The organism is Oceanobacter sp. 3_MG-2023 (genome assembly GCF_030688925.1).
Taxonomy (GTDB): Bacteria; Pseudomonadota; Gammaproteobacteria; order Pseudomonadales; family Oceanobacteraceae; genus Oceanobacter.
Genome location: NZ_JAUYVX010000018.1, coordinates 1 through 57,671, shown reverse-complemented (window position 1 = coordinate 57,671; position 57,671 = coordinate 1). Strand labels below are relative to the sequence as shown.

40 protein-coding genes (1 of these 40 running past the window's edge) are annotated in these 57,671 nt (G+C 53.1%); 31 read left to right on the top strand and 9 right to left on the bottom strand.

The window, feature by feature from the left end; translation table 11 throughout:
* The 5 genes from recB to Q8W32_RS15390 form a co-directional block, all read left to right on the top strand.
* Positions 1-2,344, top strand: the 3' portion of a protein-coding gene (recB, locus tag Q8W32_RS15410; RefSeq protein ID WP_305415556.1) for an exodeoxyribonuclease V subunit beta. It extends 1,652 nt beyond the left edge of the window; 2,344 of the gene's 3,996 nt are visible here — the last part of the coding sequence; its start codon lies off the left edge, out of view; its stop codon occupies positions 2,342-2,344.
* On the top strand, positions 2,341-4,356 hold the full coding sequence (recD, locus tag Q8W32_RS15405; protein WP_305415555.1) for an exodeoxyribonuclease V subunit alpha: 2,016 nt from the start codon (positions 2,341-2,343) through the stop codon (positions 4,354-4,356). Before recB ends, recD begins: the two co-directional genes overlap by 4 nt.
* A gap of 155 nt (positions 4,357-4,511) precedes the next feature.
* On the top strand, positions 4,512-7,532 hold the full coding sequence (locus Q8W32_RS15400; protein WP_305415554.1) for a DUF748 domain-containing protein: 3,021 nt from the start codon (positions 4,512-4,514) through the stop codon (positions 7,530-7,532).
* Between the two features lie 223 nt (positions 7,533-7,755).
* Positions 7,756-8,184 carry a roadblock/LC7 domain-containing protein gene (locus tag Q8W32_RS15395; RefSeq protein WP_303434786.1) on the top strand — a complete coding sequence of 143 codons (429 nt, stop codon included), beginning with the start codon at positions 7,756-7,758 and terminating at the stop codon, positions 8,182-8,184.
* Positions 8,185-8,202: 18 nt separating this feature from the next.
* Positions 8,203-8,850 (top strand): hypothetical protein, encoded by a 648-nt coding sequence (locus tag Q8W32_RS15390; protein ID WP_303434787.1) that lies wholly within the window; start codon positions 8,203-8,205, stop codon positions 8,848-8,850.
* A 182-nt stretch (positions 8,851-9,032) separates the two neighbouring features.
* On the opposite strand, the gene Q8W32_RS15385 is transcribed toward Q8W32_RS15390, so the two are convergent.
* The 6 genes from Q8W32_RS15385 to Q8W32_RS15360 form a co-directional block, all read right to left on the bottom strand.
* The gene (locus Q8W32_RS15385; RefSeq protein WP_305415553.1) at positions 9,033-13,922 is read right to left on the bottom strand and encodes a biotin carboxylase N-terminal domain-containing protein; all 4,890 of its coding nucleotides are present in this window, start codon (positions 13,920-13,922) and stop codon (positions 9,033-9,035) included.
* 164 nt (positions 13,923-14,086) lie between these two features.
* Positions 14,087-15,298: a beta-ketoacyl-ACP synthase I gene (fabB, locus tag Q8W32_RS15380; RefSeq protein WP_303434523.1), complete on the bottom strand. Its 1,212-nt coding sequence runs from the start codon at positions 15,296-15,298 to the stop codon at positions 14,087-14,089.
* A gap of 242 nt (positions 15,299-15,540) precedes the next feature.
* Positions 15,541-16,341 carry a phosphatase PAP2 family protein gene (locus Q8W32_RS15375; protein WP_305415552.1) on the bottom strand — a complete coding sequence of 267 codons (801 nt, stop codon included), beginning with the start codon at positions 16,339-16,341 and terminating at the stop codon, positions 15,541-15,543.
* The gene (locus Q8W32_RS15370) at positions 16,334-17,989 is read right to left on the bottom strand and encodes a glycosyltransferase family 39 protein (RefSeq protein ID WP_305415551.1); all 1,656 of its coding nucleotides are present in this window, start codon (positions 17,987-17,989) and stop codon (positions 16,334-16,336) included. The genes Q8W32_RS15375 and Q8W32_RS15370 overlap by 8 nt, the downstream gene beginning before the upstream one ends.
* A 5-nt stretch (positions 17,990-17,994) precedes the next feature.
* Positions 17,995-19,071: a glycosyltransferase family 2 protein gene (locus Q8W32_RS15365; protein ID WP_303434526.1), complete on the bottom strand. Its 1,077-nt coding sequence runs from the start codon at positions 19,069-19,071 to the stop codon at positions 17,995-17,997.
* A 112-nt stretch (positions 19,072-19,183) separates the two neighbouring features.
* Complete coding sequence (locus Q8W32_RS15360; RefSeq protein WP_305415550.1) at positions 19,184-20,131, bottom strand: lysylphosphatidylglycerol synthase domain-containing protein; 948 nt, start codon at positions 20,129-20,131, stop codon at positions 19,184-19,186.
* A 163-nt stretch (positions 20,132-20,294) separates the two neighbouring features.
* Here Q8W32_RS15360 and waaC point away from each other — a divergent pair, with 163 nt between their 5' ends.
* The gene (gene waaC / locus Q8W32_RS15355; RefSeq protein WP_305415549.1) at positions 20,295-21,311 is read left to right on the top strand and encodes a lipopolysaccharide heptosyltransferase I; all 1,017 of its coding nucleotides are present in this window, start codon (positions 20,295-20,297) and stop codon (positions 21,309-21,311) included.
* Between the two features lie 124 nt (positions 21,312-21,435).
* Complete coding sequence (locus Q8W32_RS15350; RefSeq protein WP_305415548.1) at positions 21,436-22,245, top strand: MOSC domain-containing protein; 810 nt, start codon at positions 21,436-21,438, stop codon at positions 22,243-22,245.
* A 420-nt stretch (positions 22,246-22,665) separates the two neighbouring features.
* Here Q8W32_RS15350 and gltA read toward each other — a convergent pair whose 3' ends face one another.
* On the bottom strand, positions 22,666-23,943 hold the full coding sequence (gene gltA / locus Q8W32_RS15345; protein WP_303434530.1) for a citrate synthase: 1,278 nt from the start codon (positions 23,941-23,943) through the stop codon (positions 22,666-22,668).
* A 358-nt stretch (positions 23,944-24,301) separates the two neighbouring features.
* On the opposite strand from gltA, the gene sdhC reads away from it, so the two are divergent.
* From sdhC to Q8W32_RS15295, 10 genes are all read left to right on the top strand, one after another.
* Positions 24,302-24,676 (top strand): succinate dehydrogenase, cytochrome b556 subunit, encoded by a 375-nt coding sequence (sdhC, locus tag Q8W32_RS15340; RefSeq protein WP_303434531.1) that lies wholly within the window; start codon positions 24,302-24,304, stop codon positions 24,674-24,676.
* The gene (gene sdhD / locus Q8W32_RS15335) at positions 24,670-25,017 is read left to right on the top strand and encodes a succinate dehydrogenase, hydrophobic membrane anchor protein (RefSeq protein ID WP_303434532.1); all 348 of its coding nucleotides are present in this window, start codon (positions 24,670-24,672) and stop codon (positions 25,015-25,017) included. Before sdhC ends, sdhD begins: the two co-directional genes overlap by 7 nt.
* A gap of 3 nt (positions 25,018-25,020) precedes the next feature.
* Positions 25,021-26,793 carry a succinate dehydrogenase flavoprotein subunit gene (sdhA, locus tag Q8W32_RS15330; RefSeq protein WP_303434533.1) on the top strand — a complete coding sequence of 591 codons (1,773 nt, stop codon included), beginning with the start codon at positions 25,021-25,023 and terminating at the stop codon, positions 26,791-26,793.
* Between the two features lie 13 nt (positions 26,794-26,806).
* A complete protein-coding gene (locus Q8W32_RS15325) occupies positions 26,807-27,517 on the top strand; it encodes a succinate dehydrogenase iron-sulfur subunit (protein WP_305415547.1) in 711 nt (236 codons plus the stop codon).
* Positions 27,518-27,796: 279 nt separating this feature from the next.
* Positions 27,797-30,634, top strand: a complete 2,838-nt coding sequence (locus tag Q8W32_RS15320) for a 2-oxoglutarate dehydrogenase E1 component (protein WP_303434535.1) — start codon at positions 27,797-27,799, stop codon at positions 30,632-30,634.
* A 26-nt stretch (positions 30,635-30,660) separates the two neighbouring features.
* Complete coding sequence (gene odhB, locus Q8W32_RS15315) at positions 30,661-31,866, top strand: 2-oxoglutarate dehydrogenase complex dihydrolipoyllysine-residue succinyltransferase (protein ID WP_303434536.1); 1,206 nt, start codon at positions 30,661-30,663, stop codon at positions 31,864-31,866.
* Between the two features lie 24 nt (positions 31,867-31,890).
* Entirely contained in the window at positions 31,891-33,333 is a 1,443-nt protein-coding gene (gene lpdA, locus Q8W32_RS15310) for a dihydrolipoyl dehydrogenase (RefSeq protein WP_303434537.1), read from the top strand.
* A gap of 126 nt (positions 33,334-33,459) precedes the next feature.
* The gene (sucC, locus tag Q8W32_RS15305; protein WP_305415546.1) at positions 33,460-34,626 is read left to right on the top strand and encodes an ADP-forming succinate--CoA ligase subunit beta; all 1,167 of its coding nucleotides are present in this window, start codon (positions 33,460-33,462) and stop codon (positions 34,624-34,626) included.
* A 9-nt stretch (positions 34,627-34,635) separates the two neighbouring features.
* Positions 34,636-35,508, top strand: a complete 873-nt coding sequence (gene sucD / locus Q8W32_RS15300) for a succinate--CoA ligase subunit alpha (protein WP_303434539.1) — start codon at positions 34,636-34,638, stop codon at positions 35,506-35,508.
* Between the two features lie 247 nt (positions 35,509-35,755).
* The gene (locus tag Q8W32_RS15295) at positions 35,756-37,645 is read left to right on the top strand and encodes a propionyl-CoA synthetase (RefSeq protein ID WP_303434540.1); all 1,890 of its coding nucleotides are present in this window, start codon (positions 35,756-35,758) and stop codon (positions 37,643-37,645) included.
* A 150-nt stretch (positions 37,646-37,795) separates the two neighbouring features.
* Here Q8W32_RS15295 and uspE read toward each other — a convergent pair whose 3' ends face one another.
* Entirely contained in the window at positions 37,796-38,722 is a 927-nt protein-coding gene (uspE, locus tag Q8W32_RS15290; RefSeq protein ID WP_303434541.1) for a universal stress protein UspE, read from the bottom strand.
* A 134-nt stretch (positions 38,723-38,856) separates the two neighbouring features.
* Positions 38,857-39,732, bottom strand: coding sequence for a LysR family transcriptional regulator (locus Q8W32_RS15285; protein WP_305415545.1), 876 nt, complete (start codon positions 39,730-39,732; stop codon positions 38,857-38,859).
* A gap of 183 nt (positions 39,733-39,915) precedes the next feature.
* On the opposite strand from Q8W32_RS15285, the gene leuC reads away from it, so the two are divergent.
* The 14 genes from leuC to Q8W32_RS15215 all read left to right on the top strand — a co-directional run bounded on the left by leuC (position 39,916) and on the right by Q8W32_RS15215 (position 57,506).
* Positions 39,916-41,334 (top strand): 3-isopropylmalate dehydratase large subunit, encoded by a 1,419-nt coding sequence (leuC, locus tag Q8W32_RS15280; RefSeq protein ID WP_305415544.1) that lies wholly within the window; start codon positions 39,916-39,918, stop codon positions 41,332-41,334.
* A 14-nt stretch (positions 41,335-41,348) separates the two neighbouring features.
* Positions 41,349-41,993 carry a 3-isopropylmalate dehydratase small subunit gene (leuD, locus tag Q8W32_RS15275; protein WP_303434544.1) on the top strand — a complete coding sequence of 215 codons (645 nt, stop codon included), beginning with the start codon at positions 41,349-41,351 and terminating at the stop codon, positions 41,991-41,993.
* A gap of 99 nt (positions 41,994-42,092) precedes the next feature.
* Complete coding sequence (gene leuB / locus Q8W32_RS15270) at positions 42,093-43,169, top strand: 3-isopropylmalate dehydrogenase (RefSeq protein ID WP_305415543.1); 1,077 nt, start codon at positions 42,093-42,095, stop codon at positions 43,167-43,169.
* Positions 43,170-43,293: 124 nt separating this feature from the next.
* Entirely contained in the window at positions 43,294-44,412 is a 1,119-nt protein-coding gene (asd, locus tag Q8W32_RS15265) for an aspartate-semialdehyde dehydrogenase (protein WP_303434546.1), read from the top strand.
* Between the two features lie 251 nt (positions 44,413-44,663).
* A complete protein-coding gene (locus Q8W32_RS15260) occupies positions 44,664-48,224 on the top strand; it encodes a FimV/HubP family polar landmark protein (RefSeq protein WP_305415542.1) in 3,561 nt (1,186 codons plus the stop codon).
* A gap of 3 nt (positions 48,225-48,227) precedes the next feature.
* Entirely contained in the window at positions 48,228-49,052 is an 825-nt protein-coding gene (gene truA, locus Q8W32_RS15255) for a tRNA pseudouridine(38-40) synthase TruA (protein ID WP_305415541.1), read from the top strand.
* 75 nt (positions 49,053-49,127) lie between these two features.
* The gene (locus tag Q8W32_RS15250) at positions 49,128-49,781 is read left to right on the top strand and encodes a phosphoribosylanthranilate isomerase (protein ID WP_303434555.1); all 654 of its coding nucleotides are present in this window, start codon (positions 49,128-49,130) and stop codon (positions 49,779-49,781) included.
* 34 nt (positions 49,782-49,815) lie between these two features.
* A complete protein-coding gene (trpB, locus tag Q8W32_RS15245; RefSeq protein WP_305415560.1) occupies positions 49,816-51,000 on the top strand; it encodes a tryptophan synthase subunit beta in 1,185 nt (394 codons plus the stop codon).
* 14 nt (positions 51,001-51,014) lie between these two features.
* The gene (gene trpA / locus Q8W32_RS15240) at positions 51,015-51,818 is read left to right on the top strand and encodes a tryptophan synthase subunit alpha (RefSeq protein WP_303434549.1); all 804 of its coding nucleotides are present in this window, start codon (positions 51,015-51,017) and stop codon (positions 51,816-51,818) included.
* A 32-nt stretch (positions 51,819-51,850) separates the two neighbouring features.
* Positions 51,851-53,182 (top strand): folylpolyglutamate synthase/dihydrofolate synthase family protein, encoded by a 1,332-nt coding sequence (locus Q8W32_RS15235; protein ID WP_305415540.1) that lies wholly within the window; start codon positions 51,851-51,853, stop codon positions 53,180-53,182.
* The gene (locus Q8W32_RS15230) at positions 53,167-53,952 is read left to right on the top strand and encodes an SPOR domain-containing protein (RefSeq protein ID WP_305415539.1); all 786 of its coding nucleotides are present in this window, start codon (positions 53,167-53,169) and stop codon (positions 53,950-53,952) included. The genes Q8W32_RS15235 and Q8W32_RS15230 overlap by 16 nt, the downstream gene beginning before the upstream one ends.
* A 179-nt stretch (positions 53,953-54,131) precedes the next feature.
* Positions 54,132-54,635, top strand: a complete 504-nt coding sequence (locus Q8W32_RS15225) for a CvpA family protein (RefSeq protein ID WP_303434552.1) — start codon at positions 54,132-54,134, stop codon at positions 54,633-54,635.
* 12 nt (positions 54,636-54,647) lie between these two features.
* Positions 54,648-56,174 (top strand): amidophosphoribosyltransferase, encoded by a 1,527-nt coding sequence (gene purF, locus Q8W32_RS15220; RefSeq protein WP_303434553.1) that lies wholly within the window; start codon positions 54,648-54,650, stop codon positions 56,172-56,174.
* 117 nt (positions 56,175-56,291) lie between these two features.
* Positions 56,292-57,506 carry an O-succinylhomoserine sulfhydrylase gene (locus tag Q8W32_RS15215; protein WP_305415538.1) on the top strand — a complete coding sequence of 405 codons (1,215 nt, stop codon included), beginning with the start codon at positions 56,292-56,294 and terminating at the stop codon, positions 57,504-57,506.
* The last annotated feature ends 165 nt before the right edge of the window (positions 57,507-57,671 follow it).

Sequence of the window (57,671 nt, the reverse complement as noted above, 5' to 3'; positions counted from 1 at the left end):
GGATGATCGACCGTTGCGATTGATGTTGTCTGGCGCGGCTCAATCGCAGGCTCCCTTGCAGATCTGGCTGGATGAGGTGGAAGAAAACCGTGATCAGGGGGTTTGGCGTTGTGCGCAGCAATGCGCCAGCAGTATCCGGGCGTTATTAACCGGGACGGGCCAGATTGGTGATCAGCCGGTGCTGGCCCGGGATATGGCGGTGCTGGTACGCAGCCACAAGCAGGCCCAGATCATGAAAAAAGCCTTGTCGCGGGTGGGCGTTGGTGCCGTGTTCCTGTCTCGGGATTCCGTCTTTCGCAGCCTGGAAGCCAGCGAGTTGCTGACCTGGCTGGCAGCCATTGCCGAACCGGCTAACGAGCGGGCAGTGCGTAATGCCTTGGCGACTTCGTTACAGGGCTTCAGCAGTGAACAGCTGCATCAGCTATTGATCGAAGAAGCTGCCTGGGAGCAGCAGCTGGCGCAGATTCAGGGCTACCACGACTGTTGGTTACGACGCGGGATTATGGCCAGTCTGATGCGCTGGCTGAATGATAACGACCGGGCCGTGCGGTTGCGGCAGTTAGCGGATGGCGAACGTATTTTGACCAATCTGCTGCATCTGGGTGAATTGCTGCAGCAGGCCAGTCGTCGCTTGCGGGGCCACCAGGCTTTATTACGCTGGTTTACCGAGCAGGTGCTGGACGCATCAGGCAGTGGTGACGAAGCCCAGTTACGGTTGGAAACCGACGACAACCTGGTATCGATTGTCACCATTCACAAATCCAAAGGGCTGGAGTATCCGCTGGTTTTTCTGCCTTTTCTCTGGAGTGACAGCTATACCCTGCGGCCACAAGCCCGCTCGGTACAGTATTTTGATGAGGCACAAGGGGTTGTGGTGAATCTGGCACCGGATAAAGACGCCAGAGCCATGGCTACCCGTGACAGCAAAGCGGAAATGATGCGGTTGTTGTACGTGGCGCTGACGCGGCCGGTGCAAGGCTGCTTTATTTGGTTATCGGCGGCGATGAGCCGGAAAACCAGAGTACTGGACACCTCCGCCCTGGGGGAGTTGCTGCAAACGACAGGAGTCTCGCTTGACGCGCTTTGCCATTCATCCGGGGAGGCAGTCCGGATCAGCCCCTGGCCTCATTGGCCTGACGGTGATCGCCCCTTGATCCCGGTTGCGGAGCAATTGCCCGTGGCGATGGATTTTTCCCGGCCTCTGTATCAGCGTTGGCGTGTCAGCAGCTTTACCGCGTTGAGTTATCACGCGGACGGAGGCAGGCATGACGGTGTGGGTTTGCTGGCCGATGTTGGAAATTTGCGCCTTGATGAAACCGATCATGGCAGCAGTCACGGAGAATCTGGCAGTCATGTGGGGCTGACGGCTGAGGACACGAACGGCTCAACAGGGCAGTTGACCGCTGAGTGGCGGGATAACCCGTTTATTACCTCGGCAGCCATCTCTTTTCCTCGAGGACCCCAGGCGGGTACCTGTTTGCACCGTGTGCTGGAACGGTGGGATTTTCATTCTCGTGAATCCTTGATCGAGACCATTCTGCCTACGGAGCTGGGGCATTTTGGCTTGTTACAGCAAGACGTTGATTTACCGGCCCTGGCTGACTGGCTGATGGGCGTGGTGCAGACACCCTTGGACAGCGAGAGCGGTTTGTCACTGGCAGCGCTGGAGACGGATCAACGCCTGGATGAAATGGAATTCTGTTTGCCGATCGGTGAGTTGCGCTCGGGATCGTTGAACCGTTTGTTGATTGAATCCGGCCAGGACGCTGAAGGTATCCGGCGACCACAACTGGAGTTCAGTGCGGTGACAGGGTATCTGAAAGGGTTTATCGACTTGGTGTTCTGTTATCAGGGGCGTTATTACCTGGCGGATTACAAGTCGAATTATCTGGGAGATCAGCGGCAGGATTACACTGGCGTGGCACTGCAGCAAAGTATGGTCGAGCATCATTATGATTTGCAGGCCTGGATTTATATCCTGGCACTGGACCAGTTTTTACGTCAGCGGTTACCAGACTACAGTCCACAGCAGCATCTGGGGGGAGTGTATTACCTGTTTCTGCGTGGCATGGGGGACGCTGACTCCGCGGCTGTGGCGGCCTCCGGGCCATGGCCGGGCGTGTATCTCCAGACCATCGATTGGGCACAGTTGCAGCACTGGCAACAACGCTTGCTGCGGCCAGCAGGTTCTGGGTTCGGGATTGGTGCTGATGCTGGTGTTGATGTTGATGTTGAGCCCGATGCTGGAGCAACAGATAACACTCTGCCCCGGCATCAGCCGGAATCCGCGTCGGCCAGGCAGCCAAACACAGGTACTGCGAGACAGGGAGAACTGGATTTATGAGTACGGTGATGTATGAAGCGCCAGCTGGGCATCAACCTTGGCTGGCACCGCTGCCAGTGTTGACCGTGGCCACGCCGTTGTCCCCCTTGCTGGATCGGCTGGTCCGTACCGAACGGTTGCGGGAAATTGATCACCAGCTCAGCCGACAGCTGTTGGCCTACGAAGGTGAGTGTGTACCTGTACAGGCCCAGGCCTTGTATCTGGCCTCGGCGTTGGTTTCGATTGTATTGGGTAGGGGGCAGGTGTGTTTGCCGTTACATTACGCGCCGCTGCCCGAGTTGGCTGCCAACTGGCCTGCTGCTGCCCAGTGGCATGACTGGCTACGCCGTTGTTCGGGGTGCTGGTGGTCCTGTTATGGCGATGACAGCGATGCCGACGGTGACTATCAAGGGCAACCCCTGGTGCTGGAGCAGCGCTGGGTAGACGGACAACCGGTGTTACGTTTGTATCTGGCGCGCTACTTTTTTTATCAGCGCGGACTGGAGCAGCAAATCAGGGAGCGACTGGCGTTGTCGGAGACGACAACATTACAACCGGATGTATTACGGCCAGCACTGGCGACGCTGTTTCCGCCCCGCCATGATGGGCAGAACGACTGGCAGGCAATCGCGGCAACCACTGCCTGTTTGCAGCATTTCAGTGTTATTACTGGTGGGCCAGGTACCGGTAAAACCACCACCGTCACTCGCTTGCTCAGTGCCTTGCTGACCACACAGCCTCATTTGCGTATTGCTTTGGCAGCACCGACCGGCAAGGCCGCCGCCCGCATGACCGAGTCCATTCGGGGGGCCAAGTCGCAAGGTGGTATCGCGATGGCGGAATGGATTCCGGATATCAGCTTTACCCTGCATCGTCTGCTTGGCTGGCATCCGGGGGGCTTTCGTTATGGGCCTGAGCGGCATTTACCTTACGACTGTGTGGTGGTGGATGAGTCGTCCATGATTGATCTGGCGATGATGTATCAGTTGATCAGTGCTTTGGCACCAATGGCCCGATTGATCTTGTTGGGTGATAAGGATCAGTTGGCATCGGTTGAAGCCGGGAGTGTACTGGCTGACCTGTGTGATGCCGGAGTGGAGCATTGGCCGGAGGTGTCTTTTGGTCAGCAAGTCGCCGCCTTGTGCGGCTATAACCCGGCGGTGGGCGGCTCGGATGTGACGGCCTCTGCCAGCGGAGAGGCGACGAATGGCATGGTGAATGCCGTGGTGTCGTTAAAAGTGTCCCATCGCTTTGATGCCAACAGTGGTATTGGCCAGCTGGCTGCTGCGACCAACCGGGGGGATGTGGCAGCCGCGCTGGCAGTGTTTCCCCGCTACGCGGATATTGATCTGTTGTTGCATGACTCCGAGGATTTGCCTGCGGAGGCGCCTGCATATCAGGGAATAGAGACCGCGCCCGGACAAGCATCATGGCAGCAGGTGCTGGTGGATGGTTATCGCAGTTATTGTGACGCGGTGGCGTCGGCAGACAGCGTGCACATGTTGGCAGCGCTGAATGATTTCCAGGTACTGGTCGCCACTCGACAGGGACCGTTCGGAGTGGAAAGCATGAACCTTCGTATTGAAGAATTGTTGACCCGTGCCGGACTTCTTCGGCGTAGTGCCGATAGCCTGTGGTATTCTGGCAGGCCGGTTATGGTTACCCGTAACGATTATGATCTCGGTCTGTTTAATGGCGATATTGGCGTTACTGTGACGGATGCCGCCGGTGCACTCCGGGTCGCCTTCCAAACCGCCGATGGTGGGGTACGATATTTATTACCCAGTCGTTTGCCCAGTCATGAAACTTCTTTTGCCATGACAGTCCATAAAAGCCAGGGTTCGGAGTTTGTCGCGGTGCAATTACTGTTGCCGCCCCTTTGGCAACCTGTCATTACGCGAGAGCTGGTGTATACCGCGATTACCCGGGCACGTGAGCGTTTTGTTTTATTGACGAGTCATGGCTGCTGGCGGCAGGGATTGGCCAGCCGGGTGGAGCGAGCCAGTGGCTTGCGTGATGCCCTGTGGAGTTGACGGTCAGCGCGATCTTGGGTTGTTCAATTAATTCAGGAGGCGTAATCGGGCTGCAACAGGGCTAGGGCTAATGGAATGGCCAGTTTTTTCAGTGGCTGAATCGTCAGCCGGTGTGTATCAACGATGGCAATTTTTTAGCAATAGCAGGAGGCAGCATGGCTGCGCGCAAGTCACCCAAAGACCAACCTTCATCACCTGCCGCGCCATCGCGAGGCTGGCTGTTCTGGGTCGGGCGTTCGCTCTTGCTGTTACTGGTGTTGTTGATCTTGCTGGTACCCGTCATTCGTTTTGCCGGGCCTGGACTGGCGATTGCCTGGTTACAACAATGGTATGCCGAGCAGGGTGAAGGTTATCAGCTGACGTTGAATGATTGGCAGCTGGCCCTGATTCGTGGCGAGCTGACGCTGACCGGAGTGACGTTGCAGCATCCGGGAGCCGGTGATGGGGAAACCCGCATAGATCAAGTCGCGCTGGATATTGATACCGGTCAGGTGCAAAACAAACTGATCGAGATTACCCGTTTGCAGCTCGATGGCTTGCGATTGGCGGCAACCCGTCAGGGAGATCAGCTGCTGGTTGCTGGATTATCCTTGCCTCTGACAACCTCCGGGGCGGCACCTGCCGAAGTACAGCCAACTGACAGTGAAGCCACCCCCTGGGCAGTTCGGCTGGAGCATATCAGCCTGAATGACTGGCAGCTGGGCTGGCAGCAGGATGGCTTGCAGACCCAACTGGGCATCCGTTCTGTTGATGTTCGTGGGTTCGACAGCCGTCACGATGACGATATCGAGTTAACCTTGGCCTTGTCGCTTAATACTTTATCGGCCAACCAACAATTCTTGCACAGCCTGTCGCCAGAACTGGATCTGCCCACGATGATTCCGGGCCTGGCGGCGGATACACCACAAACCCTGACGCTGGATCAGCCTGTTGTACTCTCATGGCAAGGCCGCCTGACCCACTGGCATACCCAGCCAGGGGTGCGGGGTGACCTGGTGATTGAACCCTTATCGCTGACGCTACTGGATGCGACCCGGGTTGGTTTTGAGCGCCTGACGCTGCAGGAAATCGTTGCGGATGCCGAACAACAACAGTTGGGGTTATTCCAGCTGGATGGTGTGCAGGTGCAGGAGCGAGTGGCAGACAGTACTGAGCCGGGCAGTAGTGAGCCGGATGAAAAGGCAGCTGCGGCGGTGACCTTGTTTTCCCTTGATCGTTATCAGGCGACTCAATTGGCTTTTGATGGGATTACCCTGTCGGCAGGGCAACAGCTGATCGACGGAATATGGCTGGATGGCCGTTATAACGATGGCCGTCTCGCGGGTTTGCCACTGCAGCTGTCTGATACTGATACTGCGGCGAGCAATGATGATCCTGTCGACGAGGCAGCACCGGACGCTGTGCCGGCAGCAGAAGCTCCCGCTACAAGTGTCCAGTCACACAGTGCCAGTCCGAGCCAGAGCAGCCGTCAGTTTGAAGTGCTGTTGGCTGGTATTACGGTCAGTAATGTGGATTTGCGTTGGCAGCAACCTGGTATCCAGACCCGGATAACGGCCGATAATATGACGGTAGGTCTGGTCAACAGTGCTGAAAACCTGCCTGTCGAGTTGGCCGGGGCATTACAGATAGCGGCGTTACGTCTGACTCAGCCGCAGGCCGTGACACTGAACCAACCATTGGTTGTCAGCTGGCAGGGGTCAATCAACGATTGGCGGCGTGATCCGGAATTGACCGGTGACCTGACGTTGAAACACCTTGATGTGATTGCCGGGCATCAGCCTCCCGTGGCGTTGGAGCAACTGTACCTGAAAGGCATCCGTGCGGATCGTGCTACGCAATCGTTGCAACAGCTGGTGATGAATGGATTGGTGGTACAGCTGCCTGACAGTGCCAATGCCATTGCCAAAAAACAGGGCGTTTTATTCAGCCTGGGGCGGTATGAGATACCGTCGATTCTATTTGACGGGCAGACGTTGAGTACCGGCGTACATCGCTTTGCCGATCTGCGGGCCAACCTGACCCGACTGGAAAACGGGTTGATCGCCGGGGTGCCATCAACAGAATCGGTGGCATCCAAAGCCGGTGGCGCAATGGACGCCGAGCTGTCTGACAGTGGCTCTGCAGCAGCGGCCGAGGAGGCCGGACTGATTGTTCATATTGACGGTATCACCATGGCAGATTCAAGCACAGGAGCGACCGCCGCCAGCCAGATCCAATGGTACGACCTGGCGGTGGCACCAGCTCACAAAAGTATACTGACGCTGACGGCTGTCAGTGTTGGCGAGCTGGATTCTGCCGCCTTGCTGAATGAAACGGGTAAGCCAGTACCGGTCTCGATAGCCGCCAGTCTGGATGACTACAATACGATTGAATTTACAGCAAAGGCCGGATTGCGACAAAGTTTGCCGGAAGGTTCCTTTACACTCAAGGTTCGGCAGTTGAACTTGCCTCCTTTCAGTCCGTACGTGGTACAGGCGATGGGATATAACGTTCAGAAAGGCATGATGAAACTGGACAGCAATATCAATATCGTTAATGGCCAAATGCAGGGCAAGGCGCTGCTGGTATTGCAAAACAGCCGTTTTGAACCAGAAGACCAGGATACGATTGATCGGGTCAGCAAACAGATAGCCATGCCGGTAGAAACGGCGCTGTCGGTATTAAAGGACGATAATAATAACCTGAGAATAGATGTACCGCTGTCGGGAGCTGTCAATGACCCCGATATTGGTATTCAGGATATTATTCAACAAGTCACTAAAAAAGCAGTACGCACGGCTACTTTATTTTATTTGAAGCAGGCATTTCAGCCGTATGGTGCACTGATCAGCATTGCTTCTCTGGCTGGTGATCAGCTGTTTGCCATCCGGCTTGAACCATTGACCTTTACTGAGCAAAACAGTGTTCTCAGTTCGGAACATCAGGCCTATCTCGATAAGGTAGCGACAACCATGACGAGCAAGACAGAACTGGAATTGCAGGTTTGTCCGGTGGTCAGTGAGGCAGAAGCCAAGACTCTGGGAGAAGACTGGCCAGTACTGGCGGCTGCCAGAGGAAATGCGGTCAAGGCGTATTTGTCCCAGCGCCAGGACGATAAAAAACAGTTGTTGGGAGAACGAGTGTCTGTTTGTTCTCCTGCGCGAGGGGATTTGCCCGAGGTTGCGTTGGGATTCTGATCGCAGCCAGACAAAACTTGACAGTTTAAATCGTGCAGAAGAAGCAAAACGCATATTTTGCTCTCGACACCCTGAAGCAAGCGGATTACTTTATTCGTTCTTGTTAATAGTGAGATTAATATCAAGTTCTGATTGTCGGTCAGTGATATTATAAACGCTTCTATGAAGCACCACAGGAAGGCGCAATAATATTGCACCAAGTTGGATCCAGAAGAGGTTGCTAATGTACTCTGAAACTGATTCCCGTTCCCCAAAGGCTGCTCAGATTAGCGACACGCTGAAGCAGTTTATTAACCAGTCATCATCTCGTGGGTCAGCCAAGGCAGCTGCCGTTATGACCCGAGAAGGCATGATGATGGGTGCCGCCCTCGATAAGGATACCAATGAGGATATTTTTGCCGCAATGAATGCATCGCTGTTGATGCTGGCTCAGAAGGCAACGGACGAAATGAGTATTGGAGACTTCCGCCAAATGGTGGTTCTGGGAAGTGCAGGCATTATGCATCTGACCGAACTGGGTGATGGCGTAGTACTGGCAGTAGCGACCGGCGCAGGTTCTAACCTGGGTCGTGTGATGCTGGATACGCGGCAGATTTCTGTGCGCTTGCGTAGCTGCCTGGATAGTCCCACTTCGGTTCAATATGCATCCTAGGCAGTATGGAGATCATTTATGAGTGCAGTGATAGAACAACGGGCGCAACCAGCCGACCTGGAAGAAAGTGTTTACCGGCTGGTAAAGAAAGCAGTGCAGTTTGGAAAGAACGTTCAGATCCTTTTCCATACTGATGACTACCTGTGCTCTACTGATCGCTATCTGGTTATTTTGGGTGAGTCAGGTAAATTCCTGATTCATAACATCGAGTTTGATGAAGTGCTAACGGCTTCACAGGATGATTACCGTGCGCGTGGTTTGAAATCCGTGGCACTCACCACTCAGGTGGAAGAGAACGGTCGTGATATCCGTGAATTCTATTGGCAGGCGGCGTTTCAGGCGTCGGGTGGTCGATTGCTGGATGGTTGCCGTGAGGACGATGTGATTCAACTGCGTCAGTGGCCGAACTTCACCCGTTTGTATACCAGTCCGAATATCTACCGGATTTCATCCTTGCTCAGCGCACGTCCTACCACTCTGGATGTGGCTGCCAAGCTATTGTCGGTATCCAAGGAAGAGCTGTATCAGTTTTATAGCGCGGCACTGTATAGCGGTTACGCTGAAGTACTGAATCGCGCTGTAGTGTCTGAAATTGAGCTCAAGCCACATCCTTATGTCAGGATCGTAAAAATGCTGCTGGGCCGCTTTGGTGGCCATCCAGCCTGATTACTGTCTGACGGCCAAGCCCGAAAAACAGAGAATGACATATAAAAAAACCGGTTCTGTCACCAGAACCGGTTTTTTTATGTGTGTCGATCACAGGGTCATCAACAGCAGTAACAGAAGCAAAACTTCCGGTTATCCGCTCAAGTGAGCTGATAACCGGAGTCATGATCATTTGTCGACTGTTATTCCTGGATCGGCTTGACGACGTACAGCAAGTCACCCTGATTCACCTGTTGGCCATCGGAGTTCATGATACGGGTAACCTTGAACTTCTGATTGGCCGGGTACAGGTCAGCGCCAGCGCGGTTGAACTGTTTCAGGCTCAGAGGGGTAAACATTTTCATGGCTTCCATCAGGCAGAGCGTGTGCTCAACGTCGATGATATCGCCTTCCTTGACGAAGGCCGGTTCGCTGGGCGAAGACGAGCCATAGAAGATGCTGGTGGTGGGCGACAGTACTTTCAATTCATCCGAGCCTTCGATCTTCAGGGCAGAGGCGTCGACGGCATTGGCTGAGAGGTCCGCTTCTTTGTCCACGTCGGCGATCAGCTCATCCAGATCGATGCGATCGAGGAATTTCGGCAGATAACCGGTATCGTAAATCCCATTGCGGAATACCTCATCATCCAGAACGCGTTTGGCCGTCGGGATGTTGGTGCATACGCCAGTGATCTTGACGCGATCCAGGTATTCACGCAGCTTGGCAATGGTGTCGTCCCGGTCTTCGCCATAACAGATAATCTGCACGATCATGCTGTCGTAGAAGGGGGATACCTGTTTGCCAGCAGCTGCCATGGAAATCAGGTCGATATAATCTTCCTTAGGCAAGACGCATTGCTGAATGGTGCCCGGGGTTGGAACGAACTGCAGCTCTTCACCCTTGAATACCGGTTTCTCAGCATTGATACGTACTTCAATGGCATAACCTTTGGAGACCGGTTTCAGGTCGGCAATGGATTCACCTTCAGCGATCTTGAACTGGGTGGAAACAATGTCGATGCCAGATACCCATTCGGTCACGGGATGCTCAACCTGCAAGCGGGTGTTCATTTCCATGAAGTAAATGGTGTCGGCGTCGAGGTCGAAAATAAATTCAACCGTACCGGCACCGACATAATCGACAGCATCGGCCAGCTTGGCAGCAAAGTCGTAAGCAGCTTGTTCCAGTTCGCGCGGTAACATGGTGGAGCCAGATTCTTCAAAAATCTTCTGGTTGTTCCGTTGTACCGAGCAGTCACGCAGACCGAGAATCTTGGTATTGCCATGCATGTCGCGCAGCACCTGGATTTCGATATGGCGCAGGGAGGTGACAAATTTTTCCAGATACACGTCACCGTTACCAAAAGCGGCTTTGGCTTCAGTAGAAATCTGGTGGAACAGGGTATGCATCTTGTCGGCTGAATGAACAACCTGAATACCTTTACCACCACCGCCGTGTACGGCTTTTAACAGCACCGGATAACCAATTTCATCTGCTACCGCTGCCGCATTGGCTGAGCTGGTCAGAATGCCATGAGATCCAGGTACTACCGGTACCTGTACCCGCATGGCGGTATTGATGGCGTTGGATTTGTTACCCATGGTTTCCATTGAGGAAACGGCCGGGCCAACAAAGTTGATGTCGTGGTTACCACACAGGGCAGCAAACTGGCTGCTCTCTGAAAGGAAGCCGATCCCTGGGTGCAATGCCGTCACATTTTCGTGGTGCGCTACCCGCAGTACGGATTTGGCGTTCAGATAGGATTCGTCCGGGGTGTTACCACCGATACACACAACGCGATCTTCAGGCCCCAGCATATCGACCGGTACTGATTCCATATCCGGGTCAGACTGTACCAGAACGACCTTGATATCGTTTTCCTGTGCCTTGCGGATCAGTTTGACTGCGGTACAGCCACGGGCGTGAATCAGGACTTTATCGATTTTGCCAAATTTCTTGGTGGCGGTAGAGCCTTTGCCGGTGTCAGGTGTCAGGCGTTCGGCACTGACATAACCCTGTAATACACGCTCCAGTACATCATTAACAGAGTGACGAGCCACTGGCATATCCGGATCAATGGCCCGGAGCTGGTCATCCAGGGTGTCAAAGAACGGGTGACGTACCAGACCGTCCATGGATTGGGGTGACACGGACAGGTAGTTGGACAGGGTGCAGGTGCTTGGCAAGTAAGAGGGCACAACAATCTGGCCAGCAAATGGCATATTGGTGCCGGAGAAGTAATACGTTTGCGCCAATGGGTGGGTGACAAAGCTGGCTTGTGCTCCACCGGTACAGTCGCCAAAGCCGAATACCACCAGTGGTAATTCGTTGTCACGAACAAAGCGGGTAATTCGATCGTTGGTCACTGCCATGGAGAACAGTGCTGCAGCGCCTTCCTTGGTTTGCATGCCACCGGAAGAGACAAAGCAGACGATGGGCAAATGCAGCTTGGCGCATTCGACCATCAGTTTGCAGAATTTCTCGGCCGCCGCCATATCAAAGGCACCGGCCTGGAAGTCCAGGTTGGATACCAGAGCGCCCACTTGCTGTTCGCGTTCGCCAATATGAATGGTGCCAATACCGGTAATCACACCGCAAGGTTGGATATCTTTTTTCAGCGCTGTTTCGATTGAGCTGCGGAAACCCGGGAATGATGTCGGGTCGGCGGACATCAGGCTGCTGTTGAGCTCCTGGAAGTCGCTGAAAAAGCGCTCGATCAATGCGTTGGGCGAGGTTTTTTTCTGGCGTTTGGTATCGTCCAGAACCTGCTGGATCAGCAAGTCATGGTAGGCCATGGTCAAGCGGTTCCAGAAGTCTTTACGACGACCAATGGAAACCGGGTTGATACGGCCACTGTAGGCTTTGCCTTCCTGGTCTGTTGCGTGGTACTCGGGCAACAGTTTCTCGAAGATAAAGGTAATGACTACAAACAAGGTGTCAGACAGGCGTGGGAAGGCCAGTTTTTTCCACTCTTCAACGGACTTGAGGAAGGGACCGCGTTGGCTGCTCTTGATAAAGTAGCTCAGCCAGTGGGTAAAGGATTCCCGTTCCTGTTCGGTATAGGTGTCTCCGACCGTGGCTTCGGCCAGGGATTTTTCCAGCAGGGCCTTGAGCGATTCCAGTGACAGGGCACGGGCTTCGTTGGCTTCCTTGGCAACGTTCACCAGGTTGTTGATGAAGTTGTCATACAGTTGACCAAACACCAGCATGTTCTTACAGACTTGTGTGAACTCGTAACGCAGTTCGTCATGCAAGATGGCATCCAGAATGGTGATATCAGGATGCTGTGGGTTCTGGATGTTTTCCTGGCGAAACTGGATGTAAGGCGCCAGAGATTCTTCCAGAATGCGGCGGTTAGCTTCTACCCGAGCGCTGCTTATGTCATTGGCAAGGGCATCGGTCCGGCTGGAAAGCTTTAACTCGGTGCGCACGCCTTCCGGGATCAAGACACCCTGCAGGATAATATTCAGGGCAGAGGCAATGGATTGCTTCAGGGCACCTTTGGATTTTTCCTTTTTCAGGCCTTCGGTCAGTTCCTGATGCACATCGTGCGGTAACTGTTCGCGAATATAGCTTGCCAGCGGGTGGGGATTGTTCTCGATAAAATGTGCAACGGCCTGAGTGTCGAGAACGTCATCAGCACGGATCAGGAAGCGGCTTTGTTTGTAATCCTCGAGGTAATCCAGCAGCCCCTGGAAGTTGACCGGGGCATCGGATTTCCAGCGATTGAACAGGTACAGGCCAAGCTTGAAGCACAGTTCCTGCTTGGATTTCAGGTAATTGTTTTTCGGCTCACCGAGGAACAGACGGACAATCGTCGAGCGGCTCTCGTCACGATCTTCGTATTTGCTCCAGAAGGATTTCCAGCTTTTATGCAGGGCATCGTCATAGACGATTTTTTCCGGTGCCTGTAGCCAGTTCTGGAATTTGCGTTTGGCTTCTGCAGCTTGACGCTGTTGCAGTTGGCCTTCCGGAATCTCTTTTTCTGCCAGACGGCCGTAGTTTTCAACGGTGCTGGAGTGAATGCGGCGGCGCAAGGTCAGGTAACGGGTGTAGCGGTACGTCAGACCAAACACGTTGATGTGTTCGGTTGGTGTTTCAGCAAGAAAGAAGTTGGCGTCTTTTTGCAGTTTTTGCAGGTTGTCGGATGGCGTCAGGAAGCGGTCTACCGACTGCTTGTAATGATCCATCATATACGGGTGATTTTTGGCAAATTCAGCTGCATTGCTTTCGATCGATTGAACGCCGGTCACAATGGCCTGGTGCAGGTTAAAACGTTTTTCGTCTGCATCGGACGGGGCGTAGTCAATAATGCCATCAATAATGCCGGCTTTGCGCAACTCATAGCCGGAGACACCGACGTATTTGGCGCATTCTTGCCAGGACAGGTTGTACTTGCGAGCAATGCTGGCCAGACCCTGAGGCTGAATGGTGTTAAAAATACCATCACGGATGGTCAGCAAAATGTTGGTGGTTGCCAATGGAATGGCACCACCAGAATAACCGGCCCCCCAGATAATACCTAATGTGGGCACATCCTTGTTGGCCATTTCGGTGATCAGGTGAGAGATGCTGTGCGCCTGGTTGCCAGCGTTGGCTTGTTCTCCGGCATCGGCTCCCGGGGTGTCAATAAAAGTGACAATCGGCATGGCGCGCTGGGCATAGGAACGTGCCAGCTGGGCGGCCCGGTTGTGATGGGACGGTCCCCAGGAACCATTGCTGTGTTCACGGTTTTGACAGATAAAACCGACGCGGCGAATTTTGCCGTTAAAGTCCATATCGGCTTCTGTGGCGTACAATGGACCGTCGTCTACTTCAGTAATAACACGCAGAATCAGATGACCAACCACTGATTTGGCACCGGGGCGCTGGTTGCTTTCGCTGGGAGTAACAACCTGTTCGATATATTCATCGATGTTCAGTGTACTCAGGCGAGCCAGCTCGGTTTTGCAATGCTTTGGATCGACCAGCCCTTTGACGCTATGGTCAACGGCGTTGTCCTCATATTCAGGGAAGAGAGAGGAATCTGCCGCAAGTTGTTCAGCGATTTGAAACAGCTGGTCTATTTCTTTAGGTTTGTTTTGTTCAGACATGGTTGATCAATTCCGTAATATGCCGATCATCGGGCTGAGCTGGCAGGGTACTTACCAGACCAAACAAGCCCGAAACTACGGTCGGACATAGTTCGAGCGCAGAGACGGGCTGTTAAATGCGAATACGGGAGCAACTGCGCTGGTGCCTTGCTCCCAGATCAGGCTCAGAGAGCCTTGAATATCAACGCCGCGTTGGTGCCGCCAAAACCAAAACTGTTGGACATCACAGTTTTTAATTCGGCGTCACGGTTGTCGCGAACGATCGGATAATCACTGGCCCCTTCATCGAGTTCAGAGATATTGGCACTGCCAGTGATAAATCCGTGTTTCATCATCAAGATAGAATAAATAGCTTCTTGTGCGCCAGCAGCACCCAGAGAGTGGCCAGTCAGGGATTTGGTGGAGCTGATAGGAGGAACCTGGCCATCAAAGGCCAGACCAACGGCTTTCAGTTCAGTGATATCACCTGCCGGTGTGCTGGTGCCGTGGGTGTTCAGGTAATCGATGGTTGGGTTGCCAGCCATTTGCAGGGCATCTTTCATGCAACGAACAGCGCCTTCACCGGATGGGGCGACCATATCGGCACCATCGGATGTAGCGGAGTAGCCAATCAGTTCAGCGTAGATTGTTGCACCACGAGCAACGGCATGCTCGTACTCTTCCAGAACGACCATGGCACCACCACCGGCGATAACAAAACCGTCACGGGTGCTGTCATAGGCACGGGAAGCGCTTTCCGGTGTGTCGTTGTACTTGCTCGACAACGCACCCATGGCATCAAACTGCATGGAGAGAGACCAATGCTCCTCTTCACCACCACCGGCAAAAACGATGTCCTGTTTGCCCCATTGAATCAGTTCCATACCGTGACCAATACAATGTGAACTGGTGGCACAGGCCGACGTCATGGAGTAATTCACGCCCTTGATGCTGAATGGCGTGGCCAGGTTAGCCGATACTGTAGAGCCCATGGTGCGGGTGACGCGGTAAGGGCCAACCTTACGGATACCCTTGGTGCGCAGGATATCGACAGACTCAACTGTATCGCTGGTGGATGCTCCGCCGGAACCGGCAACCAGGCCGGTGCGGGGATTGCTCACCATCTCTTCACTCAGGCCCGCATCTTCAATGGCTTCTTTCAGTGAAAGATAGGAATAAGCCGCAGAATCACCCATAAAACGGAAGAGTTTACGGTCGATGTGTTCCGAGAGGTTGATTTGGGGGCGGCCGGCAACATGGCTGCGCATCCCCTGCTCAGCATATTCCGGAATAAAACGGATGCCGGAGCGCTGCTCACGCAATGATGCCAGCACCTCGTCCTTGTTGTTTCCGAGGCAACCAACAATACCAATACCTGTAACTACCACTCGACGCATAACCAGATCTCTGAACAGTTTATTGTTTGTGCTTTGACGTGCCAGTGTACGACAAACACGTTGAATTATTGTTTCAAAAAGAAGTAATGAACCGTCTAAAGGCCCAATTTCCATGAAATTGGCGGTTACTATATAGCAGACGGCAAAAATGGATAAAGAAAAATATCCTTAACTGAGAATCGGTAATCAAATGTCAGAGCCGATTGCCGGCTGACAATGTCGCCAGCCCAGTCGTGTTGATCTCAATCAAGGGATGATGGTGTTTTGGCCTGCTGCACCCTAGGCCACCAGAATTTTGCGGCGGCAGTCGAGAGCGTGACAAGCGCCATCACCGTCGCCAAGAGCCGGGTATCGGGGTAGCGGCTGTCAAAAAAGGGCATATAGACGGCTGCAATGGTTAATAATGCCGCCGAGCTAAACAAGACCGCCGGGCGACGCAACCAGGCAAATGCTTGCACCAGCCAGGCAGACAAGCAAGCCATCAGAATTCCGCAGGCTGACCCCACCAGTACATCGAGTGGCCAGTGGGCACCAACGGCGATACGGCTGGCCGCTGCCAGCAGGGCAAGAGTAAGCAGAGGCATTAGCCCGCGCGGTGGTACAGCCAGAATTACCAGGGTCCAGGCGCCCAGTGCGGTAAACGAATGGCCAGAAGGGAAGCTGTGATGGCGCAATACCGGGCCAATAATCTGAAAACTGTCGGATACCAGTACCGCCGCAGGGCGGGCAGCATCAAACAAGGCTTTGCCGCCGTGCACAAACAGAGTGCCGAGTACCAATAATAACAGGCTGGGGGCGAACAGGGCCGGGCGGAAGCTGGCGACCAGCAACAACAATGACATGGCAAAGACCGTATCGGCGGTGAAGGTCAGATTTGCCCACAAGGCATTAGGGAGCAGGCCAGCATCCTGATTCAGCATCAGAAACAGGGCCGCATTGGTGCCGGTTAAAGCGACCACCAGAGCGAACAGCAATAACAGAGCGGCTGCTACCAGTAATGGCAGCAGATGACGGCGCGCTAGTGGCAAACAGGTATCAGTCATCAAGGGTCTCTGTTGCTGGAGGCGGTGTTTGTTGGGTTGCCGCTGCCGGGTCATGAGTGGAGATCGGCTCGGCTGCCTCGCCTGCGGTGTTATCTGGTCGGCGAATAATAACGATGGGGCCAGACTGGAACAGCAGCTGGTAATCATCGATTTTCTGGACGCGGTCGATCCGGCCAAAACCGATCTCGCCGGGCTCCAGTGACCGGCGTGGTGTTACCCGGTCGAGATAGACGTTAAAACTGGGGGTATCAATTGACTGGGTGACCACATCAAGGCCCAGCTGGCGCACAAACATCGCTGCGTCATGAATAGGGCGTTGTTGTGCTTCACTGAAGGCCGGAGCGAATACATACCAGACAAACAGGGTCTGGAGTGCTCCAGTAACCAACAGACCGTGCCAGATTGGCAGACGCTTCCAGAGTATGGCCAGGAGTGAGAGCAGGCCAAACACCGCTGCAATAATGGCAAAATCCTGATTGACGTAGAGAGCGGCACGTTCTGCCGTTTCGATTTCGATCGGATTGGTCAATCCAGCCTTGATCGAAGGGATCAGTAAGGGAAAAGCCGCCATCAGCGCAAAAAACAGCAAGGGCAGTATGGCGACCAGCCAACGGCGACGCAGGTGAAAGCGATAACGGGCCATCAATAACACCAGCGGCGTGCAGCCATACAATATGTAGTGGGGTAATTTGGTGCTGGCAAGGCTGAACAGGATCAGGACAAACAAGAACCAGATCCATAAGAACCGGTTGAGCGGCTCCCGCGTAACACTTGTGATGCTGGGCAGCATACGCAGCAGCAGCGGCCCAAAAGGAGCCAGCACAAAAGGCAATACCAGTGGGTAAAACAACAAGCCACCATCATGACCTTCCATGGCATTGTTAAAGCGATTGACGTTGTGTTTAAAGAAAAAACCGTCAATAAACGCCTGCCCTTGAGCCAGGTATTCGGCGATGTACCAAGGTGCCGCAATGACCAGAAACAACAGCCAGCCCGGTACAAAAAACAGTGCTTTCAGCAGGGCAGTACGCTGGCCACTCCAGAGATAAAAAATCACACTGACCACCAGGGGAATCGCGACGGCGACCGGCCCCTTGGTAAGTACACCCAGTGCCATCAGGGCATAGATACCGTAAAGCACCTGCCGGGTACCGGGGGATTCAGGCTGCACCAGGCTGAGTTGGCTGTGGTGATACATCAGCAGCAACGTAGCGGTGAGAATCAGGTTGAGTAACGCATCCGCCGTGGCCACGTGGGAGATCATATTGATGCCGAGGGCGCTGGCACAGATGATGGCAGCGGCGATGCCGGTATCGCGGCTGATATAACGACGCGCAAAGGCAAACACCGACAAAGACCAGCCAATCCCTGCCAGCACAGAAGGCAAGCGGAAAGCCCAGACCTCCGTGCCAAACAGGGATATCGAGATGGCTTGCAGCCAGTAAATCAGGATCGGTTTGTCGAACCGTACCCGGTCGTTCAACCAGGTCGTGATAAAATCGCCACGCTCAAACATGCCGCGAGTGGCTTCACTGAAAGCGCCTTCGTCATGATCAAACAGCAAATAGCCGCCCAGATTAAGGGAAAAAAATCCGATCAGCACGGGCAGCAACCACAGCGGCAACGCTGTGGGGAGTGGTATTTTCATCGCAATCAGCCCTGACTGCTGACGTCGTTATCTGAATTGGCTTCAGGAGTGGATGCTTCAACAATCACCTGGCCGGGAGCTGCCCAGCAGGCTTCCTTGTCGTCGGAAGCGCCATCGCGATTATAGATAATATACTGATGCTGCTGCCGCTGTGATGACTCAAAGTAGGTACGTGAAATGAGCTCAGACATGACGCCGGTGGTAAGGAATTGCAGCGCCGCGATAACACAGACCACCGCGATCAGAAAAAGAGGGCGGCTACCAATATCTTCACCAAAGCCGAACTTGATCACTGCCAGATACATTAATAACAACGTACCAATCGATCCCATGCCCAAACCGATCATGCCAAAAAAGTGGCCTGGACGGGCGCGGTAGCGCATAAAAAAGTAAACCGACAACAAATCGAGAATCACCCGGAAAGTACGGGAAATGCCGTATTTGGAGGTACCTGCGGTGCGGGCATTATGGGTGACAACAATTTCACCGATCCGGCTGGGAGGCACAACCGCAGCGACCCAGGCAGGGATAAAGCGGTGCATTTCACCGTACAGGCGTACTTGCTTGATAATGGCAGCCCGATAGACTTTCAGTGAGCAGCCATAGTCATTAATCCGTACACCGGTAATCTTGCCGATCAGGCGGTTGGCGATGCGAGACGGAATTTTGCGCATCACCAGGTCGTCCTTGCGATTTTTACGCCAGCCGGTGAGCAGGTCGAGGTCTTTTTCGATCAGGTGATCAATCATGCGGGGAATATCGGCGGGATCATTTTGCAGGTCACCATCCAGCGTGGCGATCATCTCACCTCGAGCCTCGTCGATGCCCGCCTGCATGGCAGCTGTTTGGCCAAAGTTACGGCGTAATTCAATGACCCGGACATGAGGGCCATATTGTTCCGCTTCGCGGTGCAGTGCCTGGGGGGTGCCATCGTTACTGCCATCATCCACCACCAGTAGTTCCCAGTAACCCTGATAGCTGATCAGGGCTTCATGTACCCGGGCAACCATGGGGCCGACATTGTCAATTTCGTTGTACATGGGAATAACGATGGACAAGGACGGCTTGCTACAATCTATCACGGGGTTACCACTCTGCAGACTTTAAAAGTCCGCGGATGATACCCAAAAGCGCCGAGTGATAAAACGAGGCAACCGTTGCATAGATGCAATTAATCTTTCAACCCCTGGATACCTAGGTATTTGTACTGCTGCGCCGATTGCCCAAGCGGCTGGTGGCCAGGGTGATTATGGCGGTCAGCAGCAGGGTGCAACCGAGTACAAAGAGATGCAGGTTAACAGCCGCGGCCAGGACTGCTGCGGTGTCCAGTTGCCAGGGCAACAATCCGGCGACAATACCTGCTTCGTATGTCCCTGCACCTGCGACACCATGAATCGGCAGAATACTGCTGAGCTCTCCGGTACTGGCACCGACCCAGGATTGCCCAAAACTGAGTGTAATAAATTGTTGCAACACCCAAGCGTAAATTGCCAGCTTTAGTACCCAGTTGACCAGCGTCCATAACAAGGCACGAATAAACGGCCAGGGCGACGAAGGCAGGGCCTGCATCAGGTCAGCGAGTTTGTTGGCAACGGAACCCGGGTGACTGGCTAACAGCTGACGGATACGATTCTGTACCGGTAAAACCAATAACGGTAAAACCAGCAAGCCAGCTTGCCACAGCCAGACATGTGCGGGATCAACGGAGATCGGGTTGCCGGGCAGATCACTCAAGGTCCAGACCGCCAGTGCCAGCAAGACATAAAGATCCAGCAGTCGTAGCCATAACAGCGCAGGCAAGCTATGGCGTACCGGGCAGCTGAAATGGGTTTTCATCAGCATCGGGAATGCCGCCTCACCGCTGCGCATGGGCAACAGGTTGTTAAAAAAGTTATGTAATACGGTAATGCGGGTCAGCCGCCACCAGTGGCCGTGGCAGTATGAATTAAAAAAGTCGTAGAAGCGGAATGCCCGCAGCAAATAGCTGACCAGCATCAGGGTGACTGCAACGGCCAGCTCTGCCGCCGATATACGTTGCCAGCTGGCCAGTACTGCGATCCAGCCATAACTGCGTTCAACCACAATGGCAAAGACCAGCAGAATGGCGAGGCTTATCCAGAATTTCCACGATCTGAGCAGCATGTAATGACGGTTCCTGTGAGCAAGGCGGGTGAGGTTTGCCGGGGCAGCGATACTTGCGCTGCCGGTGGGGCTTGTCAAGAAAGGCGTGTCCGGGGAGCAGCAAAATTTGCATCCTGGGCAGGCAGGCGGTACTTTCCGCGCAACTGTGTAGTTGGGTGCTGTTGTGAAAATTCTGCTGATTAAAACCTCATCATTGGGGGATGTCTTTCATACCTTGCCTGCCTTGGAAGATGCTCGCCGGGCTTTGCCTGGTTTATCGGTCGACTGGGTGGTCGAGGAGGCTTTTGCAGATATTCCTGCCTGGCATCCGGTGGTCGACAAGGTTATTCCGGTGGCCTGGCGGCGTTGGCGCAAGCAGCCGCTGGCAGCGCATAACCGGGCGGAAATGCGCGCGTTTTACCAGCAAATGAAATCAACCCGGTACGATCTTGTGATGGATGCCCAGGGATTGATTAAAAGTGCGCTGATTACTCGACTGGCGTGTGGTCGCAAAGTAGGGCTGGATCGTCACAGCGCCCGGGAACCTCTGGCAGCACGAGCGTATGACCAGACTCTGTCTGTGGCGCGAGGGGAACATGCCATCCATCGCTTGCGGCGCTTGTTTGCGATGGCACTGGGCTACGATGAAACACAGTACCCCTTCAGTTATGGGGTGGATCGCCATCGCTGGCAGGCTCCGGACATAGAGGCCAGTTATTGGCTGTTTTTGCACGGCACAACCTGGGTCACCAAATTGTGGCCGGAGGATTATTGGCGTCAGCTGGCAACGGATGTGGTTGCCAGTGGCCGCCAGGTGGTATTGCCTTGGGGTAATGAAGAAGAACATCAGCGGGCAATGGCCATCGCTGATGGGGTGGAGGGTGTCAGCGTACTACCTCGCATGGGATTGGACTCCTTGACTGCCTATCTGGCTCATGCTGAAGCCATTGTGGGAGTGGATACCGGCTTGAGCCATGTGGCCGCCGCTCTGGAAATTCCGGCAGTGGCTATTTATGGTGCTACCGATGCTTCCCTGACCGGGGCCCTGGGGCCTGCCATGACGGTATTAAAAAGTGATTACTCATGCGCCCCCTGTTTGTCAAAACGCTGCCTGCACCCGGGAAGCGGCGATATTCAGCCGCCGTGTTATCAGCAGATAACTCCTGCAGCAGTGATGCAAGCAGTACTGGCAAGGATGTGAAGGGGGTGGCGACGGCCTGTGGTTGCCTGCCTCAATGGGCATCATGGCAAGTCTCGATTGGCGTCTGTATGGCTTTTTGTGGCATCGTTATTTTTTACCAGAATATGTCAGCCGGAGGGCTACCATGACAGCACAAACCATAGAAATTGCTGATCTGTATTTGTATCCGGTCAAATCCTGTGCCGGCTATCGGGTTGATCGTCTGACCTTTGATCATCAAGGGCCGGTAGGAGATCGTCGCTATATGATTGTTGATCCGGAAGGTGAGTTTTTGACTCAGCGCCGGTTGCCTGTGATGGCGAGTATCCAGACCCGGTTGCAGCAAGGTGTGCTGACTCTGGGGATGGATGGAATGGAAGACCTGGTGGTTGATCCTCCCAGTGCCAGTAGTCGGCAGCTGACCGTTTCTGTCTGGTCGGACAAGGCGGAAGCACTGGATTGCGGAGATCTGGCGGCCAACTGGCTGACGGAAGTATTGGGCAAACCGGCACGACTGGTGTTTATGCCGCCCGAGAGTCATCGTCAGGTCGACCGGGAGTGTGCCAGCGTCGGACAGTGGGTTGGTTTTGCTGATGGTTTCCCTTTGTTGGTGACCAGTGAGGAGTCCTTGGCGACCTTGAGTCAAAGTGCTGGGCTGGACATCGATATGCTGCGCTTTCGGCCCAATGTGGTGGTACGGGGTGGGGAGGCATTTGCAGAGCAGCAATGGCAGGCTTTGACTCATGATGAAGGGCAGTTGTTACTGGTCAAACCCTGTGAACGTTGTGTGATACCGACTCGAGACCTTCTGACCCAACAGCGCCAGCCTGACGTTGTGGCGGCTTTGAAGCAGCATTGCCTGATTGATCGACGCTTGATATTTGGACAAAACGCGCTGGTTGAGCGGATTAAGGTGTTGGCGGCAGGGGATTCACTGGCTGTCGTGGTGGCCTGATGGTGTAACATTTGGCAACTTTGTCCGTTATTGCGGGTGGGCACTGAGCTGACGAGGGTGAAATTTGCGACTTTAGTGTCATCAGTACGATGGATGAAAGGTGAAATACGATGAACCTGCCGGGAAGTTTCTTCTGGATATTTGTCTTTTCTCGCTATGTTATATAGCCATTGGTCGGCTTTACTTTTGTCTGGCTGATATAAAAAGTATTAAAGCCGGTCTGTTGATATGGCCAGTCAGTGGCGCTCATATACGACCAAGATCTATAAAGAAAATATCAATTATTGAAAATTCTTATTGAATCAATAGGTGTTTTTATTAATGAGAGTGCTGATTCTGGTGTAGGGAAAACGATTATATGAGAAGTTTGTTTGCATAAAAAAAGCCGCTATTAAGCGGCTTTTTTTATTGCTATGAAAATCAGGCTGGGTAATCCCGACGCTGATGTCCAGTGTATAGCTGACGCGGACGACCAATACGGTAGTCGCTGCTGATCATTTCATTCCAGTGGGCAATCCAGCCTGGCGTACGGCCAGTGGCAAAGATAACCGTGAACAGTTCGGTTGGAATGCCGATTGCCTTGAGGATGATGCCAGAGTAGAAATCGACGTTTGGATACAGGCCACGTTTGATGAAGTATTCATCTTCGGTAGCGATTTTTTCCAGTTTCATGGCGATTTTCAGCATTGGATCATCTTCCATGCCGAGTTCTGCCAATACTTCGTCGCAGGTTTGTTTCATCACCTTGGCGCGAGGATCGAAGTTTTTGTATACGCGGTGACCAAAGCCCATCAGGCGGAAAGGATCTTCCTTGTCTTTGGCACGTGCAATAAACTTGTCGATGTTGGATTCATCACCAATCTCGGCCAGCATGTGCAGTACTGCTTCGTTGGCGCCGCCGTGTGCCGGGCCCCAAAGTGCCGCAATACCGGCAGCAATACAGGCAAACGGGTTGGCACCGGTAGAGCCGGCCAGGCGTACAGTCGAAGTGGAAGCGTTTTGTTCATGATCGGCATGGAGCAGGAAGATGCGGTCCATGGCCTTGGCCAGGATTGGGCTGATTTCCCGATCTTCGCATGGTGTATTGAACATCATGTGAAGGAAGTTTTCGGAATAGCTCAGATCATTGCGCGGATACATGAATGGCTGGCCGATGGAATATTTGTAAACCATAGCTGCCAAAGTTGGCATTTTCGCAATCAGGCGATGCGCGGAAATGACGCGGTGCTTGTCATCATGAATATCAAGTGAGTCGTGATAGAACGCAGACAGGGCGCTCACTACGCCACACATGATGGCCATGGGGTGGGCATCGCGGCGAAAACCGTTAAAGAAATGGCTCAGCTGCTCATGAACCATGGTGTGGTTCTTGATTGTGCTGACGAAGGTTTCTTTTTCGGCTGGTGATGGCAGTTCGCCGTGCAGCAACAGGTAGCAGGTTTCCAGGTAATCGGATTTCTCTGCCAGTTGCTCAATAGGGTAGCCGCGGTGCAGTAAAACACCGGCATCACCATCAATATAGGTAATCTTGGATTCTGTGGCTGCTGTGGATACGAAACCAGGGTCGTAAGTAAACAGGCCTTTGCCAGTCAGGCTACGAACGTCAACAACATCCGGCCCCAAGGTTCCTTCATATACAGGTAATTCCAGGGATTCTTTAATGCCATCGACCGTTAGTATTGCTTTTTTGTCAGCCATGGATAGGCCTCCTGCTGTTCAAATTAAGCCCAGTAATTAAGGCGTTACCTCTAATTAAGGGGGTTCACTATAGGTTGTGAACTCATTTTGTCAATTACCATGGGGTCGAGCATATTTTTCTGTTTCGACAGGGTATATTCCCCGATTCAGACACGCTGAGTCTGGGCATCGTGTAAACACTACATACCATAGTAGTAAACTCAAGGTGCTAAGTGTTTGTAAAAGAGAAGGTGCATGACTATAATTTGTCGCGGTCTTAAAACTTGTGCAAGAGTTGTACAGGTTGGGACCGTCTTCTTGAGCCCGCGCTCGCTCCCCGTTTTGCGGGTAGTGAGCCCATAAGAGAGTGTAAAGAGCCGTGAATAGCAATAGACCTACAAACTTGGATATTACTACTATTGAGCTCCCTCTTCCCGCCAAAGCATCCATTATCCATCGTATCTCCGGTCTCATCCTGTTCTTCGCTGTCGCATTTATGCTGGCTGCGTTGGCAGAGTCACTGGAGTCTGCGGAAGGCTTCGCCAATTTGACGAGCGCATTTGATAACGGAATAGTCAAGTTCATCGCCTGGGGCATTTTGTCTGCGTTGGGTTACCACTTTGTGGCAGGTATCAAACACCTGTTGATGGACATGGGAATTGGTGAAAGCAAAGAAGGTGGACGTACTGCTGCCATTATTACTCTGGTACTTGGTGCGATCGTGATTCTTCTGGCAGGAGTTTGGGTATGGTAGCAAGTGTTACAAATCTTGGCCGTAGTGGCCTTTATGACTGGGTAGTACAGCGAACTAGTGCTGTTGTGCTGGCCCTCTATACACTGTTTCTTGTGGGCTTTCTGGTGGCTTCACCAGATTTGCAGTTCGCTCAGTGGCAGGGATTGTTTGCTCAGACCTGGATGAAAGTATTCAGTATGGCCGCCCTGATATCTATTTGTGCACATGCCTGGGTTGGTATGTGGACCATTTCAACCGACTACCTTAAAAATACTGGTGTACGTTTCTTGTTCCAGCTGGTGTGTGTCGGCTTTTTGTTTGTTTACCTCGTTTGGGGTATCGATATCCTCTGGAGCGTGTGAGTTATGTCATCAATCAGAACCATTTCGTTTGATGCCATCGTGATCGGTGGTGGTGGTGCTGGCATGCGTGCCGCTCTGCAGCTGACCGAAGCGGGTATCAAAACCGCGTGTGTGACCAAGGTTTTTCCAACCCGTTCCCACACTGTGTCAGCACAGGGTGGTATTACTTGTGCCATTGCTTCCGATGATCCCAATGATGATTGGCGCTGGCATATGTACGATACCGTCAAGGGCTCCGATTATATCGGTGACCAGGATGCTATCGAGTACATGTGTTCAGTCGGTCCTCAGGCTGTGTTCGAACTGGAGCACATGGGTTTGCCTTTCTCTCGTACATCAGAAGGCCGAATCTATCAGCGTCCATTTGGTGGACAGTCCAAGGACTTTGGTAAGGGTGGTCAGGCTGCCCGTACCTGTGCTGCGGCTGACCGTACCGGTCATGCCCTGTTGCATGCCTTGTATCAAGGCAACCTGAAAGGCGGCACTACCTTCCTGAATGAATGGTATGCCGTTGATCTGGTGAAAAATTCCAAGGGTCAGGTCGCTGGTGTGATCGCCATTGAAATTGAAACGGGTGAAACGCTCTATATCAAAGCCAAGGCGACAGTGCTGGCAACCGGTGGTGCAGGACGTATTTATCAGTCCACAACCAATGCCCTGATCAATACCGGTGACGGTGTTGGTATGGCGATCCGTGCTGGTGTGCCAATGCAGGATATGGAAATGTGGCAGTTCCACCCAACCGGTATTGCCGGAGCGGGTGTACTGGTTACTGAAGGCTGTCGTGGTGAAGGTGGTTACCTGATCAACAAGGACGGTGAACGTTTCATGGAGCGTTATGCTCCAAACGCCAAGGACCTTGCTGGTCGTGACGTTGTTGCCCGTTCCATGGTACTGGAAATCCTGGGTGGCCGTGGCTGTGGTGAAGATGGCGATCACGTATTCCTGAAGCTGGATCATCTGGGTGAAGAAACCCTGAATGCCAAGCTGCCAGGGATTCTGGAACTGTCTCGCACCTTCGCCCACGCTGACCCTGTGAAAGAGCCAATCCCGGTGGTTCCAACCTGTCACTATATGATGGGTGGTGTACCGACCAATATTGGTGGTCAGGCCTTGACCGTTGACGAAAACGGCAATGACGTTGTTATTGAAGGTCTGTATGCCGCGGGTGAAATCGCCTGTGTTTCGGTTCACGGTGCCAACCGTCTGGGTGGTAACTCACTGCTGGATCTGGTGGTGTTTGGCCGTGCTGTTGGTTTGCAGGTTGAACAAAGCTTCCGCGATGGATTTGAATCAGTTGATGCATCGGAAGCCGATGTTGAAGCGGCAATGGCGCGTTTGAATCGTCTGAACAACTCCACCAAAGGTGAGAGTGTGGCTGACGTGCGCGCAGACCTGCAAAAAACCATGCAATTGTACTTCGGTGTATTCCGCGAAGGCCCAAGCATGGAGAAAGGTCTGGCAATGTTGGATGAGCTGGGTGTTCGCGTCAAGAACACTGTGCTGGCCGACAAGAGTGGTGCTTTCAATACGGCACGTATTGAAGCCCTGGAGCTGGATAACCTGTTCGAAACAGCCTATGCAACTGCGGTTGCGGCCATTGAGCGTAAGGAATCCCGCGGTGCACACGCCCGTAACGACTTCACTGAACGTGATGACGAAAACTGGTTGTGCCACTCCTTGTACTTCCCGCAAACCAAGACGATTGGCAAGCGCGCAGTGAACTTCGCTCCCAAGACCATGGAAGCGTTCCCACCGAAAATCCGTACCTATTAATGGGAGGTATGCAATGCTGGTAAGTATATATCGCTACAACCCAGAAAAGGATTCTGCGCCTTACATGCAGGATTACGATATCACCGTTCCTGGCGGCAAAGATGTCATGGTTCTGGATGTCTTGGCTCTGGTGAAAGAACAGGATTCAAGCCTGGCTTATCGCCGCTCTTGTCGTGAAGGTGTCTGTGGCTCTGACGGCATGAACATTAACGGCAAGAACGCGTTGGCCTGTATCACTCCGCTTTCCGAAGCGACCAACGGCAAGATGGACAAGCTGGTATTGCGCCCGCTGCCCGGTATGCCGGTCATTCGTGACCTGGTGATTGATATGGCCATGTTCTACACCCAGTATGAGCGCATCAAGCCGTTCTTGCTGAATAATCGACCTGCGCCTGCGATCGAACGTTTGCAGACGCCGGAAGAGCGCGAGAAGCTGGATGGTCTGTACGAATGTATTCTGTGTGCCTGCTGCTCAACGGCTTGTCCGTCGTTCTGGTGGAATCCGGATAAATTTGTTGGCCCGTCCGGTCTGTTGCAGGCATACCGCTTCTTGGCGGATAGCCGTGATACCGCAACATCAGAGCGTCTGAGTGATCTGTCTGATCCATTCAGTGTGTTCCGTTGTCGGGGTATTATGAATTGTGTCAATGTATGTCCAAAAGGTCTTAACCCGACCCGCGCAATTGGTCATATCCGCAACATGCTGTTGAACCAACAGGTTTAATCGGCAACTGGCCTGCATCCCGTATGATACGGGGTGCTGGTTAGACGTAAGTGGGCTGGACACACAGTCTGTTTTCGTGAAAAATTTTTTAAAATCACGCCCACAAAGCGTGATTTTACGAATTTAATAATGCAATTGAGGGATCAGGGTATTCCTGATTCACCTCAGAGGCCTTGCGACCTATCAGTCGGCCCTCTAACTCGTCTGGCAGTGCTAGAGTCGGTGCAAAATACTCTGTGGGTGATCTCCTCAATGTTTACAGGAACAGGGTGATCGTACATGCACGAGCAAACAATGGAGCAGCTATGGAGCACCTCCCAGTTAGCGGGTGGTAACGTTGCTTACATAGAAGAGCTCTATGAAGCCTATCTTAAGGATCCTGGTGAGGTACCTGAAGAGTGGCGTAATTATTTTGATCAACTTCCAAGGGCCGACGAAAGCGTTACCGTCGACACTCCCCACAAAGCGATCCGTGAACAGTTTCTGCTCATTTCAAAAAATCAGCATCGTAACCGTCCGGTTTCCCAAGGCAGTGTCAGTACTGAATATGAGCGTAAACAGGTTCAGGTACTGCAACTGATCAATGCCTATCGTGGCCGTGGTCACCAGCATGCCTCTCTGGATCCACTGGGTTTGATGGAACGACAAAATGTTCCCGACCTGGATCTGCATTTCCATGGCTTGTCGAAAGCGGATCTGGATACCAAATTCCAGACTGGTACCCTGTTTATGGGCCAGGAAGAAGCAACGCTGAAAGAAATTATCGATGTGCTCGAAGCAACCTACTGCGGTACCGTAGGCTCCGAGTTCATGCACATTGTTAACACCGCAGAGCAACGCTGGTTCCAGCAACGACTGGAAAGTGCACGTGCCCACCCCAAATACAGTGATGAAGTCAAACTGCATTTGCTGGAGCGTCTGGTTGCAGCTGAAGGCCTGGAAAAATACCTGGGTTCCCGTTACCCGGGCGTCAAGCGTTTTGGTCTTGAAGGTGGTGAGTCACTGATTCCTCTGATGGATGAACTGATTCAGCGTTTCGGCTCATACGGTGCCAAAGAAATTGTTATTGGTATGGCGCACCGTGGTCGTCTGAATACCCTGATCAACACCTTGGGTAAAAAAGCGTCCGATCTGTTTGATGAGTTCGAAGGCAAGTCTGAATACCAGTCACATGGTGACGTAAAATACCACCAGGGCTTCTCATCCAATGTGATGACCTCTGGCGGTGAAGTACACCTGGCGCTGGCGTTTAACCCGTCTCACCTGGAAATCGTATCGCCGGTTGTTGAGGGTTCTGTTCGTGCCCGTCAGGATCGTCGTGGTGATAAAGCCGGTGAACTGGTGGTTCCTATTTCCATGCATGGTGATGCTGCATTTGCAGGTCAGGGTGTGGTGATGGAAACCTTCCAGCTGTCCCAGACCCGGGCTTACAAAACCGGTGGTACGATTCATATCGTAATCAATAACCAGGTAGGCTTTACTACTTCCAAACGTGAAGATGTTCGTTCTACTGAATATTGTACCGACGTTGCCAAGGTTATCGAAGCACCGATTCTGCACGTGAATGGTGATGATCCGGAAGCTGTACTGTTTGCTGCACAGCTGGCCGCTGATTACCGTCGTGAATTCAAGAAAGACGTTGTGATTGATATGGTTTGTTATCGCCGTCGTGGCCATAACGAAGCGGATGAGCCATCCGGTACCCAGCCAATCATGTACGCACAAATCAAGAAGCAGAAAACAACCCGCGAATTGTATGCGGCGAAGTTGATTGCTGATGGCGTTATTACTACTGAAGACGCAAAAGAGCTGGAAGAAGAATATCGCCGTGCTCTGGATGAAGGCCGCCACGTAGTAAAAAGCCTGGTCAAAGAGCCTAACAAGGAATTGTTCGTCGACTGGACACCGTATCTGGGTCATGAGTGGACAGCCACTGCTGATACCTCCTTTGATCTGGCAGCCCTGCAAGAGCTGTCCGCCAAGTTGCTGGAAATACCGGAAGGTTTTGCCGTTCAGCGTCAGGTTGGCAAGATTCTGGAAGACCGTGGCCGCATGGGAGTCGGTGCATCGCCGATCAACTGGGGCTACGCTGAAACCATGGCGTACGCAACCTTGCTGAAAGAAGGTTATCCAGTACGGATTACCGGACAGGACGTTGGCCGGGGAACTTTCTCACACCGTCACGCCGTTCTGCACAATCAGAAAGACGCCAGCCGTTATATCCCTTTATGTCATGTCAGTGACGATCAACCATCCTTTGATCTGTACGACTCCTTGCTGTCTGAAGAAGCCGTATTGGCCTTTGAATATGGTTATTCCACGACAACACCGGGTGGACTGGTGGTCTGGGAAGCCCAGTTTGGTGATTTTGCCAATGGTGCCCAGGTAGTCTTTGACCAGTTTATTTCCAGTGGTGAGCATAAATGGGGCCGTTTGTGCGGCTTGACCATGCTGCTGCCACATGGCTATGAAGGTCAGGGACCTGAACACTCATCTGCGCGCCTGGAACGTTATTTGCAATTGTGCGCAGAGCATAACGTCCAGATTTGTATTCCTTCTACGCCAGCACAGGTTTATCACATGCTGCGTCGTCAGGTGATTCGTCCGGTGCGTAAACCTCTGGTGGTTATGTCTCCGAAAAGCCTGCTGCGCCACAAACTGGCAACCAGCACGCTGGAAGAGTTGGCCGATGGTCACTTCCAGACGGTTATCGATGAGATTGATGAGCTGGATCCGCAGTCAGTACGCCGTGTGTTGTTGTGTTCAGGCAAGGTGTATTACGACCTGCTGGAACGTCGTCGCGCGGAAGAGATCAAGGATATTGCCATTGTTCGTATCGAGCAGCTGTATCCGTTCCCACATGACGATCTGAAGGCCATTCTGTCTTTGTATCCGAATATGGAAGAAATCTTCTGGGTACAAGAAGAACCTAAAAACATGGGTGCCTGGTACAACAGCCAGCATTACATGCTACGTGCCATTAACAGCCTTAAGCCGGGAATGACACTGAACTACGCCGGACGTGCTGCATCTGCTTCACCAGCTGCTGGCTATATGGCGCTGCACCTTGCGCAGCTTGAACAATACATTAGTGAAGCTCTGGATCTGCAGGGCTAACCGACGGAATTCTTAAGGAAACAATAATGAGCATCGAAATCAAGGCCCCGACTTTTCCGGAATCAGTTGCTGATGGCACGGTAGCAACCTGGCACAAACAGCCTGGTGAACCAGTTGAGCGTGATGAATTGCTGGTTGATATCGAAACCGACAAAGTCGTTCTGGAAGTAGTCGCTCCTGCGAACGGTACATTGAAAGAAGTCTTCAAAAACGAAGATGATGTTGTACTGAGTGATGAAGTGCTGGCTATTTTTGTTGCTGGCGACGTTGCAGCTCCGGCACCTGCCGCAGAAGCTGCACCTGCTGAGGCTGCCCCTGCAGTAGCAGACGCCGGTGATCTGATCATGAGCCCGGCCGCCCGCAAGATTGCAGAAGAAAACGGTGTTGCAGGCGCAGACATCAAGGCTACCGGCAAAGACGGTCGTATTACCAAGGAAGATGTTGTTAATCACCTGAAATCGGCACCAGCCAAACCGGCTGCTCCAGCGCCAGCCCCGGCTGCTGCTCCAGTGGCTGCCCCGATTGCTGGTGAGCGTATCGAAAAACGCGTTCCAATGACCCGTCTGCGTGCCACTATCGCCAAGCGTCTGGTTGAAGCACAGCAAAGCGCTGCGATGCTGACTACGTACAACGAAGTCAACATGAAGCCAGTGATGGAACTGCGCAAGATGTACAAAGACCAGTTCGAGAAAGTACATGGCCAAAAACTGGGCTTCATGTCTTTCTTCGTCAAGGCGGCAACTGAAGCTTTGAAACGCTTCCCTGCGGTTAACGCATCGCTTGACGGCAATGACATGGTTTACCATGGCTATCAGGATATCGGTGTTGCCGTATCCACAGAGCGCGGTCTGGTTGTTCCTGTGTTGCGCGATACAGACAGCATGGGCCTGGCAGAAATCGAAGGTACCATCGGTGACTTCGCCAAGCGTGGCCGTGACGGCAAACTGGGTATCGAAGACATGCAGGGTGGTACGTTCACCATCACCAACGGTGGTGTATTCGGTTCCCTGATGTCTACGCCAATTCTGAACCCACCGCAAACCGCTATTATGGGTATGCACAAGATTCAGGATCGTCCGATGGCTGTTAATGGCCAGGTTGAAATCCTGCCAATGATGTATCTGGCGCTGTCTTATGACCACCGCATGATTGATGGCAAGGAAGCAGTTCAGTTCCTGGTGACCATCAAGAACTTGCTGGAAGATCCTGCACGTATGTTGCTGGACGTATAATCGACAATTTAAGGATTATTGGTAATGAGCAAAAAATTTGATGTAGTCGTAGTGGGTGGTGGTCCTGGTGGATACGTTGCTGCTATCCGTTGTGCCCAGCTGGGTCTGAAAACCGCTTGTATCGACAAGTGGCTGAGCAAGGAAGGCAAAGGCGTCTTTGGTGGTACCTGTCTGAACGTGGGTTGTATCCCGTCCAAGGCACTGCTGGACACTTCGCACAAGTATGAAGAAGCCAAGCACGATTTTGACCTGCACGGTATCAGCACCGGTGAAGTGTCTGTTGACATTGCGACCATGTTGGCACGCAAGGACAAGATTGTTAAAAACCTGACCATGGGTGTTGCTGCCCTGTTCAAGGCCAATGGTGTGACTGGTCTGGAAGGTGTAGGTAAAGTACTGGCTGGCAAAAAAGTGGAATTCACCCCTCATGGTGGTGACGCTGAACTGCTTGAAGCGGAACATATCATCATCGCGACCGGTTCTGTTCCTGTGAACATTCCGCCAACGCCTCTGACTGAAGACATCATTGTTGATTCAACCGGTGCGCTGGAATTCAAAGACGTTCCTGCTCGTCTGGGCGTGATTGGTGCTGGTGTTATCGGTTTGGAACTGGGCTCTGTCTGGGGCCGTCTGGGCGCCAAGGTGACCGTTCTGGAAGCCCAGGACAAGTTCCTGCATGTGGCTGATCAGGCTGTTGCGAAAGAAGCTCAGAAACTGTTCACAAAACAGGGTATGGACATTCGTCTAGGTGCCCGTGTGACCGGTTCTGAGGTAAAAGATGGTGCTGTTGCTGTCACTTTCCAGGAAGGTGGCGAAGAGAAGACCGAAACGTTCGACAAATTGATCGTTGCGGTTGGTCGCAAGCCATACACTGATGATCTGTTGGCTGGCGACTGTGGCGTCAATATGGATGAGCGTGGCTTTATTCATGTCGACGAAGCGTGCAAAACCGACGCGCCTGGAATCTGGGCGATTGGTGACGTGGTTCGTGGCCCTATGCTGGCGCACAAGGCATCTGAAGAGGGTGTTATGGTTGCCGAGCGTATCCACGGTCACAAAGCACAGGTTAACTATGACGTGATTCCTTCGGTCATTTATACCAACCCTGAAATTGCCTGGGTTGGTAAAACCGAGGAAGAAGTCAAGGCTGATGGTGAAGCGTACAATGTAGGTACTTTCCCATTCGCCGCCAATGGCCGTGCGATGGCTGGTAACCAGACTGATGGTTTTGTCAAGGTGATTGCCAGTGCCGAGACAGATCGTATTCTGGGAGCCAGTGTGATTGGACCAAGTGCTGGTGATATCTGTCAGCAAGTGGTTGTAGCGATGGAATTCGGTTCCAGTGCAGAAGATGTCGGTATGATGGTTTTTGCCCATCCGACAGTATCTGAAGCGCTTCATGAAGCCGCATTGTCTGTCAACAATGCAGCAATTCATAAAGCGAATCGTCGCCCGAAGAAAAAGTAAGACCGAGGTAAGGCCCAGGCCCGGTTAGTCCGGGCCTTTGTTTATCTAGCTGAACACTTCGCACTCTGTGCTTTGCACACAAGTTGTTCGGCATCCGACAAATTAAAAATAAATAGGACAAAAGCGATGAACCTTCACGAATATCAGGGTAAACAGCTTTTTGCTCAGTACGGTTTGCCAGTCTCAAAAGGTGTGGCAGCCAAAACAGCAGCAGAAGCAGCAGCAGCAGCTGATGAAATCGGCGGTGACCGTTGGGTTGTCAAAGCCCAGGTACATGCAGGTGGGCGCGGTAAAGCCGGTGGTGTCAAGCTGGTGACCTCCAAGGATGAAATTACTGCCTTTGCCGATCAATGGCTGGGCAAGAATCTGGTAACTTACCAAACGGATGAAAATGGCCAACCCGTCAGTTGTATTCTGGTTGAGACCTGTACTGACATAGCACAAGAGCTGTATTTAGGAGCGGTTGTTGACCGTTCAACCCGACGTATTGTTTTCATGGCATCGACCGAAGGTGGTGTGGAAATCGAGAAGGTTGCAGAAGAAACTCCAGAAAAAATCCTCAAGGCAACGATTGATCCACTGGTTGGCGCACAGCCTTACCAGGGTCGCGAGCTGGCATTCAAGCTGGGCCTGAAAGGCGATCAGATCAAACAGTTCACCAAAATCTTTATTGGTCTGGCCAAATTGTTTGCTGACAAGGATCTGGCATTGCTGGAAGTGAACCCGCTGGTTATCACTTCTGATGGCGATTTGCACTGTCTGGATGCGAAACTGAACATCGATAGTAACGCGGTATATCGTCATAAGGATCTGCAAGAAATGCATGATCCTTCCCAGGAAGATGAGCGCGAAGCACATGCTGCCAAATGGGAGCTGAACTATGTTGCTCTGGATGGTGATATCGGTTGTATGGTGAATGGTGCAGGTCTGGCCATGGGCACCATGGATATCGTCAAGTTGCATGGCGGCAACCCTGCCAACTTCCTGGACGTAGGTGGCGGTGCTACCAAAGAACGCGTTGTTGAAGCGTTCAAGATCATCCTCTCTGATGATTCTGTCAAAGCAGTATTCATCAACATCTTCGGCGGTATTGTCCGTTGCGACATGATTGCAGAAGGCGTTATCGGTGCGGTCAAGGAAGTTGGCGTCAAGGTACCTGTTGTTGTTCGCCTGCAAGGCAACAATGCAGCACAAGGCACCAAGGTTCTGTCTGAAAGTGGCCTGAACATCATAGCTGACACCGATCTGACTGGCGCAGCACAGAAAGTTGTTGCCGCAGCAGCTGGCAAATAAGGGGTAATCATGAGCGTTTTAATCAATAAAGATACAAAAGTTATTTGTCAGGGTTTTACTGGTGCCCAAGGTACCTTCCACTCTGAACAGGCGATTGAATACGGCACCCAAATGGTCGGTGGTGTAACCCCGGGCAAGGGTGGCCAGACTCATCTTGGCCTGCCAGTGTTTAACACTGTGGCTGAAGCCGTTGAATCTACTGGTGCAGAAGCGTCTGTTATCTACGTACCAGCACCTTTCTGTAAAGATTCAATCCTGGAAGCCGCTAACGCTGGTATCAAACTGATCGTTTGTATCACGGAAGGTATCCCGACGCTGGATATGCTGGATGCCAAGGTTAAATGTGACGAGCTGGGTGTACGCCTGATCGGACCTAACTGCCCTGGGGTTATCACTCCAGGAGAGTGCAAAATTGGTATTATGCCAGGTCATATCCACTTGCCAGGCAAAGTCGGTATTGTTTCCCGTTCCGGTACCCTGACATACGAAGCGGTCAAGCAAACAACCGATTATGGTTTTGGTCAGTCTACCTGTGTTGGTATTGGTGGAGATCCGATTCCGGGTACCAACTTCATCGACGTACTGGAATTGTTCCAGAACGATCCGCAGACTGAAGCCATCGTAATGATTGGTGAGATCGGTGGTACTGCTGAAGAAGAAGCGGCTGCCTACATCAAGGCCAATGTTACCAAGCCAGTGGTTTCCTATATCGCCGGTGTGACGGCACCTGCAGGCAAGCGCATGGGTCATGCTGGTGCCATTATCTCTGGTGGCAAGGGTACCGCAGATGAAAAATTTGCCGCACTGCAAGACGCTGGTGTGACTACCGTACGCAGCCTGGCTGACATCGGTATGGCTCTGAAAGAAAAAACCGGCTGGTAAACAAGCATAAGCCTGTTGTTTGAACAGCCATAAAAGAACCCGCTTCGGCGGGTTTTTTTATGGCTGTGCCATACTCAAACGATGCCAGATCATCTTGATGGAAAGCCGTTTTATAGAAGAAATCGACATGGCATACACCAATCTGACAACAGCTGGTTATAGACCAAGGTGTGATCCCCCTTGGTCGAATAGCTGCAAGAATGAGCCATCGCTTATGCTATCCCCCGACAGTCAAGGGGGAAGACTAATGACATATCAACAACAATATACACAGTCCATCAATGATCCCGAAGGTTTCTGGGCAGAACAAGCCGGTAAAATACAATGGTTCAAAGCACCGGATGTTATTTTAAGCAAGGATGAGAATGGCATAGACCGCTGGTTTGCCGATGGTGAACTGAATACCGCGTATCTGGCTCTTGATTATCATGTTTTGAAAGGGCGCGGCGATCAGTTAGCCCTGATTTATGATTCTCCCGTTACGAACACCAAACGTTCTTATACCTATAAAGAGCTCACATCGGCAGTGGCCCGCTTTGCTGGCTTGCTGAAAGCTCAAGGCGTTGAAAAAGGCGACCGGGTTGTTATTTATATGCCGATGGTGCCAGAAGCCGCCATTGCCATGTTGGCCTGTGCGCGTCTGGGTGCTATTCACTCTGTCGTATTTGGTGGCTTTGCCGCCAATGAGCTGGCTGTACGGATTGACGATGCCGCACCGAAGGTCGTTGTGTCGGCCTCATGTGGTATTGAAGTAAGTAAAATCATTGAATACAAACCGATTCTTGATGCAGCGATTGATATTGCTGAACACAAGCCATCGTGCTGCATTATCCTGCAACGGGATTTATGCCGTTGTGAACTGAATGATCAATACGATATTGACTGGGAAGTCGGTGTCGCTGCGGCAGAGCCTGCTGACTGCACCCCGGTATTGGCGACGGATCCTCTGTACGTACTCTATACCTCGGGTACTACAGGTAAGCCGAAAGGTGTGGTTCGGGATAATGGTGGCCACGCGGTTGCCATGAAATACAGTATGGAAGTCGTTTACGACATGCAGATCGGTGATGTCTTCTGGGCAGCATCGGATGTTGGTTGGGTCGTGGGTCATTCCTATATGGTTTATGCCCCGTTGCTGGCTGGTTGTACGACCGTGTTTTATGAAGGCAAACCCGTACGGACACCGGATGCCGGTGCGTTCTGGCGGGTATGTGAAGAATATGGTGTCAAAGGGCTGTTTGCAGCACCAACCGCGTTCCGTGCCATCCGCAAGGAAGACCCGGATTGTCTGCTGGCACAGCAATATGACCTCAGCAAGTTGCAAACCGTGTTTATGGCCGGTGAGCGGCTGGACCCGCCGACGTATGACTGGGTGATGGAACATATCAAGCGGCCGATTGTGGATCACTGGTGGCAGACCGAGACAGCCTGGGCTATCGCTGGTAACCATATGGGGCTTGAGCCTGCTGAGGTAAAAGCAGGTTCTGTGACCCGTCCATCACCGGGTTTCAATGTGCAGATTCTGGACTCACGGGGCAATCCGGTTGCTGGTAACGAGCAGGGCAGCATTGCACTTAAACTGCCATTGCCGCCAGGATGTTTGCCAACCATCTGGGGTAATCATGACCGCTTTGTTGCTGGATACCTGCGTACCTTTGAAGGCTATTACGTGACCGGTGACGGTGGTTATCTGGATGAAGATAACTACCTGTTTGTACTCGGCCGTACTGACGACATCATTAACGTTGCCGGACACCGTTTGTCGACTGGTGAAATGGAAGAGGTCGTGGCTGGGCACTCGGCAGTGGCGGAGTGTGCTGTTATTGGCCAAACCAGTGACTTGAAAGGTGAAGAGCCGCTGGGCCTGATCCTGCTTAAAGATGGTATCGACGTTGACGAAGGTGAGTTGCAGCGTGAGCTGGTGAAACGTGTTCGTGACCAGATTGGTGCGGTCGCCAGTTTCAAACATGCGGTTGTTGTACAGCGTTTGCCAAAAACCCGTTCCGGCAAAATCTTGCGTAAGATTTTGCGGAATATTGCCAACAATGAAGATTACACCGCGCCATCGACAATCGATGATCCGGCATGCCTGGCCGAAATCGAAACCACCCTGAAAGAAAAAGGCGTCAGGAAATAAAAGCAGGAACTTAATCTGATTAGTGAGTCATATCATTGTGACCCGGGCTGTTCTGCAGCCCGAATATCACGCTCTCTCACTCTCTGATCTTGAATTTTACCGGGCCCTGAGGCCCGGTTTTTTTATGCCCGCAATTCCCGGCTCGCCAGGTTATTCAGCGTCCGGCAGTACGCCATCTTGTGGCTTGATGATAAGAACATCACAGGCAATCTTGTCGACCAGCTGCTCAGCCGTGTTACCAATAAATACACCAGAAATACCACTGCGTCCGATGGACCCGACGACCAATACATCCGCGGCGATGGTTGCTGCGGTCTCGGCAACAACGATGTCGGTTTCTCCTTCCACAATATGCACATGATCGGTGTTGATATTGTATTTTTTCGCCAACTGTTCGCAGGCATCTTTGTGCTGCTCGGTGATATAGGCCTGAATATCATCCGGGGCAGTGACTTCGGGCACCATGGCGAAGGCAAGATCCACTTGAGGGAAAGCGTTGACCATATGCAGGTCGGTTTCAAAATGGTCGGCCAGATGTTCTGCATAGGCGAGGATATTGTCGTTGATGCGCTGATGGCCTTCATCCGTTGAGGTCGCATCAATCGCTGCCAGAATGCGGTTTTGTTTCCATGATGCCGGGGACTTGACCAGTAAGACCGGCGCCGGACAATGACGCATCAGATTCCAGTCGGTATTGGTAAACAAACGGTCGATCAGATTATGGGGCTGGGTTCCCTTGATAACCAGGTCGTAGTCGGTTGTACGGACAGATTCGATGACGGCTTCATGCAGATGCTTGTTCCAATGTACTTCCGTACGAACCTTGAGACCACGTTCTTCCACTTCTGGTACAAAACTTTCAATCCAGCGATTGGTCGCTTCTATGCGTGCCCGCCGGATCTGTTGTTTGGTTTCTTCTTCCAGATAAGGACTTTCACCGCAATAAGGTTCGTAGACAGAGGCCAGTAAACACACATCAGCCTTCAGTACTTCGGCTAACCAGAGTGCCTTGTTCAGTGCCGTTTGTTCTGGGTGATCAGAGTCCAGTACGACCAGCAAATGATTGATGTTCAGCATAACGGCGTCTCCCGTGTGATTGATGTGCAAGCAGCGATCATACCGTGACAGACCGCCAGGGCAGAAGCCAAGCTTCTTGTTGGTATTGATCGTTTATGTTTTCAGCTTACGCCCTGGTGCCTTGTGTCATGATGTCATGCGTCAGGATTGTTGTTACTGAGCAGGCTAATCAGGGCGCTGGCGGCATTCGACAGAGTACGATTGGTCAGGTGGATCACGCCGAGAGAGCGGGTCATCGGTACACCGGGCCAGGGCAGAACCGACAGTTGTTCGTCGACCATGCTGGACGGAAGCACTGACCAGCCAAGCCCAACGCCCACCATCATTTTGATGGTTTCCAGGTAATTGGTCGGCATCCGGGTTTCCAGAGTCAGCCCCGCTTCCCGGAAGGCTGCGTCTACCACCCGGTAGGTAATGGTATCTGGCTCTGGCAAAATAACGGCATTCTCCGCCAGGCTGGCCAGAGTGACCTGTTGCTGTGCGAGCGGGTGGCCGGGGGCACAGACGCAGACCATATCATCCTGCCACAGCGGGATGGCGGTTATTTTATCCGGCTGACGTTTATCCAATGTTGTCAGAGCCAATTCTACCTGACGTTGCTCTACCGCCTGATAGGCATCTTCTGAACCGAGAAAGCGGATATCCAGCTGGGCCGCTGGATATTGTCGTACAAAGGCTTTCAAAAAAGGCGGGATTCTGTGCAGGCCAATATGGTGACTGGTGGCCATGCTTAATGTGCCTTCAACCGAATGGGTCAGGTTACTGATCTGTACCTGGGTATCATTCATTAATTCGAGAATATCTCGGGCTTTTGGCAATAGCCGCTGACCGGACTCCGTCAGGCTGATAGAACGGTTATGACGATCAAACAGTGGGCTGTTCAGCTGCTGTTCAAGTTGATGGATACGTTTGGAGACTGCGGGCTGTGTCAGGAACAACTGTTCCGCGGCCAGTGAAAAGGACCGGTGATGGGCAACGGCCAAAAAAGCTTTCAGTTGTTGGCTGTCCATAATGCCTCCGATGGTGCCTCCGGCTTGATGGCTGGCAAAGTATTCCTGTTAGGAATTCAATATAGAAAAAGAATGAATTTGTGTTGTTTATCAGAGTGAGTACCATAACGCAATCGTCCGCATACAAAGGGCGGGGACCGTGAAAGCACACCAGTCGACAGAGAATTCCAATAAGGAGCCACCATGGCCGGTAAAACATTGTATGACAAACTCTGGCAGCAGCATGTCGTCAAAGAGCGTGACGATGGCACCGCTCTGATCTATATCGATCGTCAGTTATTACACGAAGTAACCTCACCCCAAGCGTTTGAAGGCCTGCGTATTGCCGGGCGTAAACCATGGCGGCTGGATGCCAACCTGGCGACACCGGATCACAATGTACCCACCACCGCCGTCGAGCGTGAATCCGGAGTGGACGGTATTGTTGATCCTGTTTCCAAGATCCAGGTCGTCACACTGGACAGCAACTGTGATGAATTCGGAATTACCGAATTCAAGATGAAAGACCAGCGTCAGGGCATCGTGCACGTTGTGGGGCCGGAGCAGGGAGCTACCTTGCCGGGCATGACCGTTGTATGTGGTGACTCACATACTGCGACCCACGGCGCTTTTGCGGCTTTGGCACATGGTATTGGCACCTCGGAAGTTGAGCACGTACTGGCGACCCAGTGCCTGATCCAGCGCAAGATGAAAAATCTGCTGATCAAGGTAGACGGCGAGTTAGGCAAAGGCATTACGGGTAAAGACGTGGTATTGCACGTCATCGGTATTATCGGTACGGCTGGCGGTAATGGCTGTGCGATGGAATTTGGTGGCTCTGCCATTCGCTCAATGAGCATGGAAGGCCGCATGACCATGTGCAACATGGCCATTGAGGCAGGTGCCCGTGTGGGCATGGTGGCCTTTGATGAAATTACGGCGGAGTACGTCAAGGGTCGCCCTTACGCGCCGACAGCCGCGCAATGGGATATGGCCATGGCGGCCTGGAAAGACCTGGTGTCTGACGATGATGCCGTGTTTGACAAGGTCGTTGAGATTCATGCGGAAGACATCAAACCACAAGTGACCTGGGGAACCTCGCCAGAAATGGTCACCACCATTGATGCAACCGTCCCGACTCTGGACGACGCGCGCGACAGTGCCCAACGTGCCGGTTTTGAACGGGCTTATGCCTATATGGGGCTGGCAGCTGGTCAGAAAATTACCGACATCAAGTTGGATCGGGTCTTTATTGGTTCTTGTACCAATAGCCGTATTGAAGATCTGCGTCAGGCCGCTGACATTGCCAAAGGCCGTCAGGTAGCCAGCAGCGTGATGCAAGCGCTGGTCGTTCCGGGTTCTGGTCTGGTGAAAGCCCAGGCTGAGCAGGAAGGGCTCGACAAGATTTTTATCGAGGCCGGTTTTGAATGGCGTGAGCCAGGGTGTTCCATGTGTCTGGCAATGAACGCTGACAAGCTCGGTAACGGTGAGCATTGTGCTTCCACTTCTAACCGCAACTTTGAAGGTCGTCAGGGATATGGCGGCCGGACGCATCTGGTCAGCCCGGCAATGGCCGCTGCCGCTGCTGTTGCAGGCCATTTTGTTGACGTTCGCGAATTCTGATCCGGAGAAATAGCATGAAAGCATTTACTGTACACACCGGCATCGTAGCGCCAATGGACCGGGCCAATGTCGATACCGACATGATCATACCGAAGCAGTTTCTGAAATCGATCAAACGCAGTGGCTTTGGCCCTAACCTGTTTGACGAATTGCGTTACCTGGACGAAGGCCAGCCGGATGCAGATAACAGCGGTCGGCCATTAAACCCCGATTTTGTTTTGAACCAGCCGCGTTACGCGGGGGCTTCCGTGTTGATTGCACGGGAAAACTTCGGTTGTGGCTCCAGTCGTGAGCATGCGCCCTGGGCACTGGAAGATTTTGGTTTCCGCGTGGTGATTGCCCCTAGTTACGCCGATATCTTTTACAACAATTGTTTTAAAAATGGTTTGCTGCCGATTGTATTATCAGAAGCGGTTGTGGATGGCCTGTTCAAGGCGGTATCCGGCAGCGAAGGCTATGCGCTGACCATCGATCTGGAAAAACAGTTGATTCTGACTCCTGATGACCAGGATATTCCATTTGAGGTGGATGCTTTCCGTAAATACTGCTTGCTGAATGGTTTTGATGATATCGGGCTGACCTTGCAGGATGCGGACGATATTCGCCAGTACGAAGCGGCTCGCCGTGAATCATCCCCCTGGTTATTTAACGCGGGTTAATACAGGTCAAGGGTCCGGATCGATCGTCGAACTGGGCTGGTTGTGAATTTTACGGTGGCGGCGGGTAGCCGGTGCCACCGTCAGTAACAGGACATAATAATGAGCAAGAAAATTCTGGTGTTGCCAGGTGATGGTATTGGCCCTGAAATTGTCGCGGAAGCCGTCAAGGTGCTGGAAGCCGTCGATCGTCGTTTTAACATGGGGCTGGTGATTGATCATGGTCTCGTTGGTGGTTCGGCATACGACGCTACCGGTTTCCCGCTGCCTGAAGACAGCCTGAACAAGGCGCTGGCCGCAGATGCCATCCTGCTGGGGGCTGTGGGTGGCCCCAAATGGGACAAGCTGGAAGACCGCTCCAAGCGCCCGGAGCAAGGGCTGCTGGATATCCGCAAAAATCTCGGCCTGTTTGGCAACCTGCGTCCGGCCATCCTGTACCCGCAGCTGGCGGATGCTTCAACCCTGAAACCGGAAGTGGTCTCCGGGCTGGATATCCTGATTGTACGTGAACTGACAGGCGGCATTTATTTTGGTCAGCCACGGGGTGTACGGACACTGGAAAATGGCGAGCGTGAAGGCTACAACACCTACGTCTATAACGAATCCGAGATCCGTCGTATCGGTCGAGTGGCGTTTGAATCAGCCATGAAGCGCAACAAAAAGCTCTGCTCGGTTGACAAGGCCAACGTACTGGAAGTGACCGTGCTGTGGCGCGAAATCATAGAAGAAATGTCAAAAGACTATCCGGAAGTCGAGCTGTCGCATATGTATGTCGACAATGCCGCCATGCAGCTGGTACGTGCTCCAAAACAGTTCGATGTACTGGTTACCGGCAATATGTTTGGCGATATCCTGTCCGATGCCGCCGCCATGTTGACCGGCTCTATCGGCATGCTGCCTTCTGCCTCGCTGGATAAAAACAACAAGGGTATGTACGAGCCGTGTCATGGTTCCGCGCCGGACATTGCCGGTCAGGGCCTTGCTAACCCGTTGGCAACTATCCTCTCGGTGGCCATGATGCTACGGTATAGCCTCGATCAAGGTGTCGCTGCAGATGCGATTGAAGCGGCTGTCAGCAAGGTGCTGGATCAGGGACTGCGTACCGGTGATATCTTCTCGGAAGGCATGACCCGTGTCAGCACCAGTGAAATGGGTGAAGCCGTATTGGCAGCCCTGTAATCTGGCGGCATACCCGGGGGTAATGTCCGGGTATACTGTGACTGGTCAGATAACCCGGATACCCGTTTGGAATGCAAACCGCGCCTGTCGCGGTTTTGCTGTATCAAGAACAAGGTAAAAACACATGTTAAAAACAGGATTGGTTGGTTGGCGCGGTATGGTGGGATCCGTACTGATGCAGCGGATGGAAGAAGAGGGTGATTTCGCCCTGATTACCCCGCAATTTTTTACCACCTCCCAGGCAGGCAAAACAGCACCGACTCTGGGTGGCAAGGATAACGGCGTACTGGCAGATGCCTACGACCTCTCCGCCTTGGCAGCGCAGGATGTCATTATCAGCTGTCAGGGGGGGGATTACACCTCCAAAGTGTACGCCGCTTTGCGTGAGACCGGCTGGCAAGGCTACTGGATCGATGCCGCCTCCTCTTTGCGTATGGCAGACGACGCCATTATTGTACTCGACCCGGTCAATGCCAGTGTGATTGACCAGGGCCTCGAAGACGGCATCAAAACCTATGTCGGCGGCAACTGTACCGTCAGTCTGATGTTATTGGCACTGGGTGGTCTGTTTGAGCAAGGGCTGGTGGAGTGGGTTGCCCCCATGACCTACCAGGCAGCTTCCGGTTCCGGTGCCCAGCATATGCGCGAATTAATTGCGCAAATGGGCGCCATTCATTCCAATGTCAGCGATAAACTCGACAATCCCGCTACTGCTATTCTGGATATCGATCGTCAGGTATCCGAATTTATCAATAGTGATGAATATCCCAAAAATCATTTTGGTGTACCGCTGGCCGGTAGTTTGATTCCTTATATCGATTCACAACTGGATTCCGGTCAGAGTCGTGAAGAATGGAAAGCCCAGGTAGAAGCCAACAAGATTATGGGGAGTGGGCATAATCCAGTGCCTATTGATGGACTTTGTGTACGTGTTGGTGCCATGCGCTGCCACAGTCAGGCAATGACCATGAAGCTGACCCGTGATATTCCTGTGGCCGAAATTGAAGCCATTCTGGCGTCTCATAATGAGTGGGTGAGTGTCATTGCCAATGACCGTGATGTCAGTATGACGGCATTAACTCCGGCAGCTGTTACCGGCACGCTGAATATACCGGTAGGCCGCATTCGCAAGTTGAATATGGGGCCAGAATATATTTCTGCGTTTACCGTTGGTGATCAATTACTCTGGGGGGCGGCAGAACCTTTACGCAGAATGTTGCGGATTTTGTTAAACCGTTCATAGAAATTGATAAATAAAAGCGGACGAGTGTCCGCTTTTTCATACGCAACATCTCGAGTACGTCATAAACCTTTCATACATATCAGTTTTGTTGACGCATATCGGCCGCAACGATTGCGCCAGAACCGGTTATCCTTGATACTTGGATTTGATTATCCTCCGCCAGTATTAGTGCTTGCTGACGGATTTGATATCCGTAAATTTTTGATTAATCAGGGCTATAAAGCCGTAAAGTGACAACCAAGGATGCATCAATGAAGCGCCTATTTGCGAATGCCTTGCTGCTGGTCGGAAGCTTGACCGTGTCAACTCAGTTACTGGCCTTGGGACTGGGAGAGTTGACGCTCAAGTCGGCGCTGAATCAGCCTCTGGCTGCCGAAATAGTTCTGGTCGATTCAGAAGGTCTCTCTGAATGGGAAATCAAACCGGTACTTGCCAGTGCCGAAGCCTTTGAACGCTCCAACGTCGAACGTTCCTATTTTCTTACCAAAATAAAATTTCAGGTAGTGGGCGACAAGGTTGTCCTGACGACCCGGGATTCGGTTACCGAGCCTTTTCTGAATTTTCTGGTTGAGTTGAACTGGCCATCCGGCCGTGTCGTACGAGAGTTTACCGTATTGCTCGACCCGCCTACTTTTGCGGAAGAAAGTTATCAACCGCTGGTATCCACACCAACCAGTACGGCTACCGCTACTGGCGGTGCAGCCAGCGCGCCAGCGGCCGCCAGCCGTCCAGTGGCCCCAACCAATCGACCTGCGCCGTCAAATCATAATAATGCGGAACAATGGCAAAGTGACTCTGGCGCACCGGGTACTTACCGGGTACAGCCAAATGACACCCTGTGGGCCATTGCTCTGGCTACCCGGCCCGATCCCCGCATTACACCGCAACAAATGATGGTTGCCATCCAGCAGCAGAATCCGGATGCCTTTATCGGTGGCAACATCAACCGCCTGAAAACCCATCAGGTATTGCGTATTCCAGACTCTGAGCAAATTCGTACCATCAGTTTTGATGATGCCGTTTCCGAAGTGGCACGTCAGAATCAGGAAATTGCCGGTACCGCGCAACTGGATGCAACCGGGCGAGCAGCAACCACGCCATCTGCCCGTGCAACATCAACTGGTGGTGAAGTACGCCTGGTATCAGACCGCGGAGAACAATCCGGTTCTGCCGGTGCCAGTGGTGAGATTGTCGGTCGTGGTGATGGCCGCCGCGAAGCACTGGAAAATGATCTGGCAATCGCACTGGAAACCCTGGATAAAAGCCGTCGTGAAAACAACGAACTGGTAGACCGGCTTGCCTCTCTGGAAGAACAGATCGCAGCTCTGCAACGTCTGGTCAGCCTGAAAGACGACCAGCTGGCCAACCTGCAAGTAAACGCCGGCCAGGACAATGAAACCAGTGCTCTGGCAACACCGGCCAGCGAAGCAGACACCACTCCGGCTGCTGGCGCGATTGAGCGCAGTGAGAGCGTCGCCGATAGTGCTGAAGGTGCTGATACAGAGCCCAAGCCGGACACTGCCGCTGCTGCCGTTGAACCCAAACAACCCAAGCCGGAAATGGCAGAGCAGCGCCCTAAGCCTCGGGTGATTCCGCCACCGCCAGCGCCAAGCATGATCGATCGCATTCTGCAGGATCCGATCATGCTGGGTGGCGTATTGGCCGTTCTGTTGTTGCTGATCGCTCTGATTTATTCGCTGATGAAAAAACTCCTGGCAGGCAAGGCTGCTAAAAAAGCAGCCGATGACGATGCGGAAGCCGCATTGTTACAGGAAGCCAGTGAGGAAGTGGCCGCCGCCGCTTCACCAAGCGAGGATTTTGACCACTTCAACTTCGATCAGGGCAGCAGCAGTGGTGACAGCGACAGCGGTGTGCAATTGGGTGACCACCTGTTTGATGATGATGCGCTGGATATTTCAACCGACAGCCTGGATGCGCCGGATGAATTACTGACCGCTGTGGATGCCGATATTGCCTATGGCCGTTTTGATGAAGCACGGAGCAAACTGACTCCAGCCGTAGAATCCCAACCCGGGCGCACGGATCTCAGCCTTAAACTGCTGGAAGTGTTGGCTGAACTCAACGATGACAGCGCCTTTGCCGATGAAGAAGCACGTTTGTTGGGCTTCGGCTCAGATGACGATATTACGCTTGCAGAGCAGTTCCGCTCCCGCCTGAGCAATCCGATTGCACCGTCTACCCATGCTCTGTCTGGTATATCGCTTGATGATCTGGACATGGAATTTCAAAGTGAACTGGACAACACTGCGACGACAGCAGAGGCAGAGACTCCCGTCACGGATATGGAAGAAAGCATCGATATCATGCCTGTGCTGGGTGACGATGCGATGGATTTCGAAACCGCGCTGGATCAGGGCGACGATATCGAAGCCGACCTTCCGGCCGCAGATGACAACGGCATGGACTTTTCACTGGATAGCCTGGCGGATAGCGACGAGCACCATACCGACGAGGTCACGATTTCTGCCGACGACCAGGGTGTGGAATTTGATCTCTCTGCCTTTGAAGACAGTAGTGAAGAACTGGCTGCCGAGCCGAAAACAGAAGTCAGTGAGCCAGAACACGACAATCTGATGGATTTTGATGTGTCAGACGACCTGCTGGCCGAGCTGTCAGAAGAGCCTCTGGAAGGTGACGCATCTGCCGGGCTGTCGGATGATAACGTGATGGAATTTGATCTGGATGGCTTGGATGTTCCAGAACTGGGCGAGGTTGAAGAAGAAAGCCTGGCGGATACTGATCACGGCAGCGATGACAATGTACTGGAGTTCGACGTTCCTGAGCTGGATATCCCAGAGCTGGAAGTAGAGGAAGATAACAGCTCAACGACTGACGATGAAGAAAGCAGCGGTTTTGACCTGCCAGTTGTGGAAGCTGCCGACGACGCGGTTGCTGATGATGAACTGGATGGCACTGAATTCGATCTGGAAGGTCTGGATAATGACCTGGAAATGTTGGCATCGGCGACAGAAGCCACCAGTGCCAGCGATAGTGCTGAAGAGTTGACAGACGATAACCTGATGGAGTTTGACCTCGACAGCCTGGAAGCGGAACTGGATTCGCTGGATGCGATGACAGACCTGCCCAAGTTGAGCGAAGAAGACCTGTCTGGTGCCAGAATGCTGGTCAACAGCGACGACAGTGATGATGAACTGGCGTTGCCGGAACTGGGCGAGCTGGAAGAATTCGCAGAGGCTGACGCCGCTGGGTCTGACGATGCGGCAGAAGAAGCCGTGGATGAGTTGTCTGAGCTGGATATGGAGCTCGATGATTTTGACCTGGCCGAGCTGGAAGACGAGGCCAGCGCTGACAGTGCTCCAGAAACACTGGAAGACTTGCCAGAGTTGGGCGACCTTGACGATATACCGGAACTGGAAGCCGTTACGGAAACAGAACTGCCAGTAGCCGCCGTGGAAGAGGACGCCGCAGAGGATGAATTGCCACCTCTGGATGATCTCGAAGAATTAACGTTTGATCTGGAATCTGAAGCGCTGCCGGAACTGGCCGACCTGGAAGAAGCACCAGAAGAGCCAGCCGGTGAAAGTCTTGACGAGATGGATATTCCATCATTCACCGCAGACTCGATCAACCTGGATGAACTGGCAGAAACAGAAGATGAATTTGCCTACTTGTCCGGTACTGATGCCAACGACACCAAGCTGGATTTGGCACGAGCCTACGTTGATATGGGTGAGTCCGACAGTGCCAAGGAACTGCTGGGCGAAATTGTTCAGGAAGGTAGCGACCATCAGAAGCAGGAAGCCCAGAACTTGCTGGATTCGCTGACCTGATCCATGTCTGATACCTATCGTTATGCTGCCATCGTGGAATACAACGGCGCTTGTTTCCACGGTTGGCAGAAGCAGAAACACCACAATGAACCCACGGTTCAGGCCGCACTTGAGGCGGCTATCTCCAAGGTCGCCAATCACCCGGTTGAGATTGCCTGTGCAGGGCGTACCGACGCCGGTGTGCATGCAACCCGTCAGGTTATCCACTTCGATACCACTTCCAAACGCAGTAATTATGGTTGGCTAATGGGGATTAACACCAATACGCCAGCCCAGATCTCGTTGCAGTGGATTGGCCAGGTCGATACGGATTTTCACGCCCGTTTCAAAGCCCAGGCCCGTTGTTATCGTTACCTGATCAACAACAGCCAATACCGTCAGGCACTGCAATATGAGCAGTTAACCTGGTGGCGTTATCCGTTGGATGCCGACCGTATGCATCAGGCTGCCCAGTTGTTGTTGGGTGAGCATGACTTTTCTTCTTTCCGGGCCAAGGATTGCCAGGCCAAAACCCCAGTCAAAACCATGCACCGTATCGAAGTACGGCAATGGGGTAATCTGATTATGCTGGAGCTGGAGTCAAGCGCCTTTCTATACCATATGGTGCGTAATATCGTTGGCTGCCTGATTCCTATTGGCGAGGGCCATCAGCCGGTCGAATGGATGACCGAGGTACTTGAAGCCAAATCCCGCCTGGCCGCCGGGGTGACAGCCCCAGGGGATGGTTTGCATTTTGTTGGGGTACGTTACCCGGAGCAATTTGATATTCCCAGCCAGCCCTTTGGTCCGTTACTGTTAGAGCCTGTACTGGCGTTGACTGACGGCTGAACCAGACCTTTGCAGGCCTGTTTTCTGCTACCATCGCCGGATTTATGCAGGAGCTTGCTGATGCCGACCTTACCCATGACCCGTACACGTGCCAAGATTTGTGGTATTACCCGTGCAGCAGATGCTCTGGCGGTTGTGAATGCCGGGGCCGATGCCATTGGCCTGGTGTTTTACCCACCCAGTCCGAGAGCGGTTGATATTACGCAAGCGGCTGCTATTGTGGCTATGGTTCCGGCGTTTGTTACGGTAACCGCTCTTTTTGTGAATCCGACTTCTGAACAAGTGCAAAGCGTTCTGGATGTCGTTAGAATCGACCTTATTCAATTCCACGGTGACGAAGACGATGGCTTTTGCCAACAATTCAACCGCCCCTATATCAAGGCAGTCCGTGTTCGGCAAGCGTCGGATATGGTGGAGGCGTGCGTGCGCTTCCCAGGTGCCTTGTCTCTGCTGCTAGACAGCTACAAACCCGGTGTTCCGGGTGGTACTGGCGAAACCTTTGATTGGTCGCTGGTGCCAGACGATTTAAACAAACCCATTATTCTTGCTGGTGGCCTGTCTCCCGATAACGTGGCAACCGCTATTCGCGATGTACATCCTTTTGCAGTGGATGTCAGCGGTGGCGTTGAGGCCAATGGTCCCGGAAACAAAGGCATCAAGGATGCCAGCAAGATTCAGGCATTTATGAATGAGGTGTATCGTGTCAACTACGAACAACACAACTCCTGAACAAAACGCACATGCTGCGGTATTAGACGCTAATCTGCCCGATGAGCGCGGCCACTTTGGTATTTACGGCGGCCGTTTTGTCTCTGAAACCCTGACCGCGGCGTTGGATGAGTTGCAAGCAACGTATCTGAAACTGCGTGATGATGAAGATTTCCAGAAAGCGTTTGATCACGACCTGGCGCACTATGTTGGCCGCCCGTCGCCGTTGTATTACGCCGAGCGATTGAGCGACTACTGTGGCGGGGCGCGTATTTTCCTCAAGCGGGAAGATCTGAATCACACCGGTGCCCATAAAATCAACAACACCATTGGTCAGGCATTACTGGCCAAGTTTATGGGCAAAAAGAAGATTATTGCTGAAACCGGTGCTGGCCAGCACGGTGTGGCCTCGGCCACCGTCGCTGCCCGTTTCGGCTTGGAATGCAAAGTCTTTATGGGCTCGACGGATGTTGAGCGTCAAAAGCTGAATGTCTATCGCATGAAGCTGCTGGGCGCTGAGGTGGAATCGGTCACATCCGGTACCAAAACCCTGAAAGACGCGATGAACGAAGCGATGCGTCATTGGGTGACCAACGTGGACGACACCTTCTATATTATCGGTACTGCGGCTGGGCCGCATCCTTACCCAATGCTGGTGCGGGATTTTCAGTCTGTTATCGGCCGTGAAACCCAAACGCAAAGCCAGGAACAGATTGGCCGTCAGCCAGATGCAGTCGTGGCCTGTGTGGGTGGTGGTTCCAATGCCATCGGCATGTTTTACCCTTATATCAAGCATCCGGAAGTAGCCATGTATGGCGTTGAAGCGGGTGGACTGGGGCTGGAAGGAGATGACCATGCCGCACCTTTGAGTAAAGGGCGTCCTGGCGTTTTGCATGGCAATCGCACCTATTTGATGGAAGACGACAACGGCCAGATCATGGGGACACACTCGATTTCTGCCGGTCTGGATTACCCCGGAGTTGGCCCTGAGCACTCCTGGTTGAAAGATGTTGGCCGTGCCCAGTATGTCGCCGCTACAGACAGCGAAGCCATTGAGGCATTCCACAAGCTGACACAGCTGGAAGGCATTATGCCGGCACTGGAGTCATCCCATGCCGTCGCTTTTGCGATGAAGTTGGCAGCCACCATGCCTTCCGACAAGGTGATTGTGGTCAACCTGTCCGGTCGTGGTGACAAGGACATTCATACCATTGCCACTCTTGATGGCGTGACTGCATAAGGACGGAATTCGATATGTCTCGTATAGCTAGTTTGTTTGCTGCCTTGAAAACCACGGGCAAAAAAGCCTTGATTCCCTATATCACTGCCGGTGATCCACAAAAGGACGCCACCGTTCCCATGATGCACACACTGGTGGACGCCGGTTGTGACCTGATTGAACTGGGGGTGCCGTTTTCCGATCCGATGGCGGATGGCCCGACCATTCAATTGGCCTGTGAGCGGGCGCTGGAACATAACACCTCGTTACGTGATGTACTGGCGATGGTGGCGGAATTCCGCACTACAGACAGCACGACCCCGGTGGTGCTGATGGGGTATCTGAATCCGGTCGAAGCCATGGGTTATGACACCTTTGTAACAGCAGCGGTGACTGCCGGTGTTGATGGTGTGCTGCTGGTCGACTTGCCACCGGAAGAAGCCGTTGATGTTGACGCCATCTTCAAAAGTGCGGGTCTGGATATGGTGTACCTGATTGCACCGACCACGACCGATGAGCGTATCGAAGCCATTGGCCAGGCTGGCAGTGGTTATGTGTATTATGTCTCGCTAAAAGGCGTGACTGGCTCGAAAGCCCTGGATGTCGACGATGTTGAACGTAACTTGCAACGGATTCGCCAACACGTGTCTATCCCGGTAGGGGTGGGCTTTGGTATTCAGAATGGCACCACAGCCGCGGCCGTATCGGCCGTGTGCGACGGCGTGATTGTGGGGAGTGCGATCGTTAACCGTATCGCCGACAATGCCACCAACCCCGCCGAAGCTCAACGTCTGGTCGCCGCGCTGATGCAGGAAATGCGCAGCGCGATGGATCAGTAATAACCCGGTCGTAACCAAGAAGGATATTCAGGATGGCTGACTTCAGCAGTTGGAACGTCAAGCGTTGGCTCGAGCACCTGGAGTCGGTGCATCCTGCTGAAATTGATATGGGCCTCGACCGCGTCCGTACGGTCGCAGAACGGTTGGGCTGCTTGCACCCGGCCGGGCTGGTGATACTGGTCGCAGGCACCAATGGCAAAGGCACAACCTCAGCATTGATGAGTGCCTTGTTGTCACGTCAGGGATTTTCGGTCGGTTGTTATAATTCGCCGCATATTCTGCGCTACAACGAGCGTGTGTCGGTAAACGGCAACGATATATCGGATGCGGATCTGTGCCAGTCATTTGCACTGGTTGAACAGGCGCGTCAAGGTATCGCGTTGACCTATTTTGAATTTGGCACCCTGGCTGCACTGGCCTGGTTCAAACAACAGAATCTCGATGCCTGTGTCTTGGAGATTGGCCTGGGCGGGCGTCTGGATGCTGTCAATGTAGTGGACGCCGACTTGTCGGTCGTCACCAGTATCGGGTTGGATCACGAAGCCTGGCTGGGTAACGACCTTGATGTTATCGCCTATGAAAAATGCTCCATTGTCCGGCCAGACCGTTATCTGGTCTGTGGTCAGCCCATGCCTCCTGGGCGTGCTCGCACGACGGTAGAGGCGGTTGAAGGTTTATGGCTGGGGCGGGGCGAAGCCTTTGATATCACTGAGTGTGTGCAAGGGGGTGAGGCGGTTCTGAATCTGCGCTTTCTGCCGTGTCCGGATGAGGATACCTCGATGTCGTGGGTATTGCCGCGCGGATTTATTCCGGCGGCCAATATCGCTACCGCAGTACAGGCGCTGGCAGCCGTTGGCCATTTGATGCCTGAAGTGGAAGTGGTCAAAACCCTCAAGCGCCTGCGGGTTCCTGGCCGTTTGCAGGGCTGGCAGTGCCTGTGTCCGGATGGACGACAACTCAGACTGACGCTGGATGTTGCGCATAATGAACAGGCCGCTGCGTATCTGGCCACCCGAGAGCAAGAGGTGGATGGCATTCTGCTGGCCATGCTGGCCGACAAGCCGGTAGAAGCGGTGGTGCAGGCATTACCCGATACCACGCAGTGGACGCTGGCCGGACTTGATTGTCCGCGGGGACTGGATGTTGCCAGACTGGCACTGCGCTTCCACACCGTGGTGACGCAAGGCAGCGGCGTTGAGGTGACGGCTTGTACAAGGGTTCGTGATGCCCTGGAGCACTGGCAACAAACGGCCACTGCTGATGAGCATTGGCTGGTCGTTGGGTCTTTCTATACCGTTGAGCAGGCACTGACATACATTCATGCCCAGCAAAAAAGCGGAGAGTATGTATGGAAAAGCATCTGAACAAACGTATTCTCGGGGCCGTTGTCACTGTGCTGGCACTGGGTATCGCCGTGCCGATTGTGATCGATGGTTCCAGCCAGCGGCTAACGATTGATCAGGATATGCCACCCATGCCAGATATGCCGGACTGGACGGAAGTCCAGAACCAGCAGCGTATTCGTATTGATCTGGAACAGCTGGCCAGTGGTGAGGCGGCGGCCCAGTTGCTGACGCCACAACCCGGTACTGCGGCGACGGAACCAACGGGTACGGCAACAGCAAGTACAGCAACAACAAGTACAGAACAAACAGCAAAAACAGCGGCAGCAACGGCGCAACAAGGAACCGCAGCGGGTCATGGTGAGCCGGTGACGGGTGCCAATACCGTAGCCGCATCCACGGCCACGCCGGCTGTTACGCCTGCCCAAACGGCCAAGCCCGTTGCAGCGGAAACCGGGCAAGCCGATAGCGATGTCCTGGCCGGGCTGGATGACATGATCCCTGCGGCGGTCAGGAAGCAGCCGGATCGAGGCCATCTCGACGACAGTGGCTTGCCCTATGCCTGGGTAGTACAGTTGGGCGCTTTTTCTAGCGCTGACAATGCCATGGGCTTCCGGGATACGATACGTCAGCAGGGTTTCAAGGCCTTTGCCCGTACCGATGATGATGGTCTGACCCGTGTGTTTGCTGGCCCGGAGCTACAACAACAGCAGGCTGAAACACTGCGTAGTCAGCTGGAAAAAAAGCTGCAGCGCTCGGACCTTCGCATCAAACGTTTTATGGCGCGCTAACGCCAGGCTGGCCCATGAATGATTGTCTCAAGAGCGATTCATGCGGCTTGATTGCTACGGGAGATAGAATTTTTTCTGCTTTCGCTGGCGCAAAATGCCCACAAGCCGGTCTCTCCAGTTGTCGAAATCCATGCTAAACCCTATACTGCGCGCTTCTTTGAGTCTGCTACGAGAGCAAGATGGCCGTCGTTGATTGGGTAATATTGGCGGTGCTGGGAATCTCCAGCCTGATCAGCCTTAAACGCGGTTTCGTCCGGGAAGCCTTGTCGCTGGCTGTGTGGATTGGGGCGTTTGTGGTTGCCCGCATGTTCAGTGGTAATCTGGCCACGCTCCTGACTGATTATATTGAAACCAATTCATTACGCTGGATCGCCGCATTTGTCGTGCTCTTTCTGGGCACACTGGCTATTGGTGCCATGGTCAACCACCTGATTGTCGAGGTGGTGCGTCTGACCGGATTGAGTGGCACTGATCGTATCCTCGGTATGGTCTTTGGCTGTATCCGTGGACTGGTTGTTCTGGTCGCGATTGTTTATGGGTTGCAGCTTACCATGGTGCCGAAAGACCCCTGGTGGCAGCAATCAATGTTTATTCCTCACCTGGAAGTGCTGGCAGACTGGGCGCGTAATACGTTGCCAGGCGCAGCGAACCGGGTGATGTCCTCTATCCCGTCTGATTTCTGAGGTAATACGCGAATGTGCGGAATTGTGGGTATCGTCGCCAAGACCCATGTCAACCAGTCTATTTATGATGCGTTGACGGTGCTACAGCACCGCGGCCAGGATGCGGCAGGCATTGTCACCAGTGATCAGGGAAAGTTTTATCTAAGGAAAGATAATGGCCTGGTACGAGATGTATTTCGTACCCGCCATATGCAGCGACTGATTGGTCGTATGGGCATTGGTCACGTACGTTATCCGACGGCAGGCAGTTCCAGCTCGGCGGAAGCTCAGCCATTCTATGTGAACTCGCCCTACGGCATCGTACTGGCACATAACGGCAATCTGACCAACACCACCGATCTGGCCCAAGACCTCTACCGTGAAGATCTGCGGCATATCAATACCACATCAGACTCTGAAGTCCTGTTGAATATCTTTGCTCACGAACTGCAAGAACAAAAGCAGCTGGTACCCACTCCGGAAATGATCTTCCGGGCGGTGCGTCGTGTGCATGAGCGTGTTCGTGGTGGTTACGCAGTGGTCGCCATGATCTGTGGTTATGGCGTGGTGGCCTTTCGTGATCCGAATGGTATCCGTCCGGCTGTTTATGGCCGTCGTGATACCGATACCGGCCCTGAGTACATGGTGGCATCGGAATCCGTCGCGCTGGATGCCCTGGGATTTCAGCTTGAGCGAGATGTTGAACCCGGTGAATGTGTTGTCATGACCGAAGCCGGTGAGATTTTCACCCAGCAATGCGCTGACAACGCCTGTCTGACGCCGTGTCTGTTTGAGCAGGTATACTTTGCCCGCCCGGACTCCATTATGGATGGCATCGCGGTGTATAAGGCGCGCTTGCGGATGGGGGAAAAACTGGCGGAAAAAATCATGCGGGAGCAGCCGGATCACAATATCGATGTTGTGATACCGATTCCGGATACCAGCCGTTCATCGGCGCAGGAACTGGCCAATCGGCTTGGCGTCAAGTACCGCGAAGGCTTTATGAAGAACCGCTATATCGGCCGTACCTTCATTATGCCAGGGCAGCAGCAGCGCAAGAAATCCGTGCGTCAGAAGCTCAACGCACTGGAGCTGGAATTTCGCGGCAAGAATGTCCTGCTGGTCGATGACTCCATTGTCCGGGGCACCACGTGCGAGCAGATTATTGAGATGGCTCGGGATGCCGGTGCTCTCAATGTGTATTTTGCATCGGCCGCCCCTGCGGTACGCTATCCCAATGTTTATGGGATTGATATGCCGGCCAAGGAAGAGTTTATTGCGCACGGCCGTACCACCGATGAAATTGCAACGGCCATTGGTGCTGACTGGCTGATTTACCAGGAACTGGATGACCTGATCAGTGCATGTCTGGAAGGCAGCAAAACGGCTGCGAAAGCATTTGATTGTTCGGTATTCAACGGTGAATACGTCACCGGCGATATTGATGACAATTATTTCCAGCGCCTGTCCGACTTGCGCAGCGATTCCTCCAAGGGAGGCCGCAAGGCCGCCAGTGCCAACAACGTAGCGATTGACCTGCACAACGAGGCAGAATCCTGATTATTTCGGTATTACAGGTGCCTGACACCTGAACCGAATCTGTATAACAGGGCAGCCTCCGCTGCCCTGTTGCGTTTTTAGGCCATGTTTTTAAGCCATAGAAAAGGCAGAAACCTGATGAATGATATTCACGACTTGTTGGCCCCTTATCAATCGGATCTGACCGATTGTGAAATGGAAACCCTGGCGGTTCGTGCGGGCCAGTACCGGACCCAGGAAAACGAACACTCCGAAGCGATCTTCCCGAGTAGCAGCTATGTGTTCAGCTCGGCCGCAGAAGCCGCAGCACGTTTTGCCGGAGACAACCCGGGTAACGTCTATTCCCGTTATACCAACCCGACGGTACGCACCTTCGAAGACCGCCTGGCGGCGATGGAAGGGGCAGAAGCCTGTGCTGCAACGGCTTCCGGTATGGCAGCTATTTATGCGGTGGCGCTGGCCCATTTGAAAGCGGGGGATCATGTTCTGTGCTCTCGCAGTGTGTTTGGCAGCACCATCGTTCTGTTTGAAAAATTCCTGCGTAAATTCAACGTTGCTATCGATTATGTGAATCCGGTTGATGTCAACGATTGGGCAGCACATTGCAAGCCGGAAACCCGGTTGTTTTTCCTGGAGTCTCCCTCCAACCCACTGGTTGAAGTCGCAGATATCGCTGCACTGTCGCAGGTGGCCCGTGACGCCAATGCGCTGCTGGTGGTGGACAACTGCTTTTGTACCCCGGTGATCCAGCAACCGCTGGCGTTGGGGGCCGATTTGGTGGTGCATTCCGCCACCAAATACATCGATGGCCAGGGCCGTTGCATGGGTGGTGCCGTACTGGGCAGCCACGAACTGATTGAACCCGTGATTGGTGTTTTGCGTTCCGCGGGTCCAACCATGAGCCCGTTTAATGCCTGGGTCTTTACCAAGGGGCTGGAAACACTCAGCCTGCGCATGAAAGCCCACAGTGAAAACGCCACTATCCTGGCCAACTGGTTGCAACAGCATCCGAAGGTGAAACAGGTCAACTATTGTGGCCTGGCATCCCATCCGCAGTATGACCTGATCCAGCAGCAGCAAAGTCTGCCGGGTGGCGTATTGTCGTTTGAAGTGGATGGCGGACGGGAAGAAGCCTGGCAAGTGATTGATGCCACTCGCATGATCTCCATCACCGCCAACCTGGGCGACGCCAAAACCACCATTACGCATCCGGGTACAACGACCCATGGGCGTTTGGCAGAAGAAGAGCGGCTGGCGGCTGGTATTACCCAAGGCTTGATTCGTGTTGCGGTTGGTCTGGAGAATGTGAACGACATTCGCAAGGATCTGGCCCGAGGACTGGATTCACTCTGACGGTATCCTGGTCACACAGACGGGGCTGCGGCCCCGTTTTTTTATGCCCTGATGTTGCAGAATGGCGTAGCGGAATAACTATTGGGGGCATCTATTTAATCCTGCACGGCTCTGCGCGAGTGTTGCCGTTGTTCAGAGCAAGGCGACGAATGCAGCGAAATGACG

Excerpts from the sequence above, each read along its gene's own strand:
- recD (WP_305415555.1), top strand. The coding sequence starts at position 2,341 with ATGAGTACGGTGATGTATGAAGCGCCAGCTGGGCATCAACCTTGGCTG.
- Q8W32_RS15400 (WP_305415554.1), top strand. The coding sequence starts at position 4,512 with ATGGCTGCGCGCAAGTCACCCAAAGACCAACCTTCATCACCTGCCGCG.
- Q8W32_RS15395 (WP_303434786.1), top strand. The coding sequence starts at position 7,756 with ATGTACTCTGAAACTGATTCCCGTTCCCCAAAGGCTGCTCAGATTAGC.
- Q8W32_RS15390 (WP_303434787.1), top strand. The coding sequence starts at position 8,203 with ATGAGTGCAGTGATAGAACAACGGGCGCAACCAGCCGACCTGGAAGAA.
- Q8W32_RS15385 (WP_305415553.1), bottom strand. The coding sequence starts at position 13,922 with ATGTCTGAACAAAACAAACCTAAAGAAATAGACCAGCTGTTTCAAATC.
- fabB (WP_303434523.1), bottom strand. The coding sequence starts at position 15,298 with ATGCGTCGAGTGGTAGTTACAGGTATTGGTATTGTTGGTTGCCTCGGA.
- Q8W32_RS15375 (WP_305415552.1), bottom strand. The coding sequence starts at position 16,341 with ATGACTGATACCTGTTTGCCACTAGCGCGCCGTCATCTGCTGCCATTA.
- Q8W32_RS15370 (WP_305415551.1), bottom strand. The coding sequence starts at position 17,989 with ATGAAAATACCACTCCCCACAGCGTTGCCGCTGTGGTTGCTGCCCGTG.
- Q8W32_RS15360 (WP_305415550.1), bottom strand. The coding sequence starts at position 20,131 with ATGCTGCTCAGATCGTGGAAATTCTGGATAAGCCTCGCCATTCTGCTG.
- Q8W32_RS15350 (WP_305415548.1), top strand. The coding sequence starts at position 21,436 with ATGACAGCACAAACCATAGAAATTGCTGATCTGTATTTGTATCCGGTC.
- gltA (WP_303434530.1), bottom strand. The coding sequence starts at position 23,943 with ATGGCTGACAAAAAAGCAATACTAACGGTCGATGGCATTAAAGAATCC.
- sdhD (WP_303434532.1), top strand. The coding sequence starts at position 24,670 with ATGGTAGCAAGTGTTACAAATCTTGGCCGTAGTGGCCTTTATGACTGG.
- sdhA (WP_303434533.1), top strand. The coding sequence starts at position 25,021 with ATGTCATCAATCAGAACCATTTCGTTTGATGCCATCGTGATCGGTGGT.
- Q8W32_RS15325 (WP_305415547.1), top strand. The coding sequence starts at position 26,807 with ATGCTGGTAAGTATATATCGCTACAACCCAGAAAAGGATTCTGCGCCT.
- Q8W32_RS15320 (WP_303434535.1), top strand. The coding sequence starts at position 27,797 with ATGCACGAGCAAACAATGGAGCAGCTATGGAGCACCTCCCAGTTAGCG.
- odhB (WP_303434536.1), top strand. The coding sequence starts at position 30,661 with ATGAGCATCGAAATCAAGGCCCCGACTTTTCCGGAATCAGTTGCTGAT.
- lpdA (WP_303434537.1), top strand. The coding sequence starts at position 31,891 with ATGAGCAAAAAATTTGATGTAGTCGTAGTGGGTGGTGGTCCTGGTGGA.
- sucC (WP_305415546.1), top strand. The coding sequence starts at position 33,460 with ATGAACCTTCACGAATATCAGGGTAAACAGCTTTTTGCTCAGTACGGT.
- sucD (WP_303434539.1), top strand. The coding sequence starts at position 34,636 with ATGAGCGTTTTAATCAATAAAGATACAAAAGTTATTTGTCAGGGTTTT.
- Q8W32_RS15295 (WP_303434540.1), top strand. The coding sequence starts at position 35,756 with ATGACATATCAACAACAATATACACAGTCCATCAATGATCCCGAAGGT.
- uspE (WP_303434541.1), bottom strand. The coding sequence starts at position 38,722 with ATGCTGAACATCAATCATTTGCTGGTCGTACTGGACTCTGATCACCCA.
- Q8W32_RS15285 (WP_305415545.1), bottom strand. The coding sequence starts at position 39,732 with ATGGACAGCCAACAACTGAAAGCTTTTTTGGCCGTTGCCCATCACCGG.
- leuC (WP_305415544.1), top strand. The coding sequence starts at position 39,916 with ATGGCCGGTAAAACATTGTATGACAAACTCTGGCAGCAGCATGTCGTC.
- leuD (WP_303434544.1), top strand. The coding sequence starts at position 41,349 with ATGAAAGCATTTACTGTACACACCGGCATCGTAGCGCCAATGGACCGG.
- leuB (WP_305415543.1), top strand. The coding sequence starts at position 42,093 with ATGAGCAAGAAAATTCTGGTGTTGCCAGGTGATGGTATTGGCCCTGAA.
- asd (WP_303434546.1), top strand. The coding sequence starts at position 43,294 with ATGTTAAAAACAGGATTGGTTGGTTGGCGCGGTATGGTGGGATCCGTA.
- Q8W32_RS15260 (WP_305415542.1), top strand. The coding sequence starts at position 44,664 with ATGAAGCGCCTATTTGCGAATGCCTTGCTGCTGGTCGGAAGCTTGACC.
- truA (WP_305415541.1), top strand. The coding sequence starts at position 48,228 with ATGTCTGATACCTATCGTTATGCTGCCATCGTGGAATACAACGGCGCT.
- Q8W32_RS15250 (WP_303434555.1), top strand. The coding sequence starts at position 49,128 with ATGACCCGTACACGTGCCAAGATTTGTGGTATTACCCGTGCAGCAGAT.
- trpA (WP_303434549.1), top strand. The coding sequence starts at position 51,015 with ATGTCTCGTATAGCTAGTTTGTTTGCTGCCTTGAAAACCACGGGCAAA.
- Q8W32_RS15235 (WP_305415540.1), top strand. The coding sequence starts at position 51,851 with ATGGCTGACTTCAGCAGTTGGAACGTCAAGCGTTGGCTCGAGCACCTG.
- Q8W32_RS15230 (WP_305415539.1), top strand. The coding sequence starts at position 53,167 with ATGGAAAAGCATCTGAACAAACGTATTCTCGGGGCCGTTGTCACTGTG.
- Q8W32_RS15225 (WP_303434552.1), top strand. The coding sequence starts at position 54,132 with ATGGCCGTCGTTGATTGGGTAATATTGGCGGTGCTGGGAATCTCCAGC.
- purF (WP_303434553.1), top strand. The coding sequence starts at position 54,648 with ATGTGCGGAATTGTGGGTATCGTCGCCAAGACCCATGTCAACCAGTCT.
- Q8W32_RS15215 (WP_305415538.1), top strand. The coding sequence starts at position 56,292 with ATGAATGATATTCACGACTTGTTGGCCCCTTATCAATCGGATCTGACC.